A 48,568-nucleotide genomic window follows, 5' to 3' on the forward strand; every position below is an offset into this window, starting at 1 on the left:
GCTCGCGCGCGGTCAGCTTGCCCTTGGCGTGCTGGGCCTCGGTCGCACGGTCACTGGGGCCCCGCACGGCCTGCTCGCGCAGCGCGTGCAGCTCGGCAACCCGTCCGCGCGCATCCTTGGCCTCGCTCGGCGTCTCGTCCACAACGGTCATGTACTGACCCTACGAAGCGCGGGAAGCCAAACCCGCCGTTGACTCCGTACAGTCTCCCGCCCGGTTTCCTGGCGGGGACGGACAGAACCGCTCCGAATTCCGCGTGAGTGCACAGCTCCCCACCCCTCGTGGTTATAGAGGTTCCACAAAAATGGCTGGAAGCGGGGCCGGAGCCGCCACCGACGGTCGGCGGCATGAACATCGCATGACGATCCCGCCGGACCCGGGTTGCCCGGTGGCGGTCCGCCACCTTGCGGGGGGTCCGCGCCCCGGCGGGTTGCCCCGCCAGGACGGGCCGGTGAACAGGGCGGGCGGCGAGTGCCGCAGCATCACGGACGGTCCCACCGTACCGGCCCTCTCCCCGTCCGGGAGAACCGCGGGCGGCCGGGCAAAGCGCCGGCGGGCCCCGATCCCGGACCCAGGGCCATTGGCGGGGATCACCAGCAGGGTCACGACGTACATCAGAGCCGTGGCCACGGCCATCCCCTGCCCGGAATATCACCGAATGGACGTACCGGGCGTTCACCCGGTCGGCCCCCTCCGAGGAGTTCGCCGGCATGAGCCGCCACACCCCGGGACGACCCGGACCGGCGCACGCGATCGGCATCCGCCCCCGACCCCAATGGTTGAACTTTGAACAGAACGGGGTTACGGTAATTCTCGTTGAAGGTTAAACAACCTTGAACCGACCCCCACGACCGAGGAGTAGCCATGGGTCTCTTCAACCGCAAGAACGACACCGCCACCGCCGTCGCGACGCTGCCCGTCGACCCGGCCCTCGCCGCACTGACCGGCACCTACACCATCGACCCGGCCCACAGCAGCATCGGCTTCACCGTGCGCCACGCCATGGTGACCAATGTCCGCGGCGCATTCGGCGACCACGAGGGCACCCTGACCCTCGACGGCTCCGACCCGGCCAGGTCCAGCGCGGTGATCGACGTCAAAATCGACAGCATCGACACCGGTATCGCCGACCGCGACGCCCACCTGCGCAGCGCGGACTTCTTCGACGCCGGGCAGTTCCCGCGGATGTCGTTCCGGTCCACCCGCGCCGAGGTACTCGGCGGCGACAAGTACCGGATCACGGGCGACCTCACCATCAAGGACGTCACCCGCCCGCTCGCCATCGACCTGGAGTTCAACGGCACCGCCACCGACCCGTACGGCAACGAGCGCGTCGGCTTCGAGGGCAGCGCCGAGATCCTGCGGTCCGAGTGGGGTCTCACCTGGAACGCCGCGCTCGAGACCGGCGGCGTCGTGGTCAGCGACAAGGTCAAGCTGAACTTCGACATCTCCGCGATCAAGTCCGCCTGAACCGGTCCCGGCCGGTGACCGCGACACGGGACCGTCCCCGGCGGCACACGGCACGCCGGGGGCGGTCGCCTTGTCCGCCCCTCACACAACTCCCCCTCCGGGCCACCGGTTTCGGGAGGCGCGACACGCCTCGCACAACCACGGGAAGCGTCGAATGCCTGCTAGAAACTGGGATTTGCCTTTGCTGTATGAATGGACCGATTCACCCGGATCGGGCCGCGACGGCCCCGGCATCCGGTGGAGGGCGAACGCGTGACCTACCTCGACGAGATCGACGACGTACAGGCCGACCGGCCTGCGGTGACGACGCCGACGGACGGCCCGCCCGAAGCCGGACCCCCGGCCGCGGGCCACCGGCCGACACCGGGAGCGGTCGCGCTCGCCCTTGCGTGGTCGGCCGTACTGCTCCTGGCGACGGTCCTGCTGCTGCTGATCGTCCGGCTGCCGTGGAACGGCGATCTGGGCATCCACGCCGCCACCATCGAGCGCCTGCGCACGGATCTGTTCCACCCCGGCAGTCCGCAGGTCGACGCCGGCACGGACAGTCCCTACTACTCGCCGTGGACACTGGTGCTGGGCGTGCTCGCCAAGGTGACCGGGTTCGACACGTTCACGGTGTTGCGCTTCGCCGCACTGACCGGTCTCGTCCTTCTGCTCAGCGGCATCTGGCACTTCACCCGGACGCTCACCGCCCGGCGGGCCGCGCCGCCGCTCGCCGTCCTCAGCCTGATCCTGCTGTGGGGTCCGCCACCGCTGGCCTGGAGCGGCTTCCTGGAGCTGCGGTCGCTCGCGCTGACCATCTCCTACCCGAGCACCTTCGTCTTCGCGCTCTCCTTCCACTTCTGGGCACTGCTCGCCAAGGCACTGCGCGGCGCCGCCTCCTGGCGTGCCTTCCTCGGCCTGGGGCTGATGTGGGCCGTGATCCTCCTGAGCCACCAGTACACCGGGGTGGTCGCCACGTTGGGGGCGCTGGCCCTGGTGATCGGCTCGCAGCCGCGGGCCAGCCGGGAGACCCTGCTGCGCCTGGGTGCGGGGGCGGGTCTGGCCGTGGTGCTGCTCGTCCTGTGGCCGTACTACTCGTTCTTCTCGCTGTTCGCCTTCGAAGGCCTGGAGGACATCCACCGCCCGCTCTACGAGCACATGCCCTCCCGGTTCGCCCTCGCACTGGCCGGGGTCCTCGCCCTGGCCTTCCGGTGGCGGCGCAACCACCGGGACCCGCTCGTGCTGTTCTTCGTCATGGGCACGCTGACGGTCGTGGCCGGCGCCTACACCGCCCACTGGTCGTACGGCAGGACCCTGCCCGCCGTCCTCGTCCCGGCGCAGCTGGCCCTCGCGATCTCACTGGCGAAGGGCACCGGCCGGCTGTTCCGGAACGTCTTCGTGACAGTGGCCACCGCCGCCCTGATGATCGGCGCCTGGGCGCAGGCCGGCGCGCTCGGCTTCGTGATCGTCGGGGACGCGCTGCCGCAGGCTGTACGGAAGGAGACCTGGCCCTCCTGGGAGGGCTATCCGTGGATCATGAAGTCGGTGAAGCACGGTGACACCGTGCTGACGACCTACCGTGCCAGCCTGATGGTCCCCGCGTACGGCCCGTACGTCGTGGCCCCCGGTTTCGAGGACGTCTTCCTGCCGGACCAGCAGGAGCGACGGGACGCCGTGCAGCGCTTCTTCGCGTCCGGCACGTCCCGCGAGGACCGACTGGCCGTCCTGCACCGCTACCGCGTCAAGTGGCTGCTGCGGTGGGACTTCGAGGGCGGGCTGCCTCCGAACGACCCGGCCCTGCGGAGGGTGGGTCTCACGCCCACCGGCCAGACGCTCTACAAGGTCGTCGGCTGAACCCACGGACGGCGGCGGTGAACGGTGGCGGTAGGCGGCGCGGGGGCCATCGCCGCCGCCAACACCGCTGTCCCGCCAATTCGTTCGACAGCAGCTGGTCGATCCAACATCATGCATCGGATGACACGCACCGACATGCCGTCCACCTGGGACGAACGCGCCACGCTCACGGCCTTCCTCGAATACGCCCGCGACACCGCCCGCGCCAAATGCGAGGACATCTCGCCCGAGGACGCCGTCAAGGCCCCGCTGCCTGGCTCCCCTCTGATGACCCTGTGCGGTCTGATCAGCCATCTGCGCTGGGTGGAGCACTGGTGGTTCGACGTGGTCTTCCTGGGCGCCGAGGACCAGGGCCCCTGGACGGCGGAGGACCCGGACCGCGAGATGCGCATCGCGGTCGACATCCCCCTCGCGCAGCTCCTCGAGGACTACGAGACCCAGAGCGCCCGCTTCCGTGAGCTGATCGCCACGACGGACCTCGACGCCCCGGCCGAGCGCCCCGTCCGCGACGGCACCCGGGTCACGCTGCGGTGGATCATCCTGCACCTGATCGAGGAAACCGCCCGCCACAACGGCCACTTGGACATACTCCGGGAACTCGCCGACGGAACGGTCGGCGCCTAGTCAGCCGCCGGGGCGATCCGGTCTCCGGCGGGGGCGGCCAGGACTGGGCTAGGACTGGGCGAGCACTGCACGTGCGGATACCGGCGGCGGGTCGGCACCCGCCCGCCCTGCGGCACGGTCCGGGCCGGCCGTCCGGGCCGTGCCGGCCGGCGACCCGCTCGCGGCCCGCAGCCGGGTCGGGGATGTGGAGCCGGCCGACGTCCACAGACCCTCCCGCACGCCGACGACGCATCAGGCCCGCTGCGTTTCCTGCCCGTGCCCGGCCTGCCTCGGCTGCCCGTGGGGTGGGCGGTGCGCCGCCGGGGCGTCTTCGCCCGCTCGCCCGTACCTTCGCGGACACGGTGGCGCTCGGCAGCACTCGCCGGCTCGGGAGGCCGACACATCCCCGCCGCACCCGGCTGAGCGGGCCGCGGCCTCGCCGCCGCCTCACGGGCCCGGGCAGCTCAGGTCTGCATGGGGTTCGGCTTGAGGACCGCGAACGGTGCGCCGAAGGGGTCGGCGAACCAGCCGAGGCGACCGACGTCGGCGAGGTCCATCGGCGGGATGCGGACCGTGCCGCCGGCCTGCTCCACGCGGGTCGCGATCGCGTCGACGTCGTCGACGGCGAAGTACAGCTCCCAGTGCGGGCTGTCCCCCTCCATGAGGTCCGCCGCGCCCCCGAACTCCGACTCGCCCTGCTCGCCCTCGGCGGTCGACAGCACGCGGTAGATCATGCCGGAGGTCTCCCGGGCGTCCCAGCGCCAGCCGAAGAGCGCGCGGTAGAAGCCGAGCGTCGTCTCCGGGTCGGCGGTGTGCAGCTCCGCCCAGAGCAGGGTGTCGGCCTCCCCGGTGACCCCCAGGCCGGTGATGCTGCCGGGCTGCCAGACGGCGAACTGGGCGCCCGAGGGGTCGGTGAACTGGCCGAGCCGGCCCGCGTCCATCGCGTCGAACGGCGGGAGCCGGACCGTACCGCCGTTCTGCTCCACGGCCTGGGCGGTGGCGTCCGCGTCGGGGCTCTGGAAGTAGACCATCCACGCGGAGTGCGCGCCCTGCTCGGTGAGCTTTCCGAGGGCGGCGACCGTCCTGCCGCCCTTCTGGAAGAAGCCGTAGTCGCTCTCCTCGACGTCCTCGCCCTCGGGGCCCAGCGGCCGGAAGACCCAGTCGAACACCCGCCCGTAGAAACCGGCGGCCGCCTGGGGGTCGGGGCTGCCGAGGTCGATCCAGTTGGGGCTGCCGGTCACAAAACTCGTGGTGGTCATGGGCCGGGGCTCCTTCGCCTCTCGGGTCGGCTCACGTGACCTTAGAAGCCTCCCCCACCGTCGAAGCCGCCGCCACCGAAGCCACCGCCGAAGTCACCCCCGCCGAAGCCGGAGGAGTCGAAGTCGGCGCCGGAGTAGTCACCGCCGTCGAAGCCCGAGGAGAAGTCGGCGCCGCCGTATTCGGCCGCGTAGGCGGGGGTGGAGAGCATGCTGCCGAGCAGCGTGCCCGCCAGCAGACCCGGCAGGATCCCGCCGCCGAAGTATCCGCCGGCCCATGGGCCGTACGCGGGACCCGCCTCCCAGTACGGGCGGCGGCCGCGGTCGGTGTCGACCGTGCGGGACATGGGGTCCTGCCCGTCCTGGATGCGCGTCGCGTCGGCCGCGCAGACCGGGACGTCACGGGGGTATCCGCCGGACGGGGCCCAGGTGATGTCCCCGGTGGACGGGCCGTGGCGCGGATCGAAGAAGCAGGGGGCGCGGCGCTCCGGCAGCGGCCGGTGCTCACGGCGGGCGGCGAGCACCGCCAGCGAGAACCGGCCCCCCTCCAGGGCCTCCGTCACCCCGCGCACGTCCGAGGGGTGCCGGGCCGCGGCCATCCGCGACTTGGCCGTCTCGTAGGAGTCGAGGGCCCGCTCGTAGTCGGCGCGCATCGCGTCGTCGGCGCCGGGCTCGGCCGGGTGGAACTCGAGCCGGTCCAGTTCCTCGCCGTACGAGGTGATGTCCTCGTCCACGACGACCCGCAGCCTGTCGAGGGCGGCGCGCTCCTCCTCGGCACGGCGCCGGCGGTTGCGGCGCCCCACTGCGTACGCCGCGGCACCACCCGCGGCGGCCAGGGCGCCGAGGGTGACCAGGGCGGTGACGCCGCCGGAACCGGTGCCGGTGTCCGCACCGTCGCTCCAGGAGGCGGGCGCGGTGCCCCGGGCCTGCGGGATCGCCTGGTCGACGAAGGCGTTCAGCTGGGTGGCGGCGTCGGTGGCGGTGCCGGGGGCCTTCACGGCCTCGACGAGGTTGTCGACGGCCCGGACGGACATCACTCTGCGGTCCGCACCCGCGTCGAAGCCGTCGCCGAGCCGGACGGCGTACACGCCGGCGATGCCGGTGTCGGTCCGCAGGTTCCGCAGCAGCCCTTCGGGCGGGAACTCGGCGGTGCTGGGGAGTACGGCCACGAAGACCGGTTTGTCAGCCTTCTCGATCTTCTCGGCCAGGGCATCGGCCTGGGCGTCCGACAGCTGGCCGGACGCCCGCGGGTCGACGTAGACAGGGCCCTTCTGGAGGGCGGCGGCCGCCTCGGACACCCCCGTGGCGGCACCCGCCGGCGCCGCCACCGCCACCAGGGCGAGCAGCAGGCCGAACAGGAAGAACAGGAGCCTCGACCTCATAACTCGAAACTACCCGAAACGCGCTGAATAGGAACAAGTGTCCTGTTGGTATCCATTCGACACCTTTTGGGATCCATTCGATCCCACTTGAGGTTCGCTCCCCCGTGCCCTCCGTGCGGTCTATTCCGCGGGCTCCACACCGGCGCGCAGCAGCCCGTAGGTGTAGGCGTCCTCCAGGGCCTGCCAGGATGCGGCGATCACATTGGGGGCCACCCCCACGGTGGACCACTCGCCCGTGCCGTCGCTCGTGGTGATCAGCACCCGGGTGATCGATTCCGAGCCGTGGCTCGCCTCGAGGATGCGGACCTTGTAGTCGACCAGCTGCAGCTTGGCGAGCTGCGGGTAGATCTTCTCCAGGGCGACCCGCAGGGCCAGGTCCAGGGCGTTGACGGGGCCGTTGCCCTCCGCGGTGGCGACCATGCGCTCGCCCTTGGCCCAGAGCTTCACGGTGGCCTCGTTCGCGTGGATGCCGTCGGGGCGGTCCTCGGCGATGGCGCGCCACGACTCGATGCGGAAGTAGCGGCGGGCACGGCCCTCCGCCTCGGCGCGCAGCAGCAGTTCGAAGGAGGCGTCGGCGGCCTCGTACGTGTAGCCCTGGAGTTCGCGTTCTTTCACGCGCTCCACGACCCGGCCGACGAGTTCCCGGTCGCCTCCGAGGTCGATGCCGAGTTCCCGGCCCTTGAGCTCGATGGAGGCGCGGCCGGCCATGTCGGAGACCAGCATCCGCATGGTGTTGCCGACCTGCTGGGGGTCGATGTGCTGGTACAGGTCGGGATCGACCTTGATCGCGGAAGCGTGCAGCCCCGCCTTGTGGGCGAAGGCGGAGACTCCCACGTACGGCTGATGGGTGGAGGGCGTGAGGTTGACGACCTCGGCGATGGCGTGGGAGATGCGGGTCATCTCGCGCAGGGATCCCTCGGGCAGGACGGTCCTGCCGTACTTGAGCTCCAGCGCGGCGACGACCGGGAAGAGGTTGGCGTTCCCGACCCGCTCGCCGTAGCCGTTCGCGGTGCACTGGACGTGCGTGGCGCCCGCGTCGACGGCGGCGAGGGTGTTGGCGACCGCGCAGCCGGTGTCGTCCTGGGCGTGGATCCCGAGCCGGGCCCCGGTGTCGGCCAGCACGGTGGACACGACCGCGCCGATCTGGGCGGGGAGCATGCCGCCGTTGGTGTCGCACAGGACCACGACGTCGGCTCCGGCCTCGGCCGCGGCCCGGACGACCGCCTTGGCGTACGCCGGGTTGGCACGGTACCCGTCGAAGAAGTGCTCGCAGTCGACGAAGACCCGGCGGCCCTGGGACACGAGGTACGAGACGGTGTCCCGGACCATCTCCAGGTTCTCGTCGAGGGTGGTGCGCAGCGCCTTCTCGACATGGGCGTCATGGGACTTCGCGACCAGGGTGATCACGGGGGCGCCGGAGTCGAGGAGCGCCTTGACCTGGAGGTCGGTGGCGGCCGTGCCGCCCGCCCGCCGGGTGGCCCCGAAGGCGACCAGCCGGGCGTTCCGGAAGGTGATCTCCTTCTGCGCGCGGGCGAAGAACTCGGTGTCCCTGGGGTTGGCACCGGGCCAGCCGCCCTCGACGAAGCCGACGCCGAAGTCGTCCAGGTGCCGGGCGATGGTCAGCTTGTCCGCCACGGTGAGGTTGATGCCCTCACGCTGGGCGCCGTCGCGCAGCGTGGTGTCGAAGACGTGGAAACTGTCGTCGGGGCCTGTGGTGGTCATGGCTCTGGTGACTCCTGTCGGATGAGTGGTCCGGAATTCCGGGCTCCACTTGCCCCCATCATCGCGCGCGGGCCGCCCCCGGCGGTGGGTGCTGCCGGGAAACGAAAAAACCTCTCGCGGGTGCGAGAGGTCTGCGCGCGGGTCTGGGGCACGGTGGCCGCCGCCGCGGAGGGTACTGCCACGGGTCAGCGGTCACTGCGGACCGGCGCGCTGCTGCCGATAATCATGGCGAATGCGAGCACGTTCGCAGTGTGCCATATGTCCACGAAGGCCGGTGGCCGGTCTCACGATGCGGTCGTCTCCCTTTTCGGCCTCCTGTCCGCCTCCCGTCCGCCCCCTGCCTGTCGGCGTGCCCGACGGCTGCCCCGTACGGGAGGACCCTGCGGGGACACGGCGGGGGCCCTGTGGGGACACCGGCTGGGACACGGCGGGGACACCTGCGGGGCGGGCCTCAGCTCGGGCGGCGGTCGAGGGCGGGAGCCAGGGCCTCGGGACCGGCTGGGGGCGTCGACGCCGGGGACGCGGAGACACGGGTGAGGTCGATGTCCCGGGTCTCCCGCATCGTGACGTAGACGACGAGGGAGACCGCCGCGCAGCCCGCGACGTACCAGTAGTAGCCGGATTCGAGGCCCGTGTCCTTGAACCACAGGGCCACGTACTCGGCGGTGCCGCCGAAGAGGGCGTTGGCGATGGCGTACGGGAGCGCGACGCCCAGGGCGCGGACCCCGGTCGGGAAGAGCTCGGCCTTCACGCAGGCGTTGATCGAGGTGTAGCCGGTGACGACGACGAGGGCCAGCAGGGCGAGGCCGAGCGCGGGCCAGAAGGATCCGGCGTGCCGGAGCATCGTCATGATCGGGACGGTCAGCAGGGTGGAACCGACCGCGAAGGTGATCAGCAGCGGCCGCCGCCCGACGCGGTCGGAGAGCCGCCCGGCCAGCGGCTGGAGGCACGCGAAGACGATGAGCGCGCAGAAGGAGACCAGCGTCGCGGTCTGCTTCGGCAGGCCCGCCGAGTTCGAGAGGTACTTGGTGAGGTAGGTCGTGTACGTGTAGTACGCGACCGTGCCGCCCATGGTGAGCGCGATGACGAGGAATGCCTCGCGCCGGTGCGCCCACAGAGCCTTGAGCGTGCCCTTGTCCTCGGGCGCGGTGCCGTCGGCTGACTCCTCGTAGACCTCGGTCTCCAGCATGTTGCGGCGCAGGTAGAAGACGACGGCCGCGCCGAGTGCACCGATGACGAAGGGGATGCGCCAGCCCCAGCTGTGCAGGGCCTCGTCCGACATGGTGCGCTGGAGCACGATCTGCAGGCCCAGCCCCACGATCTGACCGGCCGTCATGGACACGTACTGGAAGCTCGACGCGAATCCGCGGTGCCGCGGGTCCGACGCCTCGGTGAGATAGGTCGCGCTGGCCGCGTACTCACCGCCCACCGAGAGCCCCTGGAGCAGACGGGCGATCAGCAGCACCGCGGCGCCGCCGTATCCTGCGACCGCGTACGTCGGGGCGACGGCGATGAGCACGGCCGACGCCGACATCAGGGTCACGGTCAGGGTGAGCGCCGCCTTGCGGCCCTTGCGGTCACCGACCCTGCCGAGCAGCCAGCCGCCCACGGGCCGCATGAAGAAGCCGACGGCGAAGATGCCGGCGGTGTTCATGAGCTTGGCGGTGTCATTGCCCTCGGGGAAGAACGCCCCCGCGAAGTACGTGGCGAAGCTCGCGTAGACGAACCAGTCAAACCATTCCACCATGTTCCCGGCGGAACCCACCCAGATCTTCTTCCAGTGCTGTCGTCCCATGGACCGCAACCGTGCCGGAGATCACAGAAGCCGGACAAGGGTGCATCCGGCAACGATCCTGACTACTTGCGTGCGTTGTGTTCCCCGGGGTGTTCGCCGGGCGTTCCCCGAGCCGTGCCTCGTGGACGAACTCGGCGATGTGTGACCCGCGCAGAGAGCGGCCCGGACGGCGGAGGGCCGCACCGGCGTGACGCCGGTGCGGCCCTCCGCGTACGCGCGCGGGTGTCAGCCGAGCGGGTGCATCCAGCCGTGGACGTCCTCCGCGACACCCGTCTGGATGTCGAGCAGCGCCTTGCGGAGCTGCAGCGTGACCTCACCGGGCTCGCCGTCGCCCTGGGTCCATTCGCCGCCGGCGTGCTTGACCGTGCCGACCGGGGTGATCACGGCGGCGGTGCCGCAGGCGAACACCTCGGTGAGCGTGCCGTTCTCGGTGTCGCGCCTCCAGTCCTCGGTGGAGATGCGGCCCTCCTCGGACTCGTAGCCGAGGTCGCGGGCGACCTTGAGGAGCGAGTCACGGGTGATGCCGGCGAGGAGCGAACCGGTCAGTTCGGGCGTGACGATACGGTCCCCGTACACGAAGTACAGGTTCATGCCGCCCATTTCCTCGACCCACTGGTGCTCCAGCGCGTCCAGCCAGACCACCTGGTCGCAGCCCTGCTCGGCCGCCTCGGCCTGGGCGAGCAGCGAGGCGGCGTAGTTGCCGCCGGTCTTGGCGAAGCCCATGCCGCCGGGGACGGCCCGGACGTAGTTCTCCGAGAGCCACACGGAGACCGGCTTCACTCCGCCCTGGAAGTACGCGCCGGCGGGCGAGGCGATGACGATGAAGAGGTACTCGTTGGCGGGCTTCACACCGAGGCCGACCTCGGTGGCGAACATGAACGGGCGGAGGTACAGGGACTCCTCGCCGCCGTGCGCCGGGACCCATGCCTTGTCCTGCTGGACCAGCGCGTCGCAGGCCGCGATGAACAGCTCGACGGGCAGCTCGGGCATGGCCAGCCGGCGGGCGGAGGTCTGGAAGCGGCGGGCGTTGGCCTCGGGGCGGAAGGTGGCGACCGAACCGTCGGGGCGACGGTAGGCCTTGAGTCCCTCGAAGATCTCCTGCGCGTAGTGCAGGGTCATGTTCGCCGGGTCGAGTGACAGCGGGCCGTACGGCACCAGCTGGGCGTCGTGCCATCCGCGGCCCTCGGTCCACTTGATGGTCACCATGTGATCGGTGAAGTGGCGGCCGAAACCGGGGCTGGCGAGGATCGCCTCGCGCTCCGCGTCGGAGAGCGGGTGCGCGGTCGGCTTGAGCTCGATCGTGGGCGTCGTCATGGGTACGTGTCCTTCACCGGTTGTGTGTGACGGACCGCGCTCACGTCCGTACAGCCCTGTTCCAGGACGTCCGATCCTTCGCCTCGTACCGCGGCCCGCGTTCGATTATCGCCCGGAGGCGGCCGTGGACGAAACGGGGTGGCCGGGGGGAATGTGTGCGCGGCCGGGGGTTGACGGTCCGGGTTGACGTCCGGATTGACATCCCGGATTGAGTCCGGATTCCGCCGGACGGCGGACTGCCGTCCGGCGGCGTCCCGTTCGGGGACGGTCTTGAACCGGCCCGGAGGCCACCGCACCCGCGGCCACGCATGACGAAGCCGCCGGGTGCTGATGACCCGGCGGCTGTGCGTCGTCGACGGGTCAGCTCGTTACGCGTACCACGAGCGCGTCGCCGATCTCGTCGGTGGTGCGGGGCGTGCCGTCCCGCTCCGCCAGGTCGGCGGAGACGGCCTCCTCGATACGGACGGCCTCGGCTTCGTGGCCGAGGTGCCGCAGCAGGAGGGCGACGGAGAGGATGGTGGCGGTGGGGTCGGCCTTGCCGGTGCCGGCGATGTCCGGCGCCGAGCCGTGGACGGGCTCGAACATCGACGGGAAGGCCCCGGTCGGGTTGATGTTGCCGGAGGCGGCCAGGCCGATGCCGCCGGTCACGGCCGCGGCGAGGTCGGTGAGGATGTCGCCGAAGAGGTTGTCGGTGACGATGACGTCGAAGCGCTCCGGCTGGGTGACGAAGAAGATCGTCGCGGCGTCGACGTGCAGGTAGTCGGTGGTGACGTCCGGGTACTCCGCGGCCACCGCGTCGAAGAGGTTCTTCCACAGGTGGCCGGCGTGGACCAGCACGTTGTTCTTGTGGACGAGCGTCAGCTTCCTGCGGGGCCGGGCATTCGCCCGCTCGAAGGCATTCCGGACGACACGCTCCACGCCGTACGCGGTGTTGACGCTGACCTCGGTCGCGACCTCGGCGGGGGTGCCGGTCCGCAGCGAGCCGCCGTTGCCGGTGTAGGGGCCCTCGGTACCCTCGCGGACGACGACGAAGTCGATGTCCGGACGGCCGGCCAGCGGGGTGGCCGTGTTGGGGAAGAGCTTCGAGGGGCGCAGGTTGACGAAGTGGTCGAAGGCGAACCGCAGCTTGAGCAGCAGTCCGCGCTCCAGCACCCCGGAGGGCACGGACGGGTCGCCGATCGCGCCGAGCAGGATCGCGTCGTGCTGCTTGAGCGCTTCGAGTTCGGCGTCCGGCAGGGTCTCCCCGGTCCGGTGCCACCGCTGGGCACCGAGGTCGTACTCCTTGGTCTCCAGCTTCACATCCTGCGGGAGCACCGCGGCAAGGACCTTGAGCCCCTGGGCCACGACCTCCGGGCCGATTCCGTCACCGGGGATCACTGCGAGATTGATGCTGCGCGACATGTCGGCACCCTACTCCTCGTCCCAGTGCCTGACACGGCTGGTCCGCCATATGGACAAGCCGCGTCCCGGCGGACACCGGGCAGGCAACACCCTGACCCCGTCAGTGGCCGGTCTCTCCGCCGTTGTCCCGGCGGTCGAGGGCCCGCTGCAGGGCGGCGGCGGCGTTCTTGCGGTCGGATTCGATGGTGCGCTGCGTGTGGCGGACACGACGGCGGACGGTCGTCTGGGTCATGGGGATCGACTCCTTCAGAGTGGGGTGCCGGGCGGCGGAAGCGCACGGCCGGTGTGAAGGCGCCGGAGGGGGCGGGGAGCGGTGCCGCAGGGGTGACCTGCCACAGGGCACGGGCTCGCGACCGCCATTCGCTGGTAGGAGCGAGACGTTCGGCTCCTACCAAGCTAGGGGAGCCGCGCGCATCTGTCTCCACGATTACTCGGACTTCCTACTATCTGAGACGGCATACAGCAGCACAGCCACCTAGGTTGCATTCCTACCTAGATGGTGTTGGAATACAGGCATGGCCGCAGACCGCAGATCCAGCTGGCTCAAGGGCGTCCTCGATCTCCTCGTGCTCTCCTGCCTGACCGACGGCGAGAGCTACGGATACGAGATCTCCAAGGCACTGTCCGCAGCCGGACTGGGCGACATCAAGGGCGGGACGCTCTACCCCGTGCTCAACCGGCTGGAGGAAGCCGGGCTCGTCGTCGGGGAGTTCCGGGCCGCCGAGCGCGGACCCGGACGCCGCTACTACACGCTCACCGGTGAGGGCCGCACCGCCCTCGCCGAACAGAGCGCGTCCTGGCTGGAGTTCCACACCGCCGTGCAGACCATGCTGACCACCACAGGGGGACCCTCATGACCGCCACCACGTACTTCGACGAACTGGCCGCGCAGTTGCGCGCCTGCGGAATGACCGAGCGGGAGGTGACGGCCACCGTCGCCGACCTCGGCGGCTACCTCGCCGAGTCCGGCGCGGACGCCCACGAGGAGTTCGGCCCGCCGGAGGACTTCGCCGTCCGCCTCACCCGGGGCTCGGCCGCCGAGGAACCGGAGGCCGGGGCCGAGACCTGGAAGTGGGCCGCCGACATCTACGTCGACCGCAAGCAGCTCGACGCCTTCGGCGAGCAGGGCTGGGAGGTGGAACGCATCGACCGGCTCGGCCGGTTCGTCAGCCGACGCGACCCGGACTCCGCGATGCGCTGGGAGTACCGCCGGGAGACCGCCGAGGCTGCGCGGCGCACCGATGTGGCGGAGAGCCTCGCCCCCGACGGCTGGGAGCCGTGCGGCCACTGGATGTACTTCATGTACTTCAAACGGCCGAAGGCGGCGACCTCCGGACCGGCCGCCGGACTGCGGAGCCTGCCCGAGGCCCCGAAGGGCACGCTGTTCCTGGGCACCACCCACCGCCGGAAGCTGCCCGGGTTCCTCATCGCCACCGTGGTGTCCGGGGTGGCGACCGCCTTCGCCGTGCGCCACGGCGCGAACGTCGGCGCGATCCTCGTCGCCGCCGTGATCGCCGGCACGATCGGCGGGATCTCCGCCTGGTACGCCGTGAAGCGGGACGTGATCAGGGGCGTCGAGGACGCCTGACCGGTGCACGAGGCTTCCGGGCTCTCGCCGGGGCCGCGGGACGCGGCCCGCGGGCGTCAGGCCTGTTCGCCGAGCTGCCGGGCGACCCCGTCCGCCCAGTCGCCGAGTTCCTGCCGGTGGTTCTGCTCGCCCCGGCACAGTGCGGCCACCTGCGCATCCGTGAGCCGCTCCGGCCCGGTCGTGGTCAGCAGCCGCCCCAGCTCACGCAGCACCGACTCCAGCCGCCGGCCGTCCTGATGCTCGATCGCATCGACCCCGTGGCCGGGGCCGAGACTCGTGGAACCAGGCATGTCGTCCCTCCTCACCGGCCCCCTCTCCAGCAGGGTAAGCCCGCCGGACGTGAGCCGCCCCCGGCCGGTAGGGGAACCGGCGGGGGGCGGAGTCACGGACGGGCGGACCCGGGGGTCAGCCCATGTGGGGGTAGCGGTAGTCGGTCGGCGGCACCAGGGTCTCCTTGATCGCGCGGGTCAGCGTCCAGCGCATCAGGTTCTGAGGGGCACCGGCCTTGTCGTTGGTGCCGGAGGCGCGGCCGCCGCCGAAGGGCTGCTGGCCGACGACGGCACCGGTCGACTTGTCGTTGATGTAGAAGTTGCCCGCGGCGTAGCGGAGCTTCTCCATCGTGTGGGCGGCGGCGGCACGGTCGTTCGCGATGACCGCGCCGGTCAGCGCGTAGGCCGAGACCGACTCCATCTGCTCCAGCATCTCGTCGTACTTGTCGTCCTCGTAGACGTGGACGGCGAGGATCGGGCCGAAGTACTCGGTTGTGAAGACCTCGTTCTCCGGGTCGGAGCACTCGATGACCGTCGGGCGGACGAACCAGCCCTCGGAGTCGTCGTACGTGCCGCCGGCGACGACCGTGCAGGTCTCGTCGGCCTTCGCGCGGTCGATCGCGGCCTTGTTCTTGGCGAACGCGCGGTCGTCGATGACGGCGCCGATAAAGTTCGACAGGTCGGTGACGTCACCCATGGTGAGGGCGTCGACCTCGGCCGCGAACTCCTCCTTGAAACCGTCGTTCCAGATGGAGGCCGGGACGTACGCACGCGAGGACGCGGAGCACTTCTGGCCCTGGAACTCGAAGGAGCCGCGGGTCAGCGCGGTCTTCAGGACGGCGCGGTCGGCGCTGGGGTGCGCGACGACGAAGTCCTTGCCGCCGGTCTCGCCGACGATCCGCGGGTAGGAGCGGTACTTCTCGATGTTGGTGCCGACCGTCTTCCACAGGTGCTGGAAGGTCTTGGTCGAGCCGGTGAAGTGGATGCCGGCGAGGTCGGGGTGGTTCAGGGCCACCTCGGAGACGGCGATGCCGTCGCCGGTCACCAGGTTGATGACGCCCTTCGGCAGACCGGCCTCCTCCAGGAGCTCCATCAGGAGCACGGCGGAGTGGGTCTGGGTCGGGGACGGCTTCCAGATCACCACATTGCCCATGAGGGCGGGGGCGGTGGGCAGATTGCCCGCGATGGCCGTGAAGTTGAACGGCGTGATCGCGTAGACGAAGCCCTCCAGCGGGCGGTGGTCCAGACGGTTCCAGACGCCCGGGGAGTTCGCCGGCGGCTGCTCGGCCAGGATCTGGCGGGCGTACGCGACGTTGAAGCGCCAGAAGTCGACGAGCTCGCAGGGGGTGTCGATCTCGGCCTGCTGGGCGGTCTTCGACTGGCCGAGCATGGTGGAGGCGGCCAGGGTCTCACGCCACGGGCCGGCCAGCAGCTCGGCGGCGCGCAGGATGATCGCCGCGCGGTCGTCGAAGGACATCGCGCGCCACGCCGGCGCGGCGGCCAGGGCGGCGTCGACGGCGTCCTGGGCGTCCTGCTGCGTGGCGTTGCGGTAGGTGCCGAGGACGGCCGCGTGGTTGTGCGGCTGGACGACCCGGAAGGCCTCGCCGCCACCCATCCGCTTCACTCCGCCGATGGTCATGGGGAGGTCGATCGGGTTGTCGGCCAGCTCCTTGAGCTTGGCCTCCAGGCGGCCGCGCTCCGGGGAACCGGGAGCGTAGCCGTGCACCGGCTCGTTGACCGGGGCGGGGACCTGAGTCACAGCGTCCATGAGTTCCGTGTCTCCTTTGCGGGGAAGGGGCTCAGCCCTTGGTGATCATCGAGCGGAGGAAGAAGAGCAGGTTGGCCGGCTTCTCGGCGAGGCGGCGCATGAAGTAGCCGTACCAGTCGGTGCCGTAGGCGGTGTAGACGCGCATGCGGTGGCCCTCGGCCGCGAGCCGGACGTGCTCGTCGCTGCGGATGCCGTAGAGCATCTGGAACTCGTACTCGTCCAGTTTGCGCCCTGCGCGCGCGGCCAGTTCCTGCGCGACGGCGACCAGGCGCGGATCGTGGGACCCGATCATCGGGTAGCCCTCGCCCTCCATCAGGATCCTCAGGATGCGGACGTACGCCTTGTCGATCTCGGCCTTGTCCTGGTAGGCGACGGAGGAGGGCTCCTTGTAGGCGCCCTTCACCAGGCGGACGCGGCTGCCGGCCGCCGCGAGACGCCGGGCGTCGGCCTCGGTGCGGAAGAGGTACGCCTGGATCACGCAGCCGGTCTCCGGGAAGTCCTTCCGCAACTCCTCGTGGATGGCGAACATCGAGTCGAGGGTGGTGTGGTCCTCGGCGTCGAGGGTGACGGTGGTGCCGATCGCGGCGGCCGCCTCGACGACCGGGCGGACGTTCGCGAGGGCCAGTTCGTGGCCGCCCTCCAGGGACTGTCCGAACATCGACAGCTTGACCGACATCTCCGCCCGGGTGCCGAGGCCGAGGCCGGCCAGGTGCTCGATCAGCTCCAGGTAGGCGTCGCGCGCGGCAAAGGCCTGCTCGCGGGTGGTGATGTCCTCGCCCACCACGTCCAGGGTCACTTCGAGCCCCCTGGCGGCCGCGTCCTCGACGACGGGGATGACCTGCTCGACCGTCTCGCCGGCGATGAACCGGGCGACGACCTGCTTGGTGCCCGGGGCGGCCGACACCAGACGGCGCATTCTGTCGCTGCGCGACGCGGCGAGGATCACGGGACCCAGCACGGGGCACCTCCACGGAAAGAGCATGTCGGACGGATGCCGCAAGAGGAACGAATCCCTTACAGCACGGAGAACCACCGTGAAACCTAAGGATCGACCCGATCCTCGGCCATCGACAGCTGTCACGCATCCGTGTCCGCGATCTCAGACAAATGTCTGAAGCCGGGTGGGAGAATGTCGCCGTGAAAGGCGACTACCAGGAACTCGTCGACGAGATCTCGGCGCTGCTCGGCGCACCCGCGACGCTGGAGAACCGGGATTTCGGGCTGATCGCCTTCGGGGCCCACGACAGCGACGACGACCTGGCGATGGACCCGGTCCGCACCCGGTCGATCCTGACCCGCACCTCCACGGCGGCGGTACGGGAGTGGTTCGAGGGCTTCGGCATCGCCCGCGCGACGGGGCCGGTCCGCATCCCGGCAGCCCCCGACGCGGGGGTGTTCCGGGGCCGGATCTGTCTGCCGGTGCGCCATCGCGGGATCGTCCTCGGCTATGTGTGGCTGCTGGACACCGGTCCCGGGCCCGGCGACGACCGTCTGTCCGCCGCCATGGAGGTGACGGCACGGATCGGGGCGCTGCTGGCGGTGGAGGAGCAGGCCGGTGCCGACGTGGCCCGCGAGTTCCGGGCGGTGCTCACCGCGGAGAGCGGCTGGCAGCGCGACATGCTCGTGTCCGCGCTGGCCGAGGCGCTCGGACCGGCGGCGGAAGGGCTGCACGCCCTGATCGTGGTGGCCCCCTGGTCCGCGGAGGAGCCGCCGGGCATCCGGAGCGTTCCCGGCGCCACGGCTGTGTGCACCCTCCCCTGGCGCCCGGCGGAGGTGTCCGGCCGGCCCGGACCGCACGGCGACCGGGCGGCGGACCGGTCCGGCACCGCAGGACGCTCCGCGCACGGCGGTACAGGCTCCGGCATCGGGCCGGGCTCCGCCGGCCCTGCCGCCGCGGCACTCGTCCGGCTGCGCTCCGCCGAGGTGCTCACCCCCGCGCGCACCGCAGCCGCCAGGCTGGGTGAGGCCGCCGGGGTTCCCACGGTCACCGGTATCGCGGTGCCGCGCCGCGGGATCGCCGGACTGCCCGAGGCATGGCGGGAGGCGTCCGCCGCGGCACGGGCGGCCGCGGCGGAACCCCGGCTCGGCCCGGTCGCCGAGTGGTCGGCGCTCGGCCCGTACCGGATGCTGACCGCACTGCCCGCAGGCGCCGCACGTGACCGCGCCGTCCAGGCCCTGCTGTCCCCCGTCCACGCCGAACTGGCCCGCACGGCCGAGGTCTTCCTCGACTGCGCGGGCCAGGCGGGCCGTACGGCGGCGGAACTGGGAATTCACCGGCAGACGCTCTATTACCGGCTGTCCCGGGTGGAGCAGCTCACCGGTCTGGACCTCGACGAGGGCCGCGACCGTCTGCTGCTGCACATGGCGCTGAAGGCGGCACGGCTGTGAACGGCCCCGGGCCCTGCTCAGGACCGGGGCCGACGGACTGACCGGGCTGACGGGACCGACCGCAGACCGACTGGACCGACGGACTGACCGCACTGTCGGGACCGACCGGACCGATGGACCGACCGGACCGCGGAGGGATCGAACGACAGCAGGCCGGACGACAACCGGGCCCGACGACGCCAGGACCTGGCAGTGGTCCCTGCGGTGGCTACGCCTTCTCCGGGGCCGCCTCCGGGCCCGTCTGCGGGACCTTTTCCGAGGCCCTCTCGCCCGCCCCGGCCATCACCCGCCGCAGCCCCTCCGTCAGTTCGTCGGCCGTCAGGGCGGTGTCAGGGTCGAGGAGCCACTGCGCCATCAGCCCGTTGAGCAGCACCTGGTAGAAGCCGCCGAGCACCTTCACCGTACGGTCGTCGAGGGTGGACTCGTCCTCGCCGGTGAACATGGCGACGAGGCCCGCGCGGCCCTCGCTCTGTGTCCTGGCGAGCATCTCCCGCAGCTCGGGCACCCGGTCTCCCTGGGTGACGATCTCCATACCGGCCGCCCACAGGGGCGCGAAGTCGGTGAAGGACGCCTGCATCCGGGACCAGATGCCCTCGAACCGCTCCAGCGATCCGCCGGGGCCTTCCGCACCCCCGTGCACGGGGCCGGACTTCGCGCCCCATTCCTCCGTCAGGGCCACGAACGCGGCGGCGAGCAGCGCGTCCTTGGACCCGTAGTGGTAGCCGATGGACGCCAGATTCGTCCCCGACTCCTTGACGATGTCGCGCGCAGTGGTGCGCACGAACCCCTTCTCCCGCAGGCAGCGCTTGGCGCCTTCGAGGAGATCCTCGCGATGTCCCATGAACGCAGCGTACCCAGGCCGTAGACGCCTGTGTAAGACGTATGTCTACGACCCGGGTACGGATGGCCGCGCCCTGACGGGCCGGGGGTCAGCGGTCGAGGTTGACCGAGCGGACCGAGGTGGCACCGATCTCGTCGCCGACCTCGGTCAGCACCGTGGGCGGCACGGTGTCGTCGACGGTGAGGACCGCGAGCGCCTCGCCGCCCTCCTCGTTACGGGCAACCTGCATGCCCGCGATGTTCAGCCCGGCCTCGCCGAGGATCCGGCCCACCGTGCCGACGACGCCCGGACGGTCCTCGTAGCGCAGCACCACCATGTGCTCGGCGAGGGCGAGGTCCACGTCGTAGTCGCCGACCGCGACGATCTTCTGGAGGTGCTTGGGGCCGGCCAGCGTGCCGGACACCGCGACCTCCTCGCCGCCTGCCAGGGTGCCGCGCACGGTGACCATGTTGCGGTGGTCGGGGGACTCGGAGCTGGTGGTGAGCCGGACCTCGACGCCGCGTTCCTGGGCGAACAGCGGGGCGTTCACATAGGACACGGTCTCGTCGACGACGTCCTCGAACACGCCCTTCAGCGCGGAGAGTTCGAGAACCTTCACATCGTGCTGGGTGATCTCGCCGTACACCTCGACGTCCAGCCGAACCGCGACCTCGCCCGCCAGCGCGGTGAAGATCCGACCGAGCTTCTCGGCGAGCGGCAGGCCGGGGCGCACGTCCTCGGCGATGACTCCGCCCTGGACGTTGACCGCGTCCGGGACCAGCTCGCCGGCGAGCGCGAGGCGCACCGACGTGGCGACGGAGATGCCGGCCTTCTCCTGGGCCTCGTCGGTGGAGGCGCCGAGGTGGGGGGTGCACACGACCTGGTCGAACTCGAACAGCGGGGAGTCGGTGCACGGCTCCTTCGCGTACACGTCCAGGCCCGCGCCGGCGACCCGGCCCTCCTTGAGGGCGGCGGCGAGCGCCTCCTCGTCGACGATCCCGCCACGGGCGGCGTTGACGATGCGGACGGTCGGCTTGACCTTGTGGAGGGCCTCGTGACCGATCAGGCCCAGGGTCTCCGGGGTCTTGGGGAGGTGGACGGTGATGAAGTCGGAGACCGCCAGCAGCTCGTCGAGGGAGAGCAGCTTGACGCCCATCTGGGCGGCGCGGGCCGGCTGGACGTACGGGTCGTACGCGACGACCTTCATCCCGAACGCGGACATGCGCTGGGCGACCAGCACACCGATGCGGCCGAGGCCGACGACACCGAGGATCTTCTCGCTGAGCTCGACGCCGGTGTACTTCGAGCGCTTCCACTCGCCGTTCTTCAGCGCCGTGTTCGCCTGGGGGATGTTGCGCGCGGTGGCGAGCAGCAGACCGCAGGCGAGCTCGGCGGCGGTCACGATGTTGGAGGTCGGGGCGTTCACGACCATCACGCCGGCCTTGGTGGCGGCGGAGACGTCGACGTTGTCCAGGCCCACGCCGGCACGGGCGACGACCTTCAGCTTCTTGGCGGCGGCGATCGCCTCGGCGTCGACCTTGGTCGCCGAGCGGATGAGGATCGCGTCGACATCGGCGAGCGCGGGCAGCAGTTCCTCGCGGTCGGCGCCGTTGCAGTGCCGGATGTCGAAGTCCGGACCGAGGGCGTCGACGGTGGCGGGCGAAAGCTCTTCAGCGATGAGTACGACAGGTTTCGAGCTCACGTGAGTCCTCACAAGTTTGCGGACGGCCGTCCCGACGGCCGCAGGCGGTGGAGGGGCTAGCCGCGTGGAAGACGCACGACGCTGTGGGCCTGACGCGTATGTGCTGTGCAGTGTAGTGCGGGCGCGGCACCGGTTTTCCGCCTGCGCGGAAGGATCACCCGTCCGTGGTTCGACAGCGTGGACAACCCCGTGTCCAAGGAGTGGACGGACGACGGACAAGGGGGCCGGAACAACGTTCCGGCCCCCCGCGGCGCCTACGCCTCCTCGTTGTCCACCCAGCTCATGAGCTTGCGCAGCTCCTTGCCGGTGGTCTCCAGCAGGTGGTCGCTGTCGGCCTTCTTGTACTCGTTGTACTTCTTCAGGCCGCCGTGGTACTCGTCCATCCAGTTCTTGGCGAAGGTGCCGTCCTGGATCTCGGCGAGGACCTTCCTCATCTCGGCCTTGGTGGCGTCCGTGATGATCCGCGGGCCGGTGACGTAGTCGCCCCACTCGGCGGTCTCGGAGACCGACCAGCGCATCTTCTCCAGGCCGCCCTCGTACATGAGGTCCACGATCAGCTTCAGCTCGTGGAGGCACTCGAAGTAGGCGATCTCCGGCTGGTAGCCGGCCTCGGTCAGGGTCTCGAAGCCCGCCTTGACCAGTGCGGCGGCGCCACCGCACAGCACGGCCTGCTCACCGAACAGGTCGGTCTCGGTCTCCTCGGTGAACGTGGTCTTGATGACGCCGGCGCGGGTGCCGCCGATGCCCTTCGCGTACGACAGGGCCAGCGCGAAGGCGTTGCCCGTGGCGTCCTGCTCGACGGCGGCGATGCAGGGAACGCCGCGGCCCTCCTCGTACTGGCGGCGGACCAGGTGGCCCGGGCCCTTGGGAGCGACAAGCGCGACGTCCACGCCGGCCGGCGGCTTGATGAAGCCGTAGCGGACGTTGAAGCCGTGGCCGAAGAACAGCGCGTCGCCGTCCTTCAGGTTGTCCTTGATGGACTCCTCGTAGACCTGCGCCTGGATCGGGTCCGGCACCAGGATCATGATGACGTCGGCCTCGGCGGCGGCCTCGGCCGGAGTCACCACGCGCAGGCCCTGCTCCTCGGCCTTGGTCCTGGACTTGGAGCCCTCGTGCAGACCGACGCGGACGTCGACACCGGAGTCGCGCAGCGACAGCGCGTGGGCGTGGCCCTGGCTGCCGTAGCCGATCACCGCGACCTTGCGGCCCTGGATGATGGACAGGTCGGCGTCGTCGTCGTAGAACAGCTCGGCCACTGGATTCTCTCCTTGTGTACTGGGTGATGCGTCCCACCGTACGGCGGGGAGGGGAAAGGACGTTCCGGGGTCTCGCGATGCGGGCTACGCGGAGCGGTCGAGCGCGCGCAGGCTGCGGTCGGTGATGGAGCGGGCGCCACGCCCTATGGCGATGGTGCCGGACTGGACCAGTTCCTTGATGCCGAACTGCTCCAGCATCTTGAGCATGGCGTCGAGCTTGTCACTCGAACCGGTGGCCTCGATCGTCACCGCCTCGGGCGACACGTCGACGGTCTTGGCGCGGAACAGCTTGACGATCTCGACGATCTGCGAGCGGGTCTCGTTGTCGGCGCGGACCTTCACCAGGACCAGCTCGCGCTGGATCGCGGCGCTGGGCTCCAGCTCCACGATCTTGAGGACGTTGACCAGCTTGTTGAGCTGCTTGGTCACCTGCTCCAGCGGAAGGTCCTCGACGTTGACCACGATGGTGATGCGGGAGATGTCGGGGTGCTCGGTGACACCGACCGCGAGCGAGTCGATGTTGAAGCCGCGGCGGGAGAACAGCGCGGCGATCCGGGCGAGGATGCCGGGCGTGTTCTCGACCAGGACGGAGAGCGTGTGCTTGGACATGTATCTCGTACCTCTTCCTACGGCTCTCAGTCGTCTTCGTTGTCGCCGAAGTCGGGACGGACGCCACGGGCGGCCATGACCTCGTCGTTCGAGGTGCCGGCGGCGACCATCGGCCAGACCATGGCGTCCTCGTGGACGATGAAGTCGATCACGACGGGGCGGTCGTCGATGGCGTTGGCCTCGGTGATGACCTTGTCCAGGTCGGCCGGGTCCTCGCAGCGCAGGGCGACGCAGCCCATGGCCTCCGCGAGCTTGACGAAGTCCGGGACCCTGGTGCCCTTGCGGGGCGAGGTGGACGCGCCCAGCTGGGAGCCGGTGGTGTGGTGGCCGGTCTCGTCGGCGTGGAGGACGGTGCTGGAGTACCGCTCGTTGTAGAAGAGCGTCTGCCACTGGCGGACCATGCCCAGCGCACCGTTGTTGATGATCGCGACCTTGATCGGGATGCCGTTCAGCGCGCAGGTGACCAGTTCCTGGTTGGTCATCTGGAAGCAGCCGTCACCGTCGATCGCCCAGACGGTCCGGTCCGGCCTACCGGCCTTGGCGCCCATCGCGGCCGGGACGGCGTAGCCCATGGTCCCGGCACCGCCGGAGTTCAGCCAGGTGGCCGGCTTCTCGTAGTCGATGAAGTGGGCCGCCCACATCTGGTGCTGGCCGACGCCCGCGGCGAAGATCGTGCCCTCCGGGGCGAGCCGGCCGATGCGCTGGATGACCTGCTGCGGGGCGAGGCTGCCGTCCTCGGGGATGTCGTAGCCGAGCGGGTAGGTGTCGCGCCAGCGGTTGAGGTCGTTCCACCATGCGGTGTAGTCGCCCCGGTGGCCCTCGGTGTGCTCGGCCTGGACGGCCTGGACCAGGTCGGCGATGACCTCGCGGGCGTCACCGACGATCGGCACGTCCGCGGCGCGGTTCTTGCCGATCTCGGCCGGGTCGATGTCGGCGTGGACGACCTTGGCGAAGGGGGCGAAGCTGTCGAGCTTGCCGGTGACGCGGTCGTCGAACCGGGCGCCCAGGGCGACGATCAGGTCCGCCTTCTGCAGGGCGGTCACGGCGGTGACCGAGCCGTGCATGCCCGGCATTCCCACGTGCTGCGGGTGGCTGTCGGGGAAGGCGCCGAGTGCCATCAGGGTGGTGGTGACCGGCGCGCCGGTCAGCTCGGCGAGGACCTTCAGCTCGGCCGTGGCGCCGGCCTTGAGGACACCGCCGCCGACGTACAGGACGGGGCGCCGGGACTGGACGATGAGCTTGGCGGCCTCGCGGATCTGCTTGGCGTGCGGCTTGGTCACCGGGCGGTAGCCGGGCAGGTCGGTCTGCGGCGGCCAGCTGAAGGTGGTGCGGGCCTGCAGGGCGTCCTTGGCGATGTCGACGAGGACCGGACCGGGGCGGCCGGTGGAGGCGATGTGGAAGGCCTCGGCGATGGTCCGCGGGATCTCGTCGGCGTTGGTGACCAGGAAGTTGTGCTTGGTGATCGGCATGGTGATGCCGCAGATGTCCGCCTCCTGGAAGGCGTCCGTGCCGATCGCCCTGGAGGCCACCTGGCCGGTGATCGCGACCAGCGGGACGGAGTCCATGTGGGCGTCGGCGATCGGGGTGACCAGGTTGGTGGCGCCCGGGCCGGACGTCGCCATGCAGACGCCGACCTTCCCGGTGGCCTGTGCGTACCCGGTGGCGGCATGGCCCGCGCCCTGCTCGTGGCGGACCAGGATGTGACGCACCTTGGCGGAGTCCATCAGCGGGTCGTAGGCGGGAAGGATCGCACCGCCGGGGATGCCGAACACGGTGTCGGCTCCGACTTCCTCGAGAGAGCGGATGAGGGCCTGCGCACCCGTGACGTGCTCGACGGGGGTCGTGGGCTGTCCGCCGGTACGGGCCCGCGGCTGCGGATGGTGGGCCCCGGAGGCCTGCTCGGTCATCGGCATTCTCTTCTCGAAGCTGAGGGTTTTTGCGTGGATTGTGCGGGATGCGGCGAGTGTCGGTGCAACAAAAAACCCCTCGTGCCGTAAGGCAAGCGAGGGGAGCGCGCCGGTGGTGTCATCAGGGTGTCTGGGGCCCTGATCAGCCGACGCGCTTTCCAAGTACGAGAATTCGGGTGCGCATGGCACTGACCCTCCCCCCGCCGCACCGGATGTGTCAAGTGGGTGGGACGGGAGTCTCATTATTTGAGCGCATCGGAGGACGGCCGGAAAGCGCCGGAAGCGCCATGCCTCCCGGGACCGGGAAATCGCCCTTCGCCAGCGCCCGGCGTAGCCGGTACTCGTCGACCGGGCCGGAGAAGGCCATCCCCTGGCCGTGGGTGCAGCCCATGGCCCGCAGGGCGACGACCTGCTCGGGCAGGTCCACGCCGTCCGCCACCGACTCCATGCCCAGGTCGCAGGCGATCCGCAGCAGTCCACTGGTGATCTTATGGAGCCGGGCGGACTCCACCACCCCTTCGACCAGTCCGCGGTCCAGCCGCAGGAGATCGACGGGTAGCCGGCGCAGGGCGTGGATGGCGGCGTAGCCGCTGCCGAAGCAGTCGAGGGCCACCCGGACGCCGAGTCTGCGCAGGACGGTCAGACGCCGCTCCAGCTCGTCGAAGGAGATCCGCGGATCGCTGTCCGCGAGCTCCACCACCAGCCCGCCGGACGGCAGGCCGTGCCGGGCGAGCAGCGCCTCCAGCGAGCCCAGCGGCAGGTCCTTGTCGAGCAGCCGGCGGGCGGGGACGCGGATCACCACCGGCATGTGGTGGCCGTCGCGGGCCCGCTGGGCCGCCTGCTCGACCGCCTTCTCCAGCATCCAGACGCCCAGCTCCGCGGCCCGGTCGGTGTCCGGGGCGTCCTTGTCGGCGACGCGCAGGAACTCCGCGGGGGTGAAGAGGATGCCCTGGGCGGATCTCCAGCGCGCCTGGGCGGTGACCGCCGAGATCCGGCCACTCGCGAGATGCACCACCGGCTGGTGGAGCAACGCGAACTCGCCGTTGTGCACGGCGGTGCGCAGCCTGGTGGCCAGCTCGGACTTCCGGACGCTCTCGGCCCTCAGGTGCGGCGCGTACAGCTCGACCCGGTTCTTGCCTCCTGCCTTGGCGCGGTACATCGCGAGGTCGGCGTTGCGCATCAGGGCGGTGGGGGTGGTTCCCGCCTCGGCGAACGCCACCCCGATCGACGCCGCCACCCGGACGTCCTGGCCCTCGATGCCGTACGGCTGGGAGAGCGTCAGGCGCAGCCGGTCCGCGATCTCGAGCACCTGGCGCTCCCGGGCACTGCCCTCCCGTCCGCCGTCGCCCAGGATCAGCGCGGCGAACTCGTCGCCGCCGAGCCGGGCCGCGGTGTCCCCGGCCCGCACCGAGTCCTGGAGCCGGCGGGCGGCCTGGACGAGCAGTTCGTCGCCGGCCTGGTGCCCGATGGTGTCGTTGACCGCCTTGAAGCCGTCGAGGTCGATGAAGAGCACGGCGGTCCCGGGGTCGGTGACCCGGCGGCCGCCGAGCGCCTGCCGGACGCGTTCGGTGAACAGGGACCGGTTGGGGAGGTCGGTGAGCGGATCGTGCTCGGCGTTGTGCTGGAGCTGGGCCTGGAGCCTGACCCGTTCGGTCACGTCGCGGCTGTTGAAGATCAGCCCGCCCTGGTGGCGGTTGACCGTCGATTCCACGTTGAGCCAGTCGCCGCCGCCCGAGCGGAAGCGGCACTCGATGCGCGTGGTCGGCTCCTCGGCGGGCGGTGCGGCGAGGAACCGCCGTACCTCGTGGACCACACGGCCCAGGTCCTCCGGGTGGATCAGCGAGGCCAGCTCGGACCCGACGAGGTCGTCCGCCTCGCGGCCGTACACCCCGGCCGCCGCGGGGCTCACGTACCGCAGCACACCGGTCGGAGCGGCGATCATGATGACGTCGCTGGATCCCTGCACCAGGGAGCGGAAGTGGTTCTCCTTCTGGGCCAGTTCCTGGGTGAGGGCGATGTTGTCGAGCAGCATGATGCCCTGCCGGACGACCAGCGCGAGGACGACCGTACAGCCGGTGAACAGCACCACGCGGTCCACGCTGCGGTCCTCGATGACGTTGTAGAGAATGCCCAGTGTGCAGACGGCCGCGGCGAGATAGGGCGTGAGGGCCGCCAGGGAACCGGTGACCGGCCGGCTGGGCTGCCGTGACGGCTGCGGCGGTTCGTCGTCGGGGTCGGGCCGGCGGGCAGCGGCACCCCAGGGGGCGTACGCGAGCAACAGGGAACCCGCGAACCAGCCGGCGTCCAGGAGCTGCCCGGAGCGGTAGCTCTCCCGCAGCAGCGGGGAGGTGAACAGCGCATCGCACATCACGGTCAGGGCCAGTGCCGCGATGGCCGTGTTGATCGCCGAGCGGTTCCCCGAGGAGCGCCGGAAGTGCAGCGCCAGCACCATGCTGACCAGCACGATGTCCAGCAGCGGATAGGCGAGGCCCAGCGCGGTCCTGGCGACGCCGACGCGGTCGAAATGGGTGGTGTGCGCGAGCGCCAGGCTCCAGGAGAGCGTGAGCAGCGAGCCGCCGATCAGCCAGGCGTCGAGCACCAGACAGATCCAGCCGGCCCGGGTGACCGGACGCTTGGCCAGAACCAGCAGCCCCACGATGGCCGGGGGTGCGAAGCACAGGAACAGCAGGTCCGCGAGGGAGCAGTCCGGCACGGGCCGGCCCAGCACCACCTCGTACCAGCCCCAGACGGCGTTGCCGCCGGCCGCCATCGCGGAGGACACGGAGAACAGCACCCAGGCGGGCCGGAGACGGCCCTCCAGCCTCCGCGCGTAGAGCAGACAGGACACTGCCGCGGCTGCCGCGGCGGCGCTGAGCCCGAAGTCGCCCATGACGAGGGCGACCTGGGCGGAGCCCCAGCCGAAGGCCGCGCCGGTGGCATAGCCCCCGCACACCAGGGCCAGCATCAGCTGGGGGAACAGGGCGGCCCCGGTGCCGGAGATCTCGTCGGCTCCGATGAACGTGCCAGGCGCGGCCACGTGCGGGGCCACCGGGACGTCCGCCGGGCCGCTCACCGGGCCGCTCCCGTGCCCAGGACCATCGGGCGGAGGGCCCGCCGGCCGGGTCTGCGCCGCTGCGCACACCGGAGCCGCGGTGCGTTCCGTCGCGTCGGATCGTCGACCCATCGCAGGTGCATCGTCCGTCGCCCCCCTCGCAATCTGATACGGCAGACCGATCGCTCGCCCGCGCCGTCAGCGTGCGCGGTGCAGCCCCCAGATCGGGACGATACACCAGTACCGTCACTCAGGGACATACTCCATCTACTCAGCGTGACGATGACGGCAATTGCCGGTACAGTACGCATCTGCACGACTCCGGAGCGTCGCAGCCGGGGGTTGCGGGACCCGTGCGTCGTACGGGTCAGGAGGTCGTCAGCACGAGGTTCTCCAGCGGTTCCCCGGCGGCGAACCGGGTCAGCTGTGCGACGAGCAGACGTTTGGCCCGGGGCAGGAAGGCGGTCGAGGGACCGCCCACGTGCGGGGTGATCAACACCCCCGGAGCCCGCCACAGCGGGTGGTCGGCGGGCAGCGGTTCGGGGTCCGTGACGTCGAGCGCGGCGGTGATCCGGCCGCCCTCCAGCTCCTTGAGGAGGGCACCGGTGTCGACCACCGGGCCCCTTGCGACGTTGACGAGCAGGGCCCCGTCCTTCATGCGGGCCAGGAAGCCCGAGTCGACCAGTCCCTCGGTCTCCTGGGTGAGCGGAGTGGTGATCACCACGACGTCCGCCGAGGGCAGCAGCGAGGGGAGCTCGGCGAGTGCGTGCACTTCGCCGCGCTCCGTGGTGCGGGCGGAGCGCGCGACGCGCGCCACCCGCGCGCATTCGAAGGGAACGAGCCGGTCCTCCACGGCCGCACCGATCGCGCCGTAGCCCACGATCAGGACCGACCTGTCGGCGAGCGACGTCCGGAACCCGGAGCGCCACTCCCCCCGGTCCTGGCCCCGCACGAAGTCCGGGATACCGCGCAGCGAGGCCAGGACGAGGGCCAGGGTGAGCTCGGCGGTGCTGGCCTCGTGGACGCCGCGCGCGTTGCACAGCTGCACGCCGGGGCGCAGCGAGCCCAGTCCCTGTTCCACGTGGTCGATGCCTGCCGTGAGCGTCTGGACCACGCGCACGGACGACATGGCGGCCAGCGGGCGTACCGAGACCTCTGAACCCTTCATGTACGGGACCACGTAGAAGGCACAGGCGGCCGGATCCGCGGGGTAGTCGGCGGCGCCGTCCCAGAAGAGGTAGTCCAGATCCGAGGGAAGGCCCTCGATCTCGCCCGCGGGGTAGGGAAGCCACACGTCTCCAGTCATGCCAGGAGGCTATGCGAAGCACGGCCCCCACCCCATGAGGTTGGATTGGGGAGTTGCTTCAGGGGGAGGGGTTCGAGCAGGTGGAGCGCAGGACGATCGGTGCTTCGGCACTCGCGGTGGGCGCGGTGGGACTCGGCTGCATGCCGATGAGCTGGGCCTACACCACCTCCCGGCAACAGGGCGATCGATCGCTGCGGACCGTGCACACGGCGCTCGACGCCGGCGCCGTCCTGCTCGACACCGCCGACATGTACGGCCCGTTCACCAATGAGCTGCTGGTCGGGCGGGTGCTGCGGGAGCGCCGCGCGGACGCCTTCGTGTCGACCAAGTGCGGTCTGCTGGTGGGGAACGACCAGCACGTCGTCGCCAACGGCCGCCCCGGGTACGTGCGGAGGGCCTGCGACGCCTCGCTGCGGCGGCTCCAGACCGATGTGATCGACCTGTACCAGCTCCACCGGCCGGACCCCGAGGTGCCGGTCGAGGAGACCTGGGGGGCGATGGCGGAGCTGGTGACGGCCGGGAAGGTGCGGGCCCTCGGGTTCTGCGCCGTGGGGCACGGCACGTCACGGCGCGGTGGTGCGCCCACCTACGCAGGAACGATCCGGCAACTGGAGCGCGTGCAGCAGGTGTTCCCGGTCTCCGCGGTGCAGGCGGAGCTCTCGGTGTGGGCACCCGAGGCGCTGGCCGCCCTGCTGCCCTGGTGCGAGGCCCGAGGCGTCGGGTTCCTGGCCGCGATGCCGCTGGGCAGCGGCTACCTGACGGGCACGCTGACTCCCGGGCAGGGTTTCGAACGCGACGACGTACGGGCCCGGCATCCGCGGTTCACCGCCGAGATGATGGCCGCGAACCAGCCCCTCGTCGCGGGACTGCGCCGGGTGGCGCAGCGTCACGGCGCCACCCCCGCGCAGATCGCCCTCGCCTGGGTGCTCTCCCGCGGCCGCCATGTGATCCCCGTCCCGGGCACCAAACGCCCCGGCTGGGCGCTGGAGAACGCCGCGGCCGCCGCCGTCCGGCTGACGCCGCAGGACACGGCGGAGATCGCCGGGCTGCCCCCGGCGCGCGGCTCCTGGGACTGACGGACGCCCGCCTCCGCGGCGCTCCCGCCGACGGACGGATCCGGTGCCCGGGGATGCCCGGCGCCCTTCGCCGCGGGACCCTGGAGGGGCGTCCGGCAGTATCGGTCCGGGGAACATCACCGTGCAGAGCAGAGGACACTCCTTGGCGCACCGCCCGCCGTCGAAGGGAACCGGAACCGTGCAACGTCCCGCAGTCACCGCCGGGTTGGCGGCCACCGCCGTCGCGATGCTGTTCGTGGCCGGGTGCTCCGGGCCGGGCGGCGGCGACCCCGGGGGCGGGCGTCCGACCGCGCCCGCGAGCGCCACCGCCCCGGCCGCCGCGTCGTCTCGGGGCGGCACGGCGAGCACGCCGCCCGCGAAGGGCTCGGTGACGGTCGCGTCCACCGTGACCGAGGACCTGGCCACGCCCTGGGGTCTCGCCGCGCTGCCCGACGGCGACCTCCTGGTCTCCTCGCGCGACCGGGGGACGATCACCCGCGTCGACGCGGAGACCGGCAGGAAGACGCTGCTCGGCACGGTCCCCGGGGTCTCCCCCGGCGGTGAGGGAGGGCTGATGGGCCTCGCCCTCTCCCCCTCGTTCGGCCAGGACCGGCTGGTCCACGCGTACTTCACGACCGAGTCGGACAACCGCATCGCGCGCATGCTGTACGACGAGCGGAAGCCGGCCGGCCAGCAGCTCGGCGCGCCCGACACCATTCTGCGCGGTATCCCCAAGGGCACCATCCACAACGGCGGGCGGATCGCCTTCGGCCCGGACGGGATGCTCTACGCGGGAACGGGCGAGACGGGCGACACCCGGCTGTCCCAGGACCGGAAGTCCCTCGGCGGCAAGATCCTCCGCATGACCCCGGACGGGGAGCCCGTGCACGGCAATCCGGACGTCGGCTCGGTCGTCTACTCGTGGGGGCACCGCAACGTCCAGGGCCTCGCCTGGGACGCGGACAAACGGCTGTGGGCCTCGGAGTTCGGCCAGCACACCTGGGACGAGCTCAACCTGATCCGGCCGGGCGGCAACTACGGATGGCCGGAGGTCGAGGGCAGGGCCGGACGTTCCGGCTACATCGACCCGGTGGCCCAGTGGAAGCCGTCCGATGCCTCGCCCAGCGGCATCGCCTACGCACAGGGGTCCATCTGGATGGCCGGCCTGCGGGGCGAGCGCCTGTGGCGCGTTCCGCTGCGCGGCACCGAGGCGGCCGCCGCCCCCGAGGCGTTCCTGTCCGGCCGGTACGGCCGGCTGCGCACGGTCCTCGCGGCGGGCGGCGACAAGCTGTGGCTGGTCACCAGCGAGACGGACCAGCGCGGGACCCCCGGGCCCGGGGACGACCGCGTCCTGTCCCTCACCGTGCGCTGACCGGCGGCACCGGGCCGCCCGCGGCTCATCCGGCGACGGGGGCCTCCGGACGGTGCACGGCGCGGGGAGACCTCCGGCCGCCGTGCGGGATCGGGAAGCCCCCGGCCCCTGCGCAAAGGCCGACGATTCCTCCGGCCGGTGTCATCTGACGGTCGGCGAGAACTCCAGCCGGTGTCGGACGGCCGAGGAGACCTCCCGGGGGTGTACGGGGAACCACGGGCCCCTCGCGTACGAGCTCCCGAGGCCGGAGGCCTGCCCGGCAGCCACCGTCCCGGGCGGGTCTCAGCGACTCACCGCGCCGGCGGCCCCGCCGTGACCGGCTCGCCCTCGCGGATCTGCCGCGGGACCGGAGCCCCATGCGGCACCAGGTCGGGCGGCTCGATGCTGATGCGCGGAAGGAGCCGGTCGAGCCAGCCGGGCAGCCACCAGTTGGCGCTGCCCAGCATGTGCATGAGGGCGGGCACCAGTAGGGTGCGCAGGACGAACGCGTCGAGGGCGACGGCGGCGGCGAGCGCGATGCCGAACATGGCGATGACCCGGTCGCCGCTGAGGACGAAGGCCAGGAAGACCGAGATCATGATCACGGCCGCGGAGTTGATCACGCGGCTGGTCTCGGCGAGCCCCACGCGGACGGCCCGTCGGTTGTCGCCGGTCTCCAGCCACTCCTCGTACATCCGGCTGACCAGGAAGACCTGGTAGTCCATGGAGAGGCCGAACAGCACCGAGACCATGATCACGGGGAGGAAGGGCTCGATCGGTCCGGAGCTTCCCAGGCCGAGCAGCTCACTGCCCCAGCCCCACTGGAAGACGGCGACGACCACGCCGAACGCGGAGGCGACCGCGGCCACGTTCATCAGCGCGGCCTTCAGCGGGATGCCGATCGAGCGGAAGGCCAGCAGGAGCAGGACGCAGCCGAGGGCGATGACGACGCTCACGAAGAGGGGCAGCTTGCCGACGATGATCCCGGCGAAGTCGTCGTAGGCCGCGGTGACGCCGCCGACGTGGACGTCGAGGCCGGTGCCGTGTTCGGCGGCGGGCAGGACGTCCGTGCGGAGCCGGTCGACGAGGTCGCTGGTGGCCTTCGACTGGGGGGCGTAGTCCGGAACGACGGTGAGGAGCGCGGTGTCGCCCTTGCTGTTGATCACGGCGGGGGTGGCCGAGGCGATGCCGTCGGTTTCGCGGAGCACGCCGGGCAGGGCCTCAAGGGCGAGCCGGTCGGCGGCGCCGTCGACCTCGGCGACCAGCGTGAGCGGGCCGTTGACGCCGGGACCGAAGCCGTCGGCGAGGAGGTCGTAGGCCTGGCGGGTGGTGCTTCCGGCCGGATTGTTGCCCTGGTCGGAGGTGCCGAGGTGGAGCGAGAGGGTCGGCGCGGCGAGGACGAGCATCACCGCGGCGGCGACCGCGCCGAGCAGCTTGGGATGCCGTTCGACGAACGCGGACCAGCGGGCCGCGAATCCCGTGGGCAGCTCCGGCTCGGGGCCGTGCTCGGCGAGGCGGCGGCGCTCACGCGGGTTGAGCGCCCGCATGCCGATGAACGAGAGCAGCGCGGGCAGCAGCGTGACGGAGGCCGCGACGGTGAGGACGACGGTGAGCGACGCGGCTATCGCGACGCCGTTGAGGAAGCCGAGCCGCAGGATCAGCATGCCGAGCAGGGCGATGCAGACGGTCGCTCCGGCGAAGACCACGGCTCGTCCGGTGGTCGCCACGGCGTTCCGCGCGGCCTCCTCGACGGACAGGCCTCGGCGGAGCCCCCTGCGGTGCCGCGTGACGATGAACAGCGCGTAGTCGATGCCCACGCCCAGGCCGATGAGCATGCCGAGCATCGGGGCGAAGTCGGCGACGGTCATGACGTGCCCGAGGAGCACGGTCCCCGCGTAGGCGGTGCCGACGCTGACGAGCGCGGTGGCGATGGGCAGCAGGCTCGCGGCGAACGATCCGAAGGCGACGAACAGCACGACCGCGGCGACGACCACCCCGACGACCTCGCTGAGGTGGGCGCCGGGGGACTCGGTGCCGGCGATGGCCCGGCCGCCGAGCTCGACGCGGAGGTCGGTGCCGGTCTCGGCCTTCTTGGCGACGTCGACCACGGCCTGCGCCTGGGAGACCGGGACGTCGTCGGCCTCCTCGGTGAAGGTCACCAGGGCGTACGCGGTGCGGCCGTCCTCGCTGATCCGGTCGGCCCCGTCGGGCTGGTACGGGCTGCTGACGGATGCGACTCCGGGCAGTTCGGCCACCGTGCGGAGGGTGCCGGACATCAGCTCCCGGACGCCCGGTGACCGGACGGTGCCGTCGGAGGTGTGCCAGACGATGGTGTCGACGTCACCGCCCCGGCCCGGGAAGCCCTCCTTGAGGAGGTCCTCCGCACGGCCCGACTCGGCGCCCGGGACGCGGTAGTCGTTGGAATAGGCGGTGCCCGTCGCGACCGCGGCGGCAGCTGTGCCGCCGAGGGCGAGGATCCACAGCAGGACGGCGGCGAGGCGGTGCCTGAGGCACCACCGTGCGATAGCGGCCAACGGATGAGCTCCCTGGATGGTTCGTGGATCTTCTCCGGGAACTGTCCCCTGCAGCCGTCAAAGAACCCTTCGCCTACAGCTCGCCACTATGACAGTGATTAGTGATCCTTTGTCCGTTTAGTGGCATTCCTCACACCGGCGCGCACCGGACGCCGCAGTGGTCCGCGCCTCCGTGCGGAACGCCGCGACGGGTGGTGTGCGCGATGTAGCCGAGCGGTCGCACCACGAAGGTCAGGCGGGAGGTGCCGCGGTTGACGAGGGTGAGGTGGACGTCGCGGTGATGGTGGTCGATCGACGAGGAGACCTCCGCGCCCCTGCGGGCCGCGCCCGCGAACTCACGCCGGAACCAGTTGGGCCCGGTGATCGTGAAGCGGTACGAGTCCCGGGCGAGCGGAACGGTCCAGTGCGCACTGCCCCGGACGTCGCGGTGCTGGGGAACGTCGTACTCCCCCGCGTACGGGTACGGCGCGAGGGGCACGCTCGACCGGCCCTTGTTGCCGAGCGACAGTTCGACGCTCTTCCCGTCCTCGGCGACCCTGCGTACACGTCCGGCTGGTAAGGCAGCGGGCGCGCGGGGCGGGTGCCGGGCTTCCTGGACGGGCATCCGCTGCTCCGCGGGCGGTGCGGGCCGCCAGCGGCCGCTGAACGCGGGAATCGGGCCCGGCTGCTCCACGTCGGGCTGCCGGTGACCGCCACACACGGGGGCGGCACGGGCGACGCCACACACGAAGGCGGCACGGGCGACGCCACACACGGAGGCGGCCCGCACCGGATCGGTGCGGGCCGCCCCTGGCCTGTGCGTGGATCAGCCTTCGCTGACGCCCAGCTTCTCCAGGATGAGCTCCTTGACGCGGGCCGCGTCGGCCTGGCCGCGGGTGGCCTTCATGACCGCGCCGACCAGCGCGCCGACCGCGGCGACCTTGCCGCCGCGGATCTTGTCCGCGATGGCGGCGTTGCCCGCGATGGCCTCGTCCACGGCGGTGCCGAGGGCACCCTCGTCGGAGACGACCTTCAGACCGCGCTTCTCGACGACCTGGTCCGGGTCGCCCTCGCCGGCGAGAACGCCCTCGATGACCTGACGGGCCAGCTTGTCGTTCAGGTCGCCGGAGGTGACCAGCGCCGCCACCCTGGCAACCTGTGCCGGGGTGATGGCCAGCTCTTCGAGCGACCGGCCGGCCTCGTTGGCGTGCCGGGACAGCTCGCCCATCCACCACTTGCGGGCCTGGTCGGCCGGCGCGCCCGCGTCGATGGTGGCGACGATCGGCTCGATGGCGCCGGCGTTGAGGATGGACTGCATGTCGTGCTCCGACACGCCCCACTCCTGGCGGAGACGGTTACGGCGCAGACGGGGCAGCTCGGGCAGCTCCGCACGGAGCTGCTCCACCCAGTCGCGGGACGGGGCCACCGGCACGAGGTCGGGCTCCGGGAAGTACCGGTAGTCCTCGGCCTCCTCCTTCACCCGGCCGGACGTGGTGGAGCCGTCCTCCTCGTGGAAGTGACGGGTCTCCTGCACGATGGTCCCGCCGGAGGAGAGCACCGCCGCGTGGCGCTGGATCTCGAAACGGCAGGCACGCTCGACGGACCGCAGCGAGTTGACGTTCTTCGTCTCGGAGCGGGTGCCGAACTTCTCGGTGCCCTTGGGACGCAGCGACAGGTTCACGTCGCAGCGCATCTGGCCCATCTCCATCCGGGCCTCGGACACGTCGAGCGCCTTGATGAGGGCGCGCAGCTCGGCGACGTACGCCCGGGCGACCTCGGGGGCGCGCTCACCGGCGCCGACGATCGGCTTGGTGACGATCTCGATCAGCGGGATGCCGGCGCGGTTGTAGTCCAGCAGCGAGTGCTGTGCGCCGTGGATGCGGCCCGTGGCACCGCCGACGTGCGTCGACTTGCCGGTGTCCTCCTCCATGTGCGCGCGCTCGATCTCGACGCGGAAGACCTCGCCGTCCTCCAGCTGGACGTCCAGATAGCCGTTGAAGGCGATCGGCTCGTCGTACTGGGAGGTCTGGAAGTTCTTCGGCATGTCCGGATAGAAGTAGTTCTTCCGGGCGAAGCGGCACCATTCGGCGATGTCGCAGTGCAGCGCGAGTCCGATCCTCATGGCGGACTCGACGGCCACGGCGTTGACGACCGGCAGGGAGCCGGGCAGGCCGAGGCAGGTGGGGCAGGTCTGCGTGTTGGGCTCGGCGCCGAGCGAGGTCGAGCAGCCGCAGAACATCTTGGTCTTGGTGCCGAGCTCGACGTGCACCTCCAGGCCCATGACGGGCTCGTAGGCGGCGAGGGCGTCCTCGTACGACACCAGTTCAGTGACGGTCACGGTGAAAACTTCCCTCTCAGCCCAGCAGGACGTCGTCGTCGCCCAGGCGCTTCAGCTCCCGGTAGAGGATGGCCAGGCCGGTGACGATGGCGGCGGCGGACACCGCGGCGTCGATCAGCCGGAGCGTGTCGTGCTCCATGCGGGCCTTCCTGGCCTGCTTGTACACGCTGACCGCGCCGAACGCGGTGGTGCCCATGGTCAGGTACGTACCGGTCTTGGACTTCTTGAAGCCCTTGGCCTTGGTCAGTGCACTCACAGCGACGGAGCCTCCTCCAGCAGCGGGTGACCCCAGCGTTCCACGAAGGCGGCCTCGACGGCGGCACCGACCTTGTAGAGGCGGTCGTCCTTCATGGCGGGGGCGATGATCTGCAGACCGACCGGCAGGCCGTCCTCCGGCGCGAGGCCGCAGGGCAGCGACATCGCGGCGTTGCCGGCCAGGTTGGTCGGGATGGTGCACAGGTCGGCGAGGTACATCGCCATCGGGTCGTCGGCGCGCTCGCCGATCGCGAAGGCGGTGGTCGGGGTCGTCGGGGAGACGATCACGTCGACCTTCTCGAAGGCCTTCTCGAAGTCACGCGTGATGAGCGTGCGGACCTTCTGGGCACTGCCGTAGTACGCGTCGTAGTAGCCGGAGCTGAGCGCGTACGTGCCGAGCATGATGCGGCGCTTGACCTCGTCGCCGAAGCCCGCCTCACGGGTGAGGGCGGTGACCTCCTCGGCGGACCGGGTGCCGTCGTCGCCGACGCGCAGGCCGTAGCGCATGGCGTCGAACCGGGCGAGGTTCGAGGAGCACTCGGACGGCGCGATCAGGTAGTACGCGGAGAGCGCGAGGTCGAAGGACGGGCAGTCCAGCTCGACGATCTCGGCGCCGAGCTCCTTGAGCAGCTCCACGGACTCGTCGAAGCGCTGCACGACTCCGGCCTGGTAGCCCTCGCCGCGGAACTGCTTGACCACACCCACGCGCATGCCGGCGACGGAGCCGTTCCTCGCGGCCTCGACCACCGGCGGAACCGGGGCGTCGATCGAGGTCGAGTCCAGCGGGTCGTGCCCGGCGATGACCTCGTGCAGCAGGGCGGCGTCCAGGACCGTGCGGGCGCACGGACCGCCCTGGTCCAGCGAGGAGGAGAAGGCGACCATGCCGAAGCGGGAGACCGCGCCGTAGGTCGGCTTGACGCCCACGGTGCCGGTGACGGCGGCGGGCTGGCGGATCGAGCCGCCGGTGTCCGTGCCGATGGCGAGCGGCGCCTGGTAGGAGGCGAGCGCGGCGGAGGAGCCACCGCCGGAACCGCCGGGGATCCTGGTCAGGTCCCAGGGGTTGCCGGTCGGGCCGAACGCGCTGTTCTCGGTGGAGGACCCCATGGCGAACTCGTCCATGTTGGTCTTGCCGAGGATGACGACGTCGGCGGCCTTCAGCTTCTTGGTGAGCGTCGCGTCGTACGGCGGGATCCAGCCCTCGAGGATCTTGGAGCCGACGGTGGTCGGCACGCCCTCGGTGGTGAAGATGTCCTTGAGCGCGAGCGGCACACCTGCCAGCGGGCCGAGCTTCTCGCCCCGGGCGCGCTTCTCGTCGACGGCGCGGGCCTGCGCCAGGGCGCCCTCACGGTCGATGTGCAGGAAGGCGTGGACCTTCTCGTCGACCGCTTCGATGCGGGCGAGGTGCGCCTCGGTGACCTCGACGGCGGTGAGCTCGCCGGAGGCGATCTTCCCGGCGATCTCGGCCGCGGTCAGCTTGATGAGGTTCTGGGTGTTCTCTTTGGCCGTCATGGCTGTCTTAGTCCTCCCCCAGGATCTGCGGCACCTTGAAACGCTGCTGCTCCTGGGCCGGGGCGCCGGAGAGCGCCTGCTCGGGGGTGAGCGACGATCGCACCTCGTCGGCGCGCATGACGTTGGTCAGCGGCAGCGGGTGGGAGGTCGGCGGTACGTCTTGGTCGGCGACTTCGGAGACGCGGGCGACCGCGCCGATGATGTCGTCGAGCTGGCCGGCGAAGTGGTCGAGCTCTTCGTCCTTCAGCTCCAGACGCGCCAGCCGGGCGAGGTGGGCTACCTCCTCGCGCGTGATGCCAGGCATGCAGCGATCCTTCAGGGAGTGATTTGTGGTTTCGGGCCCAATCCTATGGGGCGGCCGCCCGTCACCGCGAAACGCTTGACCCCTCCTCACCTCTCCTCGGGCCGTGCGGCCGGGGCCGGCCAGTTCTCCAACACGACGTGGAGTGCGTCGACGACCCGCTCCCAGGAGGCCCGGCGGTCACGCGGGTGCCCGAACCGACCGTTGGCCTCGAGGTCGGCGACGGGCCCCTGGAGTCCGTGGGGAGCGGGTGCCGGCGACGGCACCTCGAGGCTGGTCGACGGTACGCCAGGACGCGGCGGCGCCTCCACGGGCGCCGCGTGTGTCAGCGGGGCTCTCGGGGCTGGCCGGACTGGAGGACGACGTGGCCGCCCGTGGCGTGATCGGCAGAGGCAGGCGGAAGCTCCGCAGGGCGGCGCCAGCCGTGTTCGCCGCGGGCTCGCAGCCACGCCGTGGTCTCGGCGGGGGGCATCGCGGCGGCCACCAGCCAGCCCTGCACCGCGTCACAGCCCAGGTCGCGCAGCCTCTCCCAGGTCTCGTCGTCCTCGACGCCCTCGGCGACGACCAGCAGCCCGAGGGAATGGGCGAGGTCGACCGTGCAGCGGACGATCTCGGCGTCCTCCGTGTCCACGGCCAGCCGCGCCACGAACGACCGGTCGATCTTGAGCTCGCTGACCGGCAGCCGGCGCAGATGGACCAGCGAGGAGTAGCCCGTCCCGAAGTCGTCCAGGGACATCTTGACGCCGTGCCCGGTGAGCCCGGCCAGGGTGTCGGCGGCCCGCTGCGGGTCCTCCAGCAGGACGTGTTCCGTTATCTCCAGCTGCAGTGCCCCGGCGGGGACCCCGTGCCGGGCGAGCCGCGCGGCGACGGCACCCGCGAAGCCGGGCGTGTGCACATCGCGGGGCGACACATTGACGGCCACCGGGACGTTCAGGCCCTGGGCGCGCCACCGGGCCACCTGGGCGAGGGCGGTCTCCAGTACGTACTCCGTCAGATGGGGCATCAGCCCGGAGGACTCGGCGATGGCGATGAACTCGTCCGGAGGGACCCGGCCGCGCTCGGGGTGCACCCACCGGACGAGCGCCTCCAGACCGGCGACGTGGCCGTCGAAGCGGACCTTCGGCTGGTAATGGAGCTCGACCTGACCGGCGTCGAGGGCACGCCGCAGGTCGCCGAGCAGTCCGAGCCGGTCGGGGGTGTTGGAGTCCCTCTTGGACTCGTACACCTCGACTCCCGTGCGGTCCCGCTTCGCCTGGTACATGGCGACGTCGGCGCGCCGCAGCAGGCCTTCGGCGTCGAGGGCGTGGTCGGGGAAGACGGCCACCCCGGCGCTGGCCTCCAGGACCAGGGTGAGTCCGTCGAGGTCGAGCGGCGAGGACAGTTCGGCGACGAGATGGCGGGCCACCCGCTGTGAGCTGGTGGCGGAGTCGGCGACCGGCAGGAGGACGGCGAACTCGTCGCCGCCGAGCCGGGCGGCCTCTGCCCCTCGGGGCAGGGCCAGCCGCAGGCGCTCGGCGATCTGCAGCAGCAGCCGGTCGCCGGCGAGGTGTCCGAGGGTGTCGTTGACCGACCGGAAACGGTCGAGGTCGATCAGCACGAGCGCGGAACGGGTGTCGTTGCCCTCGGCCTCCTCGAGGGCGGTCCAGGTGCGCTCCAGCAGCCACTGCCGGTTGGGCAGTCCGGTGAGCGGGTCCCGCAGCTGCTCCTCGGCGCGGGCGCGGGCGATCCACAGGGTGGAGTCGAGGGCGACGAGGGGGACCGCGAACAGGGGCAGCAGGATCGGCCGCTCCGTGGCGACGACGCAGATCAGCGGGGCGATGCCGAGCAGGGCGACCGCAACGAGGCCCTGCCTCAGCAGGGCCGTCCGGGCGACGGTGGAGAGTCCGGCACCGCGCGGTGCCATGGCGAACCAGAGCAGCACCCGGGTGACGGCAAGGTAGGTGAGGGCCGCGAGAACGACCTCCGGCGCGGTCGAAACCCCCCATTCGGCGGGCGGCCAGGGGAGTTCCACGGTCGGGACGTCACCGAAGAGGGCGAGCACCAGGGCCGCCGCGCCGATACCGAGGACATCGGCCGAGCCGTGCAGCACCCCTTGTCGCCAGCGGTGCCTGCGGGCCGCGCCGACCAGGGTGACCACGGCGAGGCTGACCAGCCCGGCGGGCACCCAGCCGTAGAGCAGCAGCACCGCGAGGGTGAGGGCGGCCCCGGAGCCGGTGCCGCCCCACCAGCGGTCACGCCCCAGGGCGACCAGGTGACCGACGATGATGCCGGTAAGCAAGGCCATGGACCAGCCGACCGTGCCCTCGGGGAACAGGGCGTGCCCGGTGCGCAGGGCCTGGACGAAGCCGGTCAGCAGAACGACGCCCGCCAGCACCGGGACGAGGACGGGCAGTCCGGAGGCGCGGGTCGCGAAGACGCGCAGTCTTGCGAGCGGGGCGGCGCTCTCGGTCGGTTCCATTCCCGTCCCTCTCACTGCCGGCAGTGACCATCCCTCGTGATGGCTCCGATGTCATGCCACCACGGCCGGAAACCCACCTCGCAACCGTGCACGACAGGCGCACATCTCAACAGTAGGCCGCGGAAGCCCTGGACGGGCAGCGGTCCGTCGCGGTTGCCCGAATGCGATCCGGGCTCTCACGGCCATCTGCTATGGGCAGAACGGGTGATGTTCCCATGCTGTTCCCCTCATTCCTCCGTGCCTTCCGAGGCCGGCGCCGCGGCCTCCCGCGCGGCCTCGGGGCCTTGCTCCAGCAGGATCGCGAAGCCGTCCTCGTTCAGAACCGGAACCTTCAGCTGAACTGCCTTGTCATATTTCGATCCAGGATTGTCACCGACGACCACGAACGACGTCTTCTTGGACACGGAACCGGTCACCTTGGCTCCGCGGCTTTGCAGCGCCTCTTTCGCGCCATCCCTGGTGAAGTTCTGCAGCGTGCCGGTGACGACCACGGTGAGGCCCTCCAGCGGACGCGGTCCCTGCTCCTCTCCTGCGCCTTCCTCCTCCATGCGTACCCCGGCGGCACGCCACTTGCGCAGGATCTCGCGGTGCCATTCCTCCTCGAACCACTGCTTGAGCGAGGCGGCGATGATGGGTCCGACGCCCTCGACGGCGGCGAGCTCCGCCTCGGAGGCCTGCTCGATGCGGTCGACGGAGCGGAACTCGCGGGCCAGTGCCTCGGCGGCGACCGGGCCGACATGACGGATCGACAGACCGGTGATGATCCGGGCGAGGGGGCGCTGCCTGGCAGCCTCGATGTTCTCCAGCATGGCGAGGGTGTTCTTCTTGGGCTCGCCCTTCTGGTTGGCGAAGACCCTGACGATCTTCTCCTCGCCCGTCCTGGGGTCGCGCTTGGGCAGTCCGCTGTCCTGGTCGAGGACGTAGGCCTTGATGTCCAGCAGCTGTTCGATGCGGAGGTCGAACAGGTCGCCCTCGTCGACGAGGGGCGGCTCCGCGGGCTCCAGAGGCTTCGTCAGCGCCGCGGCGGCCACATAGCCGAAGTTCTCGATGTCGAGGCAGCGACGGCCGGCGAGGTAGAACAACCGCTCGCGCAACTGGGCGGGACAGGTACGGCCGTTGGGACAGCGCAGGTCGACGTCGCCCTCCTTCATGGGCCGCAGCGCGGTGCCGCACTCGGGGCAGTCGGCGGGCATGACGAACTCGCGCTCGGTGCCGTCGCGCAGGTCGACGACCGGGCCGAGGATCTCGGGAATCACGTCACCGGCCTTGCGCAGCACGACCGTGTCCCCGATGAGGACGCCCTTGGCCTTCACCACGTCCTGGTTGTGCAGCGTGGCGAACTCCACCTCGGAACCGGCGACCTTGACCGGCTCCACGACCGCGTACGGCGTGACCCGGCCGGTGCGGCCCACGCCGACCCGGATGTCGACGAGCTTGGTGTTGACCTCCTCCGGCGCGTACTTCCAGGCGATGGCCCAGCGGGGCGCGCGGGAGGTCGAGCCGAGCCTGCCCTGGAGCGGGATCTCGTCGAGCTTCACGACGACGCCGTCGATCTCGTGCTCCACGGAGTGGCGGTTGTCCCCGAAGTACGCGATGAACTCCCGCACCTCCTCCAGCGTGCCGACCACCTTGTTGTGACGGGCCGTGGGCAGGCCCCACTCGCGGAGCAGGTCGTAGGCCTGCGAGAGGCGGCCGATGTCGAGTCCGTCGCGGGCGCCGATGCCGTGCACCACCATGTGCAGCGGGCGGGTGGCCGTGACCTTGGGGTCCTTCTGGCGCAGGGAGCCCGCGGCGGCGTTCCGCGGGTTGGCGAAGGGCTTGTCGCCGGCCTCGACGAGCCGTGCGTTCAGCGCCTCGAACTCCTCCATCGGGAAGTAGACCTCGCCGCGGATCTCCACGAGGGCCGGGATGCGGTCGCCCTTGAGGCGGTCCGGGATCTCGGTGATCGTCCGCACATTGGGGGTGATGTCCTCGCCGGTGCGTCCGTCGCCCCGGGTGGCCGCGCGGGTCAGCCGCCCGTTCTCGTACGTCAGGTTGACGGCCAGGCCGTCGACCTTGAGTTCGCACAGGAAGTGGTACTCGGCGGCGCCGACGTCCCTCGCGACGCGCTCCGCCCAGGAGGACAACTCCCCGTCGTCGAAGGCGTTGTCCAGGGACAGCATCCGCTCACGGTGCTCGACGGAGGTGAACTCCGTCTCGTACGCCCCCGCGACCTTCTGGGTCGGGGAGTCGGGGGTGCGCAGCTCGGAGTACTGCTCCTCCAGGGCCTCCAGCGAGCGCAGCAGCCGGTCGAACTCCGCGTCGCTGATGACCGGCTGGTCCTTGACGTAGTACCGGAAGCGGTGCTCCTCGACCTGCTCGGCGAGAAGCATGTGCTGTTCCCGTGCCTCGGCGGGCACCGCCGACTGCTGTTCGCCAGCCACCGTCCTGTCCTCCCGTTCCCGTCACTCTGGGTTGTCTGCGAGCGATCTCGCGGCCCGGACGCAATGGGCCTGCGCGGTGCGGGCGTACGCGGGTGAAGCACCCGCCAGACCGCACGCGGGGGTGATCACCACGGAGTCCGCGAGGGTCCCCGGATCGAAGCCCAGCCTGCGCCAGAGCGTCCTGACACCCATGACGCTACCGGCAGGGTCCGACAATGCCGTGTCCGTGCCCGGCACGACGCCGGTGAGCAGGCGGGTGCCGCTCTCGACCGTCTCACCGATCGCCTCCTCGTCACGTTCGGTGAGCAGTCCGAGATCGAAGGACACCCCCGCGGCCCCGGCCCGGCGCAGCAGTGCGAACGGCACGTCGGGGGCGCAGGAGTGCACCACCACCGGACCGTCCGCCACGCCGATCACGTCCCGCAGGGCGCTCTCGACGATCTGCCGGTCCACCGCCCGGTGGGTTCGGTAGCCGCTCGCCGTCCTGACCTGTCCGCGCAGCACGGCGGTCAGCGACGGCTCGTCGAGCTGGAGGACCACCCGGGCGCCGGGCACCCGCCGCCGCACCTCCGCGAGGTGGGCGCCCAGTCCCTCGGCGAGCGAACCCGTCAGGTCGCGGCAGGCACCGGGGTCGCTCAGCGAGGACTCGCCGTTCTTCAGCTCCAGCGCGGCGGCGAGCGTCCAGGGGCCCACGGCCTGGACCTTCAGCGGCCCCTCGTAGCCCTGGGTGAACTCCTCCAGGGCGTCGAGGTCCTCGCCGAGCCAGGAGCGGGCGCGCCGGGTGTCCCGGCCGGGCCGGTCGCCGACCCGCCAGCCGCTGGGCTCCACCCGCGCGTACACGTCGACGAGCAGTCCCGCGGTCCGCCCGATCATGTCGGCGCCCGGCCCGCGGGCGGGCAGTTCGGGCAGGTACGGGAACTCGTCGAACGTGCCGGTGACCGTTCTCGCGGCCTCCCGGGCGTCTCCCCCGGGCATCGATCCGACTCCGGTGGCCGGACCCCACACGACGTCCTCGCTCATCGGCCCGGCCGCACCGTCAGATCGTTGACCTCGGCGTCGCGCGGGAGGTCGAGGGCCATGAGGATCGTGGTGGCCACGGATTCGGGGTCGATCCAGCGGGAGGGGTCGTACTCCTTGCCCTCCTGCTGGTGCACCTTCGCCTGCATGGGGCTGGCGGTGCGGCCCGGATACACGGAGGTGACCCGGACGCCGTTGCCGTGCTCCTCGTGGCGCAGGGAGTCGGCGAGGGCCTTCAGTCCGTGCTTGGACGCCGCGTAGGCGGACCAGTCGGCGTGGGCGTTGAGGCCGGCGCCGGAGTTCACGAAGACCACGTGGCCCTGGGAGACGCGGAGTTGGGGCAGCACGAGCCGGGTCAGTTCGGCGGGTCCGACCAGGTTGACGTTGAGCTGGTGCTGCCAGGTCCTGGGTGTGAGGTCGCCGACGGCACCCAGGTCGACGACACCGGCGATGTGCAGGAGCGAGTCGAGCCGGTCCGGCGGGGACTGGTGGGAGAAGGCCCAGGAGAGCCGGCCGGGCTCCGCGAGGTCGCCGACCAGGGTGTGCGCGCCGGGGAACGCGGCCGCGAGGTCCTTGGCGCGTCCGGCGTCCCGCGCCAGCAGCACCAGCCGGTCGCCTCGCTCGTGCAGGCGGCGCGCGACGGCCGCGCCGATGCCGGAGCCCGCTCCGGTGATCAGATGGGTAGCCATACCGGACATGCTCGCATCACCGACCCGCACCGGACTCCTCCAGGTGGGAAAGTGCCGCGACACCGTTCTCCGCGAAGAACACCAGGTCGCCGAGGGGGACGGGCAGGAAGCCCTCCTCGTCCATGCGCCGGAATTGCTGCTTCAGGCCGTCGTAGAACCCCGCGGTGTTGAGCAGCACGACGGGCTTTGCGGTGTGGCCGTGCTTCTTCAGCTCCAGGATCTCGGTGGCCTCGTCCAGGGTGCCGGTACCACCCACCATGATCACGACCGCGTCGGACCGGGCGAGCATCTGCGCCTTGCGGTCGGCGAGATCCCGGGCGAACACCATTTCGTCGGCGTCCCGTCGCGCTTTCGCGGCGAGGAACTCCACCGAGACCCCGACCAGTCGGCCGCCCGCCTGCTGCACCCCGTCCGCGACGACCTTCATCAGGCCCACTTCGGAGCCGCCCCACACCAGGGTGTGGCCGCCCTTGCCGAGCAGCTCGGCGAACTCCCGGGCCGGGCGGGTGTACCGCTCGTCGAGGTCGGCGGAGGAGAGGAAGACGCAGATGTTCATGCGGCCACGGTACGGGGGCCGGACGGACCGCTCCAGGCGGCCTCCGCCGTCGTCCGGAAAGTGCGGCGGTAGGCGATCGGGGAGACGCCGAAGGCCGTGCGCATGTGCGCGCAGGGAGTTGCCGGTGCCGAAGCCGGAGCGATGGGCGACCAGGTCCACGGACAGGTCGGTGGTCTCCAGCAGTCGGCGTGCCGGCTCCAGGCGCTGGGCGGTCAGCCACTGGCCGGGGGTCATGCCCGCCTCGTCGCGGCAGCGGCGGGTGAAGGCGCGCAGGCTCATCCGGGCGTGCGCGGCGAGTTCGGTGAGGCTGATCGGACGCTGGAGGCGCTCCAGGGCCCGGGCGCGGGCCGCGGAGGTGGTCGCCTGCGCCGGTTCGGGCACCGGTCGCTCGATGTACTGGGCCAGGCCTCCGTCCCGCCACGGCGGTACGGCGTCCGCACGGGCTCCACCCTCGTGGAACCCGACAACAGGGGGCTCACGGCGATCGCCCGGCTCGTCGAGGAGGGCCGACTCCCGCCGGTGATCGACACGGTGCTCCCGCTGGAGCGGGCCGCGAAGGCCCATGAGCTCGCGGAGAGCGGCCGGACGACCGGCAAGATCGTGCTGACGGTGGTCTGAGCCGCTGCCGGTGTCACCTGACCGGACCCCGTCGGCCCCACGGGGGCGGCGGGTCCGATGCCTACAGGGGGCCGGGTCCACGGGACGCGCGGGCCGGGGGTCCATGGCCCGCGTGGCCGGCGGTGCTACGAGACGGCCGCCGCCTGGCTCGCCCGGGTCGTCGTCGCGATGGTCGCCGAGCCCACTACGCGGGTGCCGTCGTAGAGGACGATCGCCTGGCCCGGCGCGACGCCACGGACCGGCTCGTCGACGAAGGTGACGTGCAGTTCGCCGTCGACCAGGGACGCCGTCACCGACGTCTCGCCGCCATGGGCGCGGAGCTGGGCGGTGTACGTGCCGGGACCGGCCGGGGCTGTCCCGCACCAGCGCGGCTTGATCGCGGTGAGGGCGGTGACGTCGAGGGCCTCGACGGGGCCCACCGTCACGGTGTTGTTCACCGGGGAGATGTCCAGTACGTAGCGGGGCTTGCCGTCGGGGGCGGGGTGGCCGATGCGCAGACCCTTGCGCTGTCCGATGGTGTAGCCGTAGGCGCCCTCGTGGGTGCCGACCTGCTTGCCCGACTCGTCGACGATCGCGCCTTCCGCCCTGCCGAGCCGCTGCGCGAGGAAGCCCTGGGTGTCGCCGTCCGCGATGAAGCAGATGTCGTGGCTGTCGGGCTTCTTGGCGACGGCCAGCCCACGGCGCTCGGCCTCGGCGCGGATCTCGTCCTTGGTCGTCAGGGTGTCCCCCAGCGGGAACATGGCGTGGGCGAGCTGCCGCTCGTCGAGCACACCGAGGACGTACGACTGGTCCTTGGCCATGTCACTGGCCCGGTGCAGCTCCCGGCTGCCGTCCTCGTTCACCACGACGGTCGCGTAGTGTCCGGTGCACACGGCGTCGAAGCCGAGGGCGAGGGCCTTGTCGAGCAGCGCCGCGAACTTGATCTTCTCGTTGCAGCGCAGGCAGGGATTGGGCGTACGGCCCGCCTCGTACTCGGCGACGAAGTCCTCCACCACGTCCTCGCGGAACCGCTCCGCCAGGTCCCACACGTAGAAGGGGATGCCGATGACGTCGGCCGCGCGGCGGGCGTCACGGGAATCCTCGATGGTGCAGCAGCCGCGGGCACCGGTGCGGAAGGACTGCGGGTTGGCGGAGAGCGCCAGGTGCACGCCGGTCACGTCGTGGCCCGCCTCGGCCGCGCGGGCCGCGGCCACGGCGGAGTCCACCCCGCCGGACATGGCGGCGAGGACGCGGAGGGGACGCTGAGGAGTCTGAGTCATAGCACCCTCCAGGGTACGGGCCCCGGGAACCGGGATCGCCCGGGTGTGCGTTGTGGATCTCGAAGGGGGTGGTCTCCATGGGGACGGACACGAGCCGGCGGGTCGGACGGCGTGCCCTGCTGCTGGGCGGCATCGGTGCGGCGGCGGGCGCCGGGCTGCTCGCCAGGGAGGAGCTCGGCCGTCTGTGGTGGCGGCTGCCGGGCGTGGACAAGCCGCGCAAGGAAGGCGAGCTGGACCACGCGGGGGCGGAGTGGACCGCGGCGTCCCCGGCGAACTGGCGGCGGGCCGACCGGCCCGCGGACTTCGTGATCGACCGGGTGGTGGTGCACGTGGTGCAGGGCAGCTACCCCACCGCCCTGAAGGTGTTCAAGGATCCCGAGCACGGCGCGGCCGCACACTACGTGGTGCGCAAGGACGGCCATGTCGCCCAGATGATCCGTGAGCTGGACGTGGCGTACCACGCGGGCAGCCGGCCCTTCAACGAACGCAGCATCGGGATAGAGCACGAGGGTTTCGTGGACAAGCCGCGGTCGTTCACGGACGAGATGTACGCGGCGTCTGCGGCGCTGACCGCGGGGATCTGCCGGAGGTACGGCATACCCGTGGACCGGCAGCACATCGTGGGCCATGTCGAGGTGCCGGGCACGGACCACACCGACCCCGGCCCGCACTGGGACTGGGACCGCTATCTGAACCTGGTGCGGAGCAGGTCGGTGGCCTGACCCGGGCCGGGGGGGGGGGTCGATCTCGGTAATCAGGATGGACGGCTGGAAGGTGGGGCGAG

The 48,568-nt window shown here is 71.2% G+C and carries 39 protein-coding genes and 1 pseudogene; 10 read left to right on the forward strand and 30 right to left on the reverse strand.

Features of this window, described 5'->3' with window-relative positions; genetic code table 11:
• The first annotated feature begins 862 nt into the window (after positions 1-862).
• The 3 genes from ACZ4Z5_RS00005 (at position 863) to ACZ4Z5_RS00015 (ending at position 3,928) form a co-directional block, all read left to right on the forward strand.
• Positions 863-1,468, forward strand: coding sequence for a YceI family protein (locus tag ACZ4Z5_RS00005; protein WP_468254018.1), 606 nt, complete (start codon positions 863-865; stop codon positions 1,466-1,468).
• Positions 1,469-1,660: 192 nt separating this feature from the next.
• Positions 1,661-3,304 carry a hypothetical protein gene (locus tag ACZ4Z5_RS00010; protein ID WP_468254025.1) on the forward strand — a complete coding sequence of 548 codons (1,644 nt, stop codon included), beginning with the start codon at positions 1,661-1,663 and terminating at the stop codon, positions 3,302-3,304.
• Between the two features lie 120 nt (positions 3,305-3,424).
• Positions 3,425-3,928, forward strand: coding sequence for a DinB family protein (locus ACZ4Z5_RS00015; protein ID WP_468254030.1), 504 nt, complete (start codon positions 3,425-3,427; stop codon positions 3,926-3,928).
• Positions 3,929-4,371: 443 nt separating this feature from the next.
• Here ACZ4Z5_RS00015 and ACZ4Z5_RS00020 read toward each other — a convergent pair whose 3' ends face one another.
• From ACZ4Z5_RS00020 to ACZ4Z5_RS00050, 7 genes are all read right to left on the reverse strand, one after another.
• On the reverse strand, positions 4,372-5,166 hold the full coding sequence (locus ACZ4Z5_RS00020; protein ID WP_468254038.1) for a VOC family protein: 795 nt from the start codon (positions 5,164-5,166) through the stop codon (positions 4,372-4,374).
• 41 nt (positions 5,167-5,207) lie between these two features.
• A complete protein-coding gene (locus ACZ4Z5_RS00025; RefSeq protein WP_468254043.1) occupies positions 5,208-6,545 on the reverse strand; it encodes a hypothetical protein in 1,338 nt (445 codons plus the stop codon).
• Between the two features lie 120 nt (positions 6,546-6,665).
• On the reverse strand, positions 6,666-8,267 hold the full coding sequence (cimA, locus tag ACZ4Z5_RS00030) for a citramalate synthase (protein WP_468254048.1): 1,602 nt from the start codon (positions 8,265-8,267) through the stop codon (positions 6,666-6,668).
• A 451-nt stretch (positions 8,268-8,718) separates the two neighbouring features.
• The gene (locus ACZ4Z5_RS00035; RefSeq protein WP_468254051.1) at positions 8,719-10,062 is read right to left on the reverse strand and encodes an MFS transporter; all 1,344 of its coding nucleotides are present in this window, start codon (positions 10,060-10,062) and stop codon (positions 8,719-8,721) included.
• Positions 10,063-10,287: 225 nt separating this feature from the next.
• On the reverse strand, positions 10,288-11,376 hold the full coding sequence (locus tag ACZ4Z5_RS00040; protein WP_468254053.1) for a branched-chain amino acid aminotransferase: 1,089 nt from the start codon (positions 11,374-11,376) through the stop codon (positions 10,288-10,290).
• 360 nt (positions 11,377-11,736) lie between these two features.
• Positions 11,737-12,777 (reverse strand): 3-isopropylmalate dehydrogenase, encoded by a 1,041-nt coding sequence (locus tag ACZ4Z5_RS00045; RefSeq protein ID WP_468254057.1) that lies wholly within the window; start codon positions 12,775-12,777, stop codon positions 11,737-11,739.
• 100 nt (positions 12,778-12,877) lie between these two features.
• Positions 12,878-13,009, reverse strand: a complete 132-nt coding sequence (locus tag ACZ4Z5_RS00050) for a hypothetical protein (RefSeq protein WP_468254060.1) — start codon at positions 13,007-13,009, stop codon at positions 12,878-12,880.
• Between the two features lie 283 nt (positions 13,010-13,292).
• On the opposite strand from ACZ4Z5_RS00050, the gene ACZ4Z5_RS00055 reads away from it, so the two are divergent.
• Together ACZ4Z5_RS00055 and ACZ4Z5_RS00060 are read left to right on the forward strand one after the other, a co-directional pair.
• Positions 13,293-13,634, forward strand: coding sequence for a PadR family transcriptional regulator (locus ACZ4Z5_RS00055; RefSeq protein ID WP_468254065.1), 342 nt, complete (start codon positions 13,293-13,295; stop codon positions 13,632-13,634).
• A complete protein-coding gene (locus ACZ4Z5_RS00060) occupies positions 13,631-14,365 on the forward strand; it encodes a hypothetical protein (protein ID WP_468254070.1) in 735 nt (244 codons plus the stop codon). Before ACZ4Z5_RS00055 ends, ACZ4Z5_RS00060 begins: the two co-directional genes overlap by 4 nt.
• A 56-nt stretch (positions 14,366-14,421) precedes the next feature.
• On the opposite strand, the gene ACZ4Z5_RS00065 is transcribed toward ACZ4Z5_RS00060, so the two are convergent.
• The 3 genes from ACZ4Z5_RS00065 to ACZ4Z5_RS00075 form a co-directional block, all read right to left on the reverse strand.
• Positions 14,422-14,655, reverse strand: a complete 234-nt coding sequence (locus ACZ4Z5_RS00065) for a hypothetical protein (protein WP_468254074.1) — start codon at positions 14,653-14,655, stop codon at positions 14,422-14,424.
• Between the two features lie 115 nt (positions 14,656-14,770).
• Positions 14,771-16,402, reverse strand: coding sequence for an L-glutamate gamma-semialdehyde dehydrogenase (gene pruA, locus ACZ4Z5_RS00070; protein ID WP_468254079.1), 1,632 nt, complete (start codon positions 16,400-16,402; stop codon positions 14,771-14,773).
• 31 nt (positions 16,403-16,433) lie between these two features.
• Complete coding sequence (locus ACZ4Z5_RS00075) at positions 16,434-17,360, reverse strand: proline dehydrogenase family protein (RefSeq protein ID WP_468254087.1); 927 nt, start codon at positions 17,358-17,360, stop codon at positions 16,434-16,436.
• 179 nt (positions 17,361-17,539) lie between these two features.
• Here ACZ4Z5_RS00075 and ACZ4Z5_RS00080 point away from each other — a divergent pair, with 179 nt between their 5' ends.
• Positions 17,540-18,790: a PucR family transcriptional regulator gene (locus ACZ4Z5_RS00080; protein ID WP_468254097.1), complete on the forward strand. Its 1,251-nt coding sequence runs from the start codon at positions 17,540-17,542 to the stop codon at positions 18,788-18,790.
• 208 nt (positions 18,791-18,998) lie between these two features.
• Here ACZ4Z5_RS00080 and ACZ4Z5_RS00085 read toward each other — a convergent pair whose 3' ends face one another.
• The 7 genes from ACZ4Z5_RS00085 to ACZ4Z5_RS00115 all read right to left on the reverse strand — a co-directional run bounded on the left by ACZ4Z5_RS00085 (position 18,999) and on the right by ACZ4Z5_RS00115 (position 29,442).
• Complete coding sequence (locus ACZ4Z5_RS00085) at positions 18,999-19,631, reverse strand: TetR/AcrR family transcriptional regulator (protein ID WP_468254102.1); 633 nt, start codon at positions 19,629-19,631, stop codon at positions 18,999-19,001.
• An 88-nt stretch (positions 19,632-19,719) separates the two neighbouring features.
• Positions 19,720-21,312, reverse strand: coding sequence for a phosphoglycerate dehydrogenase (gene serA, locus ACZ4Z5_RS00090; protein ID WP_468254106.1), 1,593 nt, complete (start codon positions 21,310-21,312; stop codon positions 19,720-19,722).
• A 254-nt stretch (positions 21,313-21,566) separates the two neighbouring features.
• A complete protein-coding gene (gene ilvC, locus ACZ4Z5_RS00095; RefSeq protein ID WP_468254110.1) occupies positions 21,567-22,568 on the reverse strand; it encodes a ketol-acid reductoisomerase in 1,002 nt (333 codons plus the stop codon).
• Positions 22,569-22,652: 84 nt separating this feature from the next.
• Positions 22,653-23,177 (reverse strand): acetolactate synthase small subunit, encoded by a 525-nt coding sequence (gene ilvN / locus ACZ4Z5_RS00100; protein WP_031010337.1) that lies wholly within the window; start codon positions 23,175-23,177, stop codon positions 22,653-22,655.
• Positions 23,178-23,203: 26 nt separating this feature from the next.
• Positions 23,204-25,090, reverse strand: a complete 1,887-nt coding sequence (locus ACZ4Z5_RS00105; RefSeq protein ID WP_468254116.1) for an acetolactate synthase large subunit — start codon at positions 25,088-25,090, stop codon at positions 23,204-23,206.
• A gap of 211 nt (positions 25,091-25,301) precedes the next feature.
• The gene (locus tag ACZ4Z5_RS00110) at positions 25,302-28,049 is read right to left on the reverse strand and encodes a putative bifunctional diguanylate cyclase/phosphodiesterase (protein WP_468255473.1); all 2,748 of its coding nucleotides are present in this window, start codon (positions 28,047-28,049) and stop codon (positions 25,302-25,304) included.
• 454 nt (positions 28,050-28,503) lie between these two features.
• Positions 28,504-29,442: a 2-hydroxyacid dehydrogenase gene (locus ACZ4Z5_RS00115; protein ID WP_468254121.1), complete on the reverse strand. Its 939-nt coding sequence runs from the start codon at positions 29,440-29,442 to the stop codon at positions 28,504-28,506.
• Between the two features lie 80 nt (positions 29,443-29,522).
• Here ACZ4Z5_RS00115 and ACZ4Z5_RS00120 point away from each other — a divergent pair, with 80 nt between their 5' ends.
• Positions 29,523-30,518: an aldo/keto reductase gene (locus ACZ4Z5_RS00120; RefSeq protein WP_468255476.1), complete on the forward strand. Its 996-nt coding sequence runs from the start codon at positions 29,523-29,525 to the stop codon at positions 30,516-30,518.
• A 226-nt stretch (positions 30,519-30,744) separates the two neighbouring features.
• A complete protein-coding gene (locus ACZ4Z5_RS00125; protein ID WP_468255478.1) occupies positions 30,745-31,869 on the forward strand; it encodes a PQQ-dependent sugar dehydrogenase in 1,125 nt (374 codons plus the stop codon).
• A 290-nt stretch (positions 31,870-32,159) separates the two neighbouring features.
• Here the strand turns inward: ACZ4Z5_RS00125 and ACZ4Z5_RS00130 are convergent, their stop codons facing one another.
• The 12 genes and pseudogenes from ACZ4Z5_RS00130 to ACZ4Z5_RS00185 all read right to left on the reverse strand — a co-directional run.
• Positions 32,160-34,382 (reverse strand): MMPL family transporter, encoded by a 2,223-nt coding sequence (locus ACZ4Z5_RS00130; RefSeq protein ID WP_468254126.1) that lies wholly within the window; start codon positions 34,380-34,382, stop codon positions 32,160-32,162.
• 130 nt (positions 34,383-34,512) lie between these two features.
• Positions 34,513-34,986 carry a phospholipase domain-containing protein gene (locus ACZ4Z5_RS00135; RefSeq protein WP_468254130.1) on the reverse strand — a complete coding sequence of 158 codons (474 nt, stop codon included), beginning with the start codon at positions 34,984-34,986 and terminating at the stop codon, positions 34,513-34,515.
• Between the two features lie 201 nt (positions 34,987-35,187).
• Complete coding sequence (gene gatB, locus ACZ4Z5_RS00140; RefSeq protein WP_468254133.1) at positions 35,188-36,699, reverse strand: Asp-tRNA(Asn)/Glu-tRNA(Gln) amidotransferase subunit GatB; 1,512 nt, start codon at positions 36,697-36,699, stop codon at positions 35,188-35,190.
• 16 nt (positions 36,700-36,715) lie between these two features.
• Complete coding sequence (locus ACZ4Z5_RS00145; RefSeq protein WP_468254136.1) at positions 36,716-36,955, reverse strand: hypothetical protein; 240 nt, start codon at positions 36,953-36,955, stop codon at positions 36,716-36,718.
• On the reverse strand, positions 36,952-38,463 hold the full coding sequence (gene gatA, locus ACZ4Z5_RS00150) for an Asp-tRNA(Asn)/Glu-tRNA(Gln) amidotransferase subunit GatA (RefSeq protein ID WP_468254141.1): 1,512 nt from the start codon (positions 38,461-38,463) through the stop codon (positions 36,952-36,954). The genes ACZ4Z5_RS00145 and gatA overlap by 4 nt, the downstream gene beginning before the upstream one ends.
• Before the next feature lie 7 nt (positions 38,464-38,470).
• The gene (gene gatC / locus ACZ4Z5_RS00155) at positions 38,471-38,767 is read right to left on the reverse strand and encodes an Asp-tRNA(Asn)/Glu-tRNA(Gln) amidotransferase subunit GatC (protein WP_468254145.1); all 297 of its coding nucleotides are present in this window, start codon (positions 38,765-38,767) and stop codon (positions 38,471-38,473) included.
• A 322-nt stretch (positions 38,768-39,089) separates the two neighbouring features.
• Positions 39,090-41,222 (reverse strand): putative bifunctional diguanylate cyclase/phosphodiesterase, encoded by a 2,133-nt coding sequence (locus ACZ4Z5_RS00160; RefSeq protein ID WP_468254149.1) that lies wholly within the window; start codon positions 41,220-41,222, stop codon positions 39,090-39,092.
• 227 nt (positions 41,223-41,449) lie between these two features.
• Positions 41,450-43,594: an NAD-dependent DNA ligase LigA gene (gene ligA / locus ACZ4Z5_RS00165; RefSeq protein WP_468255481.1), complete on the reverse strand. Its 2,145-nt coding sequence runs from the start codon at positions 43,592-43,594 to the stop codon at positions 41,450-41,452.
• A gap of 72 nt (positions 43,595-43,666) precedes the next feature.
• Positions 43,667-44,665 (reverse strand): methionine synthase, encoded by a 999-nt coding sequence (locus ACZ4Z5_RS00170; protein ID WP_468254154.1) that lies wholly within the window; start codon positions 44,663-44,665, stop codon positions 43,667-43,669.
• Positions 44,662-45,360, reverse strand: coding sequence for an SDR family oxidoreductase (locus tag ACZ4Z5_RS00175; RefSeq protein WP_468254158.1), 699 nt, complete (start codon positions 45,358-45,360; stop codon positions 44,662-44,664). Before ACZ4Z5_RS00175 ends, ACZ4Z5_RS00170 begins: the two co-directional genes overlap by 4 nt.
• A gap of 7 nt (positions 45,361-45,367) precedes the next feature.
• Entirely contained in the window at positions 45,368-45,907 is a 540-nt protein-coding gene (locus ACZ4Z5_RS00180) for an LOG family protein (RefSeq protein ID WP_468254161.1), read from the reverse strand.
• Positions 45,904-46,351: pseudogene (locus tag ACZ4Z5_RS00185) on the reverse strand (helix-turn-helix domain-containing protein); the annotation flags it as partial. The pseudogene ACZ4Z5_RS00185 and the gene ACZ4Z5_RS00180, both read right to left, overlap by 4 nt.
• 9 nt (positions 46,352-46,360) lie before the next feature.
• Between ACZ4Z5_RS00185 and ACZ4Z5_RS00190 the strand changes: the two are divergent.
• Positions 46,361-46,525, forward strand: a complete 165-nt coding sequence (locus ACZ4Z5_RS00190) for a zinc-binding dehydrogenase (protein ID WP_468254164.1) — start codon at positions 46,361-46,363, stop codon at positions 46,523-46,525.
• 125 nt (positions 46,526-46,650) lie between these two features.
• On the opposite strand, the gene mnmA is transcribed toward ACZ4Z5_RS00190, so the two are convergent.
• Positions 46,651-47,784, reverse strand: coding sequence for a tRNA 2-thiouridine(34) synthase MnmA (gene mnmA, locus ACZ4Z5_RS00195; RefSeq protein WP_468254166.1), 1,134 nt, complete (start codon positions 47,782-47,784; stop codon positions 46,651-46,653).
• Positions 47,785-47,861: 77 nt separating this feature from the next.
• Between mnmA and ACZ4Z5_RS00200 the strand changes: the two genes are divergently transcribed.
• Positions 47,862-48,506, forward strand: coding sequence for an N-acetylmuramoyl-L-alanine amidase (locus ACZ4Z5_RS00200; RefSeq protein ID WP_468254170.1), 645 nt, complete (start codon positions 47,862-47,864; stop codon positions 48,504-48,506).
• Positions 48,507-48,568 lie beyond the last annotated feature (62 nt).

The organism is Streptomyces sp. NPDC030222 (assembly GCF_055573115.1).

Excerpts from the sequence above, each read along its gene's own strand:
- ACZ4Z5_RS00115 (WP_468254121.1), bottom strand. The coding sequence starts at position 29,442 with ATGACTGGAGACGTGTGGCTTCCCTACCCCGCGGGCGAGATCGAGGGC.
- ACZ4Z5_RS00175 (WP_468254158.1), bottom strand. The coding sequence starts at position 45,360 with ATGTCCGGTATGGCTACCCATCTGATCACCGGAGCGGGCTCCGGCATC.
- ACZ4Z5_RS00010 (WP_468254025.1), top strand. The coding sequence starts at position 1,661 with ATGGACCGATTCACCCGGATCGGGCCGCGACGGCCCCGGCATCCGGTG.
- gatC (WP_468254145.1), bottom strand. The coding sequence starts at position 38,767 with ATGCCTGGCATCACGCGCGAGGAGGTAGCCCACCTCGCCCGGCTGGCG.
- ACZ4Z5_RS00035 (WP_468254051.1), bottom strand. The coding sequence starts at position 10,062 with ATGGGACGACAGCACTGGAAGAAGATCTGGGTGGGTTCCGCCGGGAAC.
- ACZ4Z5_RS00065 (WP_468254074.1), bottom strand. The coding sequence starts at position 14,655 with ATGCCTGGTTCCACGAGTCTCGGCCCCGGCCACGGGGTCGATGCGATC.
- ilvN (WP_031010337.1), bottom strand. The coding sequence starts at position 23,177 with ATGTCCAAGCACACGCTCTCCGTCCTGGTCGAGAACACGCCCGGCATC.
- ACZ4Z5_RS00180 (WP_468254161.1), bottom strand. The coding sequence starts at position 45,907 with ATGAACATCTGCGTCTTCCTCTCCTCCGCCGACCTCGACGAGCGGTAC.
- ACZ4Z5_RS00060 (WP_468254070.1), top strand. The coding sequence starts at position 13,631 with ATGACCGCCACCACGTACTTCGACGAACTGGCCGCGCAGTTGCGCGCC.
- ACZ4Z5_RS00160 (WP_468254149.1), bottom strand. The coding sequence starts at position 41,222 with ATGGAACCGACCGAGAGCGCCGCCCCGCTCGCAAGACTGCGCGTCTTC.
- pruA (WP_468254079.1), bottom strand. The coding sequence starts at position 16,402 with ATGGACGCTGTGACTCAGGTCCCCGCCCCGGTCAACGAGCCGGTGCAC.
- cimA (WP_468254048.1), bottom strand. The coding sequence starts at position 8,267 with ATGACCACCACAGGCCCCGACGACAGTTTCCACGTCTTCGACACCACG.
- ACZ4Z5_RS00015 (WP_468254030.1), top strand. The coding sequence starts at position 3,425 with ATGACACGCACCGACATGCCGTCCACCTGGGACGAACGCGCCACGCTC.
- ACZ4Z5_RS00055 (WP_468254065.1), top strand. The coding sequence starts at position 13,293 with ATGGCCGCAGACCGCAGATCCAGCTGGCTCAAGGGCGTCCTCGATCTC.
- mnmA (WP_468254166.1), bottom strand. The coding sequence starts at position 47,784 with ATGACTCAGACTCCTCAGCGTCCCCTCCGCGTCCTCGCCGCCATGTCC.
- ACZ4Z5_RS00105 (WP_468254116.1), bottom strand. The coding sequence starts at position 25,090 with ATGCCGATGACCGAGCAGGCCTCCGGGGCCCACCATCCGCAGCCGCGG.
- ACZ4Z5_RS00005 (WP_468254018.1), top strand. The coding sequence starts at position 863 with ATGGGTCTCTTCAACCGCAAGAACGACACCGCCACCGCCGTCGCGACG.
- ACZ4Z5_RS00020 (WP_468254038.1), bottom strand. The coding sequence starts at position 5,166 with ATGACCACCACGAGTTTTGTGACCGGCAGCCCCAACTGGATCGACCTC.
- ACZ4Z5_RS00125 (WP_468255478.1), top strand. The coding sequence starts at position 30,745 with ATGCTGTTCGTGGCCGGGTGCTCCGGGCCGGGCGGCGGCGACCCCGGG.
- ACZ4Z5_RS00085 (WP_468254102.1), bottom strand. The coding sequence starts at position 19,631 with ATGGGACATCGCGAGGATCTCCTCGAAGGCGCCAAGCGCTGCCTGCGG.
- ligA (WP_468255481.1), bottom strand. The coding sequence starts at position 43,594 with ATGCTTCTCGCCGAGCAGGTCGAGGAGCACCGCTTCCGGTACTACGTC.
- ACZ4Z5_RS00045 (WP_468254057.1), bottom strand. The coding sequence starts at position 12,777 with ATGTCGCGCAGCATCAATCTCGCAGTGATCCCCGGTGACGGAATCGGC.
- ACZ4Z5_RS00050 (WP_468254060.1), bottom strand. The coding sequence starts at position 13,009 with ATGACCCAGACGACCGTCCGCCGTCGTGTCCGCCACACGCAGCGCACC.
- gatA (WP_468254141.1), bottom strand. The coding sequence starts at position 38,463 with ATGACGGCCAAAGAGAACACCCAGAACCTCATCAAGCTGACCGCGGCC.
- ACZ4Z5_RS00170 (WP_468254154.1), bottom strand. The coding sequence starts at position 44,665 with ATGAGCGAGGACGTCGTGTGGGGTCCGGCCACCGGAGTCGGATCGATG.
- ACZ4Z5_RS00110 (WP_468255473.1), bottom strand. The coding sequence starts at position 28,049 with ATGCTGGCCCTGGTGTGCGGGGGCTATGCCACCGGCGCGGCCTTCGGC.
- ACZ4Z5_RS00135 (WP_468254130.1), bottom strand. The coding sequence starts at position 34,986 with ATGCCCGTCCAGGAAGCCCGGCACCCGCCCCGCGCGCCCGCTGCCTTA.
- ACZ4Z5_RS00025 (WP_468254043.1), bottom strand. The coding sequence starts at position 6,545 with ATGAGGTCGAGGCTCCTGTTCTTCCTGTTCGGCCTGCTGCTCGCCCTG.
- ACZ4Z5_RS00040 (WP_468254053.1), bottom strand. The coding sequence starts at position 11,376 with ATGACGACGCCCACGATCGAGCTCAAGCCGACCGCGCACCCGCTCTCC.
- ACZ4Z5_RS00200 (WP_468254170.1), top strand. The coding sequence starts at position 47,862 with ATGGGGACGGACACGAGCCGGCGGGTCGGACGGCGTGCCCTGCTGCTG.